The organism is Methanothermobacter tenebrarum, assembly GCF_003264935.1.
Taxonomy (GTDB): domain Archaea; phylum Methanobacteriota; class Methanobacteria; order Methanobacteriales; family DSM-23052; genus Methanothermobacter_A; species Methanothermobacter_A tenebrarum_A.
Map to the genome: position 1 here is coordinate 171477 of NZ_QLOE01000002.1, position 41897 is coordinate 213373.

A 41897-nucleotide genomic window follows, 5' to 3' on the forward strand; every position below is an offset into this window, starting at 1 on the left:
AAAGAGAAAAACAAGAAACCCAGATAATAGAATACGCCAATGAAAAACTCATACTAAAATTAGTAGACGTGCTAGAGGACATGGAACGAGCCATTGCCAACTGTAACAGCCCCAAAGACTTCAAAGATGGTCTGAATCTCATCTACAGGAAATTCAACAATATCCTAGAAAAAGAGGGCCTACAAAGAATACCCACCAAAGGAGAAAAATTCGACCCATTCAAACACGAAGCAATCCAAGTAGAAAATCACGAAAAATACAAAAACGGGGAAATAATCGAAGAAATATCAAGAGGTTACATGCTAAAAGACAAGATAATAAAACCCTCCCTCGTAAAAGTATGTAAAAAGGATTAATGGGGTGATTAAGTGGCGAAAAAGGAAAAGATCATAGGAATAGACCTTGGGACAAGCAACTCTGCCGCAGCAGTACTCATAGGTGGTAAACCCACCATAATACCCAGTGCAGAAGGCGCATCACTATATGGTAAAACATTCCCAAGTGTTGTCGCATTCACAGAAGACGGACAAATGCTAGTAGGAGAACCAGCCAGAAGACAAGCAATCACAAACCCAGAAAACACAATCACAGCCATAAAAAGGAGCATGGGCACCAACAGGAAAATAAAAATCCAAGACAAAGAATTCACACCACAAGAAATATCAGCATTCATACTACAAAAAATAAAAAAGGACGCAGAAGCATTCCTAGGAGAAAAAGTGGAAAAAGCAGTTATAACTGTCCCAGCCTATTTCAACGACAACCAGAGAACAGCAACAAAAGACGCCGGCACGATAGCAGGATTAGAAGTCGTTAGACTAGTAAACGAACCAACAGCCGCAAGCCTAGCCTACGGATTAGACAAAGAAGACGAAGAACTCGACATAATGGTATTCGACTTCGGAGGAGGAACACTAGACGTAACAATAATGGAATTCGGCGGAGGAGTATTCGAAGTACAATCCACAAGCGGAGACACACAACTCGGCGGAACAGACATGGACAACGCCATCATGAACTACCTAGCAGAAGAATTCAAAAAAGAAACAGGAATAGACATAATGGAAGACGACAATGCAGTCCAAAGACTGAGAGAAGCCGCCGAAAAAGCCAAAATAGAACTATCATCAACAGTACAAACCGAAATAAACCTACCATACATAACAGCAGACTCCAGCGGCCCCAAACACCTCATACATACGCTGACAAGGGCAAAACTAGAAGAACTAGTAGATCCAATCGTCCGAAAATGTGCAGGGCCAATGGAACAAGCCCTAAAAGATGCTAAGATGGGTAAAGAAGACATCGACAAAATAATACTAGTAGGTGGGCCCACAAGGATGCCAATCGTCCAAAAATTCGTCGAAGACTTCATGGGCAAACCAGTTGAACGTGGAATCGACCCAATGGAATGCGTGGCAATGGGAGCGGCCATACAAGGCGGAGTACTCGCAGGTGAAATAAAAGATATTGTACTATTAGACGTGACACCATTATCCCTTGGCATCGAAACACAAGGGGGTATATTCACCAAATTAATCGAAAGAAACACAACAATACCCACACGAAAGAGCCAAATATTCACAACAGCAGCCGACAACCAAACAGCAGTAGACATACACATATTACAAGGTGAAAGGCCAATGGCAAAGGATAACATAAGCCTTGGTAGATTCCAATTAGTAGGCATACCACCCGCCCCAAGGGGAGTGCCACAAATAGAAGTAACATTCGACATTGACGCCAACGGCATACTAAACGTGTCAGCAAAGGACCTTGGAACAGGAAAAGAACAAGCCATGAAAATAACAGCACCACATAAACTATCAGAAGAAGAAATAAAAAAGAAGATTGAAGAAGCCAAAAAGTATGCTGAAGAAGACCGTAAAAGACAAAAAGAAGTTGAAATCAGAAACAATGCAGACTCCATGATATACACAGCAGAAAAAACCCTAAATGAACTATCAGAGAAAATACCCTCTGATAAGAAAGAGAAAATCAAAAAATTAATCGAAGAATTAAAAGAAGAACTTAAAGGAGATGACATAACAAAGATAAAATCAAAGACAGAAGAACTCACAAAGGCCGTGCAAGAGATCGGCGCAACAATCTACCAACAAGTACAACAAGAAAGCGGGGACTCAGATGATACAATCGATGCAGACTACGAAGTAAAAGATTAATCCATCCCCTCCAATTTTTTGGTGAACCTATGCCAAAAAAGGATTATTATGAGATACTAGGTGTTGATAGAAACGCCAGTAAAAAAGATATAAAAAGAGCCTATAGGAGGCTGGCGAGGAAATACCATCCGGACGTTAGCGATGACCCCAATGCTGCTGAAAAGTTTAAAGAAATCAGCGAAGCCTACGCGGTATTATCCGATGATGAGAAAAGGCGAAGATACGACCAATTCGGACACGCTGGGATGGAAGGGTTCACACAAGAAGACATATTCAGAAACATAAACTTTGAAGACATATTCAAAGATTTAGACTTCGATTTTAGCAACATATTCGACATCTTCGGCTTCGGCAGGAGACGAAGCCCCCAAAAGGGGGCTGATATAAATTATAGGCTCGAAATAACACTAGAAGATGCATACAACGGCTTGGAAACCGATATAAAAGTCCCACATACAAGAAAGTGTCCTGTTTGTAATGGTTCAAGGGCAGAACCCGGCAGCAACACAAGGACATGCACCACCTGTAACGGCACAGGACAGGTAAGACAAGTGCAAAGAACGCTCCTAGGCCAAATAATGAACATAAAAACCTGTCCGGATTGTAATGGGGAAGGTAGAATCATTGAAAAACCATGTAACAATTGTAAAGGTACAGGAATGGTTAAAAAGACGAGCACGATCCATATAAGGATACCCCCTGGAGTTGAGGACGGTTCAAAGTTAAGGATTCCAGGAGAAGGTGAAATGGGCCCAATGGGCAGGCCCCCAGGCGACCTTTACGTGACGATAAAAATAAAACCACACAAATTATTCGAAAGGAAAGGGGCTAACCTTTATTTTGAAAAACCAATAAGTTTCGTCCAAGCAGCCCTAGGAGATATAGTTGAAATCCCAACCATGGAAAAACCAGTCAAACTTAAAATACCCCCAGGAACCCAAACCGGGACTACATTCCGCATAAAAGGTTATGGGATGCCCCATATCAACTGGGAAGGCCGTGGCAACTTATATGTGAAAGTGAGGGTTGTAACACCACAAAAGTTGAATAAGAGACAAAAGGAACTTTTAAGGGAATTTGCGAAGGTTAGTGGTGATGAGATCAAAAAGGAAAAGGGTCTGTTCCAGAGGATGAAGGATGCTATAATATATTGAATGGAGCATGCCGAGAGTAACCCCCCTTCTGTTCATGGCAGCATTTATCTAGGCGGGCTACCTCTGCCTCGTACAGTACTCATAGGCAGTATTTGCCCTTGCATCCCACGGGTTGGCCGTTTCACCGATCCCCCCACTGTCAATCAACCCCTTTATAGTGGTTGGGGTCTCATTATCATCCAAATGGGGGACGTGTCGTTTCTGCTCCAGAGCCCAGCCTCTCGGCTGATGCCTTGCGGCACCGTGGATACTGTATGATGGGGGGAGTTTCCTCAGCCCCCCACACAATGAGTGTGTGGTGGGGGGCCGGTAGCTGCCCTTCGGCTTACTCCATCAAAGAATAGTATTGAATAGCGGGGCCTAGATTTGAACTAGGGATCTCGGGGTTATGAGCCCCGCGGGATCACCAGACTACCCCACCCCGCTAAATAGTAGATTATATCATAACCTTATATAAATCTTTCGCCCCCACCGTGCCTGGGAGGATCTGTTTTGGGGCGGTGGAGTAGTTTCTTGTGGGATATGGGTAAGTTTTTTAGTTTATTTTGTGGAAATCCCATGTGGGTGTAGGGTTGAACAACCTCGATTTTTTGACTTTCTATATTCACAGAAAGGTTTTAACTGCTTATATATATGGAGAATCTATTAGCATTTTGGGGGGAGTGTAAGGGTATTTAAATTTGTATTTTGGCGTGCTGCCAAGTTGTGGTGGTTTTATAAGTAAGGATAGTTTGAATTTTGATGTGTGTGGTTTATTTTATTTTATCTTCTAATTTTTTAAGTCTTTTGTCCAAGGATTCGAGTTTTTTATTAGTATAACCTCTATATTCATTGAATCTCTGTTCTAATTCGCTTATATTACGTGATACTAGGTCTAATCTGCTTTGTAATGTTTTTATATCATCTTTTGTGGCTAATTCCCAATCTTTTATTAGTTCGTCGCTTTTTTCTTCTAGGAAAGCGTCAATTTTACTTGATATTATATCTGTGCTGATGGGCACTTCCTTTACTTTGTGGATTATCCTGTCGCTTACATCGGATACTTTTTCGCTTACGCTCATGCGTCCACCTTCCTCTTCAGTAAGTTTTCCCCCCATATTATAAACACGGGATCTTAGGCGTGTCTTAACATTGCCAGATTCTATGAGATAATAATATAATAAGACTATTATAGCCCCTGCGAGTATAAGTATAGCTAACAGTTCTAATGCGCTCATACTAATCCCTCACCCTTTTTAAAATTTTATCCATTTCTTTTTCTTTTTTTTCTATGTCTTTTAGCATTTCTTCGAGTTTTCTGAATTCTGTCTGGGCTTCTAGTCTCGCTAATCTTTCACTTATTTCACTGTGAAGATATCCTATTCTTTGCATTATATTCTTGGTATCTTTCCTTATCTTCGCTAATTTCTCCTGTTGCTCCTTTGGAAGGGGTATTGTCGTCTCCATTAAACGTTTAGATTCAAGATCCTTTTCAACGAGTGAGATTTTTCTGAGTTCTATCTCCTTCTCGAGTAATAGAACATTATTCTGCACTTCCCTGACCTTCCTCCATTGGATGGCAATTATAACTATAGCTGCAAATGCTATGAAAGCCAAAATCAAGATCATTAAATTTTGGGGTATTATAACACTACTTGTAGCCATACCACTCCCTCACATATATTCTTTTAGCAGATGATATATAAATAGGTTTATAAGATTAAAATTTCACTATTGACCATAATGAGTATTATGTGATCATCATGGAGGAAGAATACAAGAAAGCTGGGCGGATACTATCAAAGATCCGAAGGAAAGCTTCCAGGTTCGTGCAAGAAGATCTGCCAGTTATAGAACTCGTAAATTTCGTTGAAGATAATATCCGGAAAGAAGGGGCTAGACCAGCATTCCCATGTAATGTTTCAATAAATGATATAACAGCACATTACACCCCCCCAGCCAACGACAAAACTGTGATTAGAAGTGGGGATCTTGTGAAATTAGATATGGGTGCGCATGTAGATGGTTATATAGCCGATACCGCCATAAGCATCCTCATAGGAGACCATGATGAAAATTTTGAAAAAAACCTGAAAATGATCGAGGCGTCCCAGAGGGCTCTTGAAAATGCTATAAGCATAATAAAAGCCGGTGTAGAACTCGAAAAAGTAGGGAAGATCATCCAGGATACCATAAATGATTTCGGTTTCAAACCAGTAGCCAATCTCACCGGTCATAGTATGGATAGATGGATACTACATTCAGGATTATCAGTACCTAATATCAACGAGAAAAATACACATAAACTCGAAGAAGGAGATGTTCTCGCTATCGAACCATTCGCAACTGATGGTATTGGATATGTAACCGACATGCCCCAGACATATATTTTCAGATTTTTAAGGGATAGACCCCTCAGATTAGCCCATGCAAGGAATGTTCTCAAAAAGATAAAACAAGAATACAAAAGTTTACCATTCGCCCAAAGGTGGCTAACAGAATACTTCGACCCCAAAAGACTTAACGCTTCTATGAGGCTACTAATACAGTCAAGGGCGATCTACCCATACCATGTACTCCGAGAAAAGAGTGGCGCATGGGTATCACAAGCAGAACATACAATAATCGTTGAAAAGGACAGCTGCCAAGTTATAACCGAATAAAGACTTTTTCTCGCCAAAATTTTATATACTACTTTCACAGAAAATAGTAAAAATATAGAAAATTTTTCACATTGGGGGGGTGAATTTTTATGATCCTAGAAGGGCCAGTAGGCCTCTATCTTAAAGGTCTAATTGACAATCTTTTAGATGAAATTGAAAATGATGTGAATGGTAAAAGAGCATTAGATTTAGGTTGTGGGTATGGATACTATACAGTGGATTTGCTTCAGAGAGGATATGAAGTTGATGCTGTTGATATTTCAAAACATTCAATCCAAATGACCCGAAATTGAGAAAATGGAAAATAATCCAAGTGTCAAATTACATAATATAAACGCATTAAAATTCAAACCAGAGAAAAAATATAATCTTATAGTCTGCTTTGAGATGTTAGAACATTTACATGAAGATCTAAAGTTATTAAAATTGATCAATTCTTGGATGAAAAATGATGGATTTTTATTAATCAGCGTCCCCCACAATGAAAAGCTTTGGAACATAAGAGACGAACAAGCCGGCCACCTTAGAAGATACTCCAAGGACGAAATCAAAAATAAATTGAAAAAAGCAAATCTAAAACCGACAAGGATACTATGTTACGGTTTCCCATTTATCAGACTATTCCTAGGAACCTATTTAAAAATTGAGGAAAAAATGCAAAAAAAGACGGGAAAAGAGGATAAAACCAACACCTCACAAACCAGACCAGTTCTACCAAGGCGGATGAAAAAAATAAGCGCGCCCATACTAAAACATCTTTTCAAATTCGACAATTTGTTCTTAAATAGTGATCGAGGTTTTGGACTAGTAATAATGGCCAAGAAAATTACACAATGATAAGAGGGAGCGTTAAGGGCCTTGCAGGGCAGAGAAAATAAAATCCAAGTAAAAAAGGGTGACATTACCAATATCGAAGTTGATGCCATAGTTAACCCTGCCAATTCCTATGGTCTAATGGGGGGAGGCGTGGCATTATCAATAAAAGAGAAAGGCGGCGCTGATATAGAAAAAGAGGCGATTTCAAAGGCGCCCATACCCATAGGTGGGGCTATAGCAACAACCGCGGGGAGATTAAAGGCAAAGTATGTTATACACGCCCCAACAATGGAAGAGCCTGCACAACCATCAAACATAAAGGCAGTAAAGAAAGCGACACTTGCAGCCTTAAAAAAGGCATCTGAACTTAAAATTTCATCAATAGCCTTCCCTGGTATGGGCACGGGTGTTGGTGGAGTGCCAAAAGACAAAGCAGCCCAAGCCATGATGGAAGCCGTAAAAGAATTCCCTGAGGAAATAGGGAAGATACTATTCATAGCATATAACCAGGAAATGTACGAGGCATTTAAAAATGCTATGAAAAATCTTATAAAGGTGAGTTGATATGAGAAGTAGTTTTGCCATTGCAAGTATAATTATTGGAATATGCGCTTTTATACAGCTTTTTGGAGCAGAGAAGGCAATATTAGCGATAATATTCGGCATACTAGCCCTCAAGGAAGTCAGGGAAAAAGAGCTAAACGGAAAATATCTAGCCATAGCAGGGATAATCTTAGGGATAATCTACATAATACTTTTAATAGCCGTGTTACCCTCTATAATGAGGATACTACCAAAAATATAGGCTCTCAAAAAAAGAGAATAAGGGGATTAATAGGGTGTGGGTAACCCCATCTCCTTTCTCTCGGCAATAGTCTTCTCTGCCTTTTCCTTTTTCTGTGACGCCAACTTTTCAAGCATTCCTAAGCCAGGTTTGACCTCTTCTATAGGTTTGGTCTCGAATAAGCCTGCTTCAAGCGCATCCTTGAATATGGACTCTCCGGTATCCGTTCTTAGGAATACTGTGGACCATCCATCAGGAGTGCCCACAGATCCTGTTGATACATCGGCAAGTTCGGCTACATAATCATTGCATACTTTGCAACCGGCTTGTTCATATCCATGGGTTTCCTTAAGTGGTAGAGTGTAGACATCATCCTGGGTGTAGACCCAGAATTTTCCTTTACCTATGTCCATTTTCTCTACTAGTTCTAGGCTGAGTCCCATTTTCTCTGAGATGAATGTCTGCAGTGAACTGTATGAGAAGTTCTCCATGCAGAATATTCCAATGAGTAACTTTATCTTATCAGCGAGGAATCTGACACCGAATGGATATGTTTGCATCTTCCTTATACCCATTAACTGGCAGGGTATGCCCACTGTACCTAATTTTTCTATACCGTATTGCCTAACAGCCTTTTTAAGCATCCAAACGTTTGGAGAGAATGTGTACTTGGTGCCTGCAGCTGCTTTCAGCTCATCTGATGTCATTGCAACTATAGGTTCTGGTTTCCAGAATTCATCTCCTGGACCAGCGACCACTGCACCTTCAATTATCTTTTCGTCAAGGGCATATGATAGTAGTCCTGTTACAATTCCCCCATCTTGCGCAATCTTCAAAATCTCTTTATCGGTTGATCGGGCAGCAAATACTTCTTTGTATTTTCCTAAAACCATCTTCACAGCCTCCCTATAATCCTAACTCCTTCCTTATCTGTTCTTCTGGCCACCAACTCCTTGGGCATTGGATGTAGCATATTCCACATTTTATGCAACGGTCATTGTTGAGTTGTGGTCTTCCGTTTATCATTTCAAGGGCTCGGGTCTGGCAAGCCATGGCACATGTACCGCATCCTATGCAGAGGCCCTGGTTAACTATCTTGGTCTGTAAGTCGCATCCACAAGCCTCGTTATAGCCTGCAAGATCTAACATGGGTTTAAGGTAGTCCATGTCATCGTTTAGAAGCGCTACAACGGCCTTGGCTATAATCTCGGGTGATGGTGGGCATCCTGGTAAGGCCAAGTCAACATCTATTATAGATGATATGGGTACGAAAGATTCGTGTGCTGGTTGTGCTTGTTGGCCTCCTCTGGCATATCTTGTGAAGCAGCCTGTTGCAGCGCATGAGCCGAATGCACATACTAGTTTGGCCTTCTCTCTTACCTCCTTCAATTCTTTTAGGCTGTGTTCATCCTGCAAGCATACGGATCCTTCCACTAGGGCGAGATCCATCTCGGGCATTTCCCATACATCCACCAGGGTATGTCCATAAACTATCTCTACCATGTCAGTTAGTAAATCTGCAAGGATGTCGTAATTTTCGGTTAACGACATTGCATCTCCTGTACACCCACTTAGGTGGATGTAACCTATTCTTGGTTTTGCTTTTTCTTCTTCAGCCACTTTCTCAACCTCCTCTTTTGGAACTTCAACAACTTTTTCCTCTTTTTCAGGTTTAGCCTCCAATCCTAAAAATCTTTTAATACGGGCAATTAAGCTCATTGGTAAACCCCAATTTCGTTTAAAATCATCTTAACAGCCTTGGGAATGGCCTTCTCTACTGGGGGTGTGAGGCCCATTTCCACATAAGGGGCGGATATTTCCTTTGGTTTACACCCTATTACCACCACTTCGATTTTTTCGCTGAGTTCATGGAGGGGCTGGTTAACCGGCCATGAATGCATGTTCTCATAGGATCCTTTTGGGATTTCTTCGAGACTAAATTTCCTTAGAGTTCCGGGTTCTGCGTTGAATTCCACGACGTCCACGACTATTATCTTCCTCCAAGATTCTTGGGGAAGTGAGAACACATAATGTGGACCGCCAGTACCTGCGTCGATGAACATGACATTGTCTGGTTTTTTCTTGTCTTTGAAGTGTTCTTCAAGGGCTTGGATTACCGCAGGGCCGAAACCGTCATCCTTGAATAGGATGTTTCCACAGCCCACTATTAGAATCTCAGCGTCGTATGGCATAGTTTAGATCCTGACCATTTCACTTTTTATAGGAGTTTTCTCTTCGTCGTCGATGACCATCACGTGGGTTGCACATGATAGACATGGGTCATATGCCCGTATGACATGTGGTGCATACTCGTAATGGAAGCCTTCGGTTGCTGGTCCCATTGTTGGTATGTTCCATGTTGTTGGGACGAGGGCGCTGTAGAATTGTATTTTGCCATCGGCTACTTGGGCTAGGTGAACGTCTAGTCCTCTTGGAGCTTCTATTGCACCGACTCCTAGTTTTCCTGTTCCGGTTATGTCGAAGTCTGCCATTACTGGTGCTGATGTGTCAAGCTCATCTAATATGTCTATGGCTCTTGAGAGTGCGGTTTTCATTTCGAGTGCTCTGGCTACGTGTTGTGCTACAACTCCTCTTTCTTTGAAGCCTTGGAATTCTACGAATCTTGCTCTTGGCCCTACTTCTACGCTTCTTCCATCGTATAGGGGTATTGTTGAGCATGCTCTTTTTCCTATTTCTGGGTCGTCGTACCAGCTTTCTGGCATGACTTCTGTGAATCTGTCTAGGTCGAATTTTGTCCTGTCACCATATATTTGGTGTGTTGCCAGTGTTGGTTGGTTGTGTGCGCCTAGTCCTTCTGGGAGTCCTTTTTCTTCGACTAGGCTTATTATGAGTTCTACGTGTTCGTTTAATTTGGGTTTGAGTTGTTTTAGTCTTGCGTATAATCTTTTTCTTGCGAGTTCTGTTATGTTGTCGGCCATTCCCCCTATTCTAACGTCTGAGGGGTGTATGCCTTCTCCTGCGACCATGTCTACTACGTATTGGGCGTTTTTCCTTATTTCTGATACTGATTCTATTGCTGTTTTCATGAGGTTTTCTGGGACGAAGTCTTGTGCTATGAGGAAGTGGTGTATTGCGTGGCTGTTTACGTGGTGTGCGGCTAATGTTAATTCTCGGAGTAGTTTAGCGGCTTTTGGGGGTTCAATGTCGAGTGAGTCTTCCACGGCTTCAGTTGATGCTAATGTGTGGGGTATGGGGCAAACTCCACAAATTCTCTGTGTGAATACTGGTGCTGTTTCTGGGGCCTTTCCGAGTAGCATCTTTTCAAGACCCCTCACGGGGGTAATACTGAAGTATCGCCCCTTTGTCACAATACCTTCGTCATCGACTTCCAAGACAAGTTCTGCATGGCCTTCCTGTCGGCTGGTCGGCGATATAACAATCCTTTCGCTCAAGTGTATCACCTCTTCTTTTTAGAGTTCAAAAAAACCATCGAATTTTATATAAATATTTTTAAATGTTATAAGTTTTTCAATTAAAGAAAAACTGAAAAGTATTTATATTAGAATAAAAAATTAATAAAAATTAATAAAATCATAAAAAATGCTAATAGATAATACCATGCAATTTTTTCAACGAGAAAGCCTCCTTCTTAAAGGAAATAGAGAAAAATTTAAATATATTCAATCTCTAAATATTTTTCTGTGGATATTCCCACATAGAGGGTTCAAAACTCGTTAAAGATACCCCCTGCTTCGATGAAAAACATGATATGGCGAAGATGCGAACCCCTCCAAACCAGCATAGGAAGCTGGAATTTTAAAACATCAGATAAAATACTGGAAACCCCCTATCATAAGGGGGCAGCTCACATCAAATCCAATAAAAAGTTAAAGGGTGAGAATTGATGATAGACTCCAAGATTATAATTTCAGTGACGATAGTTCTAATCATCGGAGCCATCGCAGCAGGTTACCAGATAAGCAACAACCCCAAAATTTTATGGCAACCAACAACCCCTGATAGCACCACACCACATTCCCAAGGGACCGGAGGCGGATCAGGGGGGGCCGGAGGCGGAGCAGGCGGATCAGTCGGTCCTACAGGCGCAGGCGATGGTTCAGGTGGGAGTGCAGGAGGATCCGGCAGTTCTTCAAACGGTATTGGTATTGGGGGTAATGGAGGTTATCCCGTGGGTCCATCAGAAGCCCAAAGTATAGCCCAGAAATACATAAAAGAAGAAGGCGCTAAAGCAGGAACACCACGCCTCGTCACCATAGGCGGCGAACCAGTATATGTAGTGCCAATAGAAAAGAATGGTAAAATCGTAGGAGAAATCCATATAGATCCCATCACTGGTAAAAACATAGGCGGGGGCGGTGGTGCACCACCATGAAGGTCGAAACAAAGAATGAATCATGCACAATAGTATCTGAAGAGATTGAAAACGCTATAGTCCTTGAAGGATCCCCAGGCTTGGGGCTGATAGGCAACATCGTAGGATGGCTCTTAGTAGACGATCTCAAGATGAGGGAAATAGGATACATCGACTCCAAATATTTCCCGCCCCTAGCAGTCCTCTACAGGGGTGTTGCAATACACCCCTTCAGAATATATGAAGGAGAAGGACTAGTACTCTTCCTATCAGATTTCATCCTACCATCCTCAGTAGTCTATGACATGACCAATGCAATGGTAAAATGGATGAAAAGAAACAACAGCAAGGAATTAATAACATTTAACAGCGTCATTGTAAGACAAAAGTCACACCTAGTCGCAGGAGCAGCTAACAGTAAAGACGCCTTGAAAAGACTTGGAAAACTGGACATACCAATATTACCATTCGGGAACATAAACGGGATCTCAGGAACATTACTAACAAGATGCGCTATAGAAAACATACCAGCTTCTTGCTTATTCGGCGAGATACTAACACCCTACCCAGATCCAAGAGCAGCGGCAGAAGTAGTCGAAGTCCTAAACAAAATGTTAGGCCTCGAAGTAGATACAGAACCATTACTAGAAGAAGCCCAAGCAATCGAATCAAGGCTTAAAAAATTAGCAGAAAAAGTGCACAAAACAGAAACACCCACAACCCCAACAGAAACACCAATATACATGTAGACAAAGGGCAAATATTTTTATATATTAAAAATTTACAATTTTTTTATCCATAGTAGAGGGGCCCGTAGCCTAGCTTGGATAGGGCGTCGGACTTCTAATCCGAAGGTCCCGGGTTCAAATCCCGGCGGGTCCGCTACAAAAAAAAATTTTCACCAATTGAGGGGGCCCGTAGCCTAGCCTGGATAGGGCATCGGACTCCTAATCCGAAGGTCCCGGGTTCAAATCCCGGCGGGTCCGTTCACTCATTAGAAGGTTCTTCGCCCAATGGATTCGCAGAAGATTGCACCTAATCTTTGTGATTATAATATGATACCCTTAAAATCCCACAATATTTTAATATTATTGTTTCATGGGCGCTTGTTTTCCCAAATAAATTTTAGGGGGCTATGGACGAATAATTAAGATCCTATTTGAAATAAGCGTCCAATGTGTTTTCTGGAAATCTTATTTCACCGTATCTGCCCCCACCACCGGGTATTATGATGAGGGAGCCATTCCTAAAAGCTTTTATTGCGAGGGCGGTTTCGCCATCCACTTCCCTTATCTTGTCTAATGGGGCGTCAAGGAGCGTTCTTATTTCATTGCCGAACTCTTTTACAAGTTTTCCCCAAATCCTTTGGACATAACGTGTTGTAACACCCTTCCCATGCTTCATGCTAATTATCTCGGCAAGTGGCATGATATGGATATAAGGTGGGCGATGACTTGGATGATGTGGCTTTTTCCATGTGGCTATTTCATGTATCCGATAATCTACACCCTTTTTGATGGTTCCACCACATGAACATTTCATGCCAAGTTTTATAGCCTCCTCAGGTTCATAGACTCTGTAACAGCGCGTGCACGCTGTGAGATGATATTTACCAAGCCTTGGATCGAAACCATAATTTGCAAGTATATTCTTCCCCTTTATAGACTTTTTAATAGCGGAAAAAGAAATTTCATCTACTTTGAATTGGTTAAATTCTCTACCGAGGCGGTGCGGCCAAGGGGAATGTGCATCGGAATTCGTCAAGAATGGTATGTTTTGGAGTTCTTTTATCCTGTCAGCCATGTCAGTGTCGGCTGAGAGGCCCAATTCCAAAAAATCGGGTGCTTTACCATAACAGTCATTGTAACTATCATAGGATTTGTATAAGCTGGTCCATGGTGTGAATGCATGGGATGGGCCGATGAGGCCATCATATTCATGTACTAAGTCCATTATCTCTGATCCTCGCATTCTAACCTTGGGTCTGCCCTCCTTGTTAATGTTGGATGATGGTAACTTCTCCTTTAGTTCCATGGCTGTTTCTATGGATGGTAAAATTAGAAGATGATGGACTCGTCTCAAGTCTTCAACTTCACTTGTTATTATGAAATTGCAGTCTTCATGGGAATAGATACCATCTTCTGTGGCCTTTGTACTTTCTATGATTATTTTGAGCCACTTGGGGTGAAATCCGTCACCGGTGCCTACAAGGTCTAAGCCTTTAAGTTTTGCTTGTGGGGCTATGTTCTTTATGGTCATCTTCTGGGATGTTGCCTGGGAAAAGCAACTGTGTATGTGTAGATCCGCGTTTATTATCATCTATGATCAGCCTATGTATCTAAGATCCTCTTCGCCTGGTTTGAGCGTCATCCTCTCTATCATTTCCTGTTCCATCTGCTGAGCCTTTGATATCATCTTACGGGTTTCCTTGGCCCTTTCTTCAAGTTTTTCAGTGTCTATTTCCAAGTTTAGTAATTCCATGAGGACGTTTAGCAGTGCTCTCGCGGCCTCGGCATCTATATAATATCCTGGTGTTTCACCCATGAGACAGACGCCTTCCATTCCTCTGAGGCTTCCCATTCCTAGTAGCAGACCTGATGCGCCGATTATGCCACCATCAGCTGACCTTAAAATGACTCCATGCTTTTCTAATTTCTTTGCAAGTTCTATGTTGGTGGCGGCGCCGTAGACCTTTGAAACTTCGACTGGTTGTCCTGTGGCTAATCCTCCAAGGGTGTATATCTCTTTGACGCCATGTTTTTCCACAAAGTCTAGTATCATGCCACAGATTTCATATTGCCCTTCTGGTGAAAGTCCTTGTGTATTACCGATTAGTATTATGTAGTCTCTTTTTTCTTTACCGACTGATTTCAAGTAATAAAATTCGTTTTTCATGGGTTCTACAATGCCATTGTCATCTACTAGAACTTGTGGAGGAAATGATGGTGAGTAAAGTTCTGCGAATTTGGTAGCATCTAATTCGTCGATGATATGATCAGCGGCTAATTTTCCCACATGTCCTATACCTGGTAGAGCTTCTATGAATATCGGATGGTCTAATTCCACTTCTTCTATGACATTTATTATTGTTTCTTTCATTTTTACCCCCCATTATTTTTTTTAAAGAGCATCTGTTTTTTTAAAATGCGCCTATATTTCCCATACTTATCCTCTGGGGAATATTTTGGCGGGGCTACATTCCCTGTTTTCGCCCCACAATATGGGCATTTCTCTTTTAGTGTGTATTCTCCACACGAAGAACATTTTCGCATTTTCATGTTAATTCACGATGGAATTCTCCTTTTCCTCCTTCTTTCATTATGATGTCTATACACTTCTGCGCGGCCTTTTTAAGCTTCTTTTCAGCTGTTGGATAATCTGTCGATTTAACTATTAAGCGGTAACGGGGTGCTCCAACAGCTTGTACGACCGCCCCTACTTTCTGAGCGGCCTTGAGGGCCTTTTTAATTATCTCTATACCATTAGGTGCATAGGATTTAATATCCACATAACCAGTTACTTGAACCTCTGGGGGTGTTATATTCTTCTTAGCGACTTTGGTAATCGCCTTAGCCCAATCTTCAGGGACCCCCTCTTCTATTAATGCTTTTTCACCCTCATCTGCCGCTGTTTCAAATGCACCGTAAAGATCGCCGAATATGTCCATCAGATCATAGCCTACTTCCTCGTAGGCCTGGTCAAGGTTTTTACCTAAACTTTTAGCTGCTAATTCTAAAAATTTTTCAGCCTTTTGCTCAATCTTCCAAGTTTGTATCTTTTTACGTCTCTGATCATCTCTTATACGTTTCATGGAAGCGTCAACATGTCCCTTTTCAGGGTTGACTCTTAACACCCTAGCTACGATCTTCTGATTTTCCCTGACAAAATCTCTTATATTCTTAACCCAACCAGATGAAACCTCTGAGATGTGTATGAAAGCTTCTTTACCAGGATATTCTTCAAGTTTTGCGAATGCACCATAACTTAAAACTTTATGCACAGTTGCAACTACTAATTCGCCTTCTTCGGGCCATTCTCTTCTCCTTCTAACCATGAAAACACCTTAGTCTAAAACCTCTAGGATCTGGGCCTTTATATTTGCTTTGCCACCAGTTGGTTCCACTAATGTCTTACCACATATTATGCATTTTACATAGGATGCGGCCCTGTCGAACACTATCTGTTGGTTCCCACAATCTAGGCATTTAACCCGTAAAAAATTGCTCCTACTCTCATAGAACATGGCCACACCCCAAATTATGTGGTGAATTCGACTCTTCCAACTCTGAATGTTCTTCTTTTTGTGTGAGATTTTCCGCATTCTTTACATTTTAAGCGTAAGTCTAATTTTTTCACAGGTTTATTACCTGATGGTAATGGTCTTGGATATCCCCTGTAACCTGCGGTAACCCTCCTGAACTGTCTCTGACCCCATTTTAATTCGCTGGCTTTACGCCTTTTTGACTCTAGCACTTCATGGATGGTGTGTTTCCTACAATATGGACAGTAAGTTCTTCTTTCCTTCGGAATCTTCATTTTGTAATCACCTCAGAATATAATTTTAGAATGGTAAAAAATAATCTTCATGGTAATTATTTTTTTGCATTCTATTATATCAATGATTGTCTATTTATAACTTTGGTGGCGTTGGATTATCTATGTTTAATAAGCCGTCCTTTGCCAGAATCTACAAATATCCTTGCGGTGATAGATGGTAATCTGACAATATCCTGGGGTTTGAATGGCCCATAAACCTTTTCATCGACACCAACAACTGCTGATGGCACCTCATCATATACTATGATCGTCTCGATTTCGTTTTCGTCGGATTTTATTTTCTCTTTTTCATTGAAGTCTTCTTTGCTTGTTGGTTTGCTTTGTAATATTGGGAATACCCTAGAGCGGTGTTCAATTAAAAGACTTATGATAGATGAATATAATTTCTTTTCTTCAGGGGTTAGATTAGGTGGACTTTTATCCTCCAAATCTAATTTAGGGTTTTTATTGAAAAGATTATATGATCTTTGGACGTTCATGATCGCAATATCAGTTATTTTATGTTCCCTACGTTCACATATTTCCGTGGTTATCCTTTGAACATCCCTTAGAAGGTGGTGTCCCTTGGTATTTAACGGGTCTTTGCTTAGTGTGCCCATGAGTTTTTTCATGTAATCATGGGTTTTCTTGTAGAAATCATCACCTACCCTTGCAAGTCCACGTTCGTCCCTTTCTCTTTTTTGTATCCTCCTAAGTTCCCTGAAGAAATCATCCAAAATTATTCATCCCCATACTATTCTTCGGCTTCTAAGCGTGGGGCGAGGAGGAAGCTTAATTCGCCTTCATCATTTGGCATTTTTAATGTCAACTTGAGGGGCATATCATTTCCAAGGTTTATAATGGCTGTTTCACTGAATCGATCAGCTTTTAGCATCTCTTTGATCTTGTCGAGTGAATATACGCTCCTTGCGGGTTCTTTTATTTTTTCGCCATGATAATATTCTATCATGGCATCGCCAAATTCTCCTGTGGAAGATACTATGAATTTCTCTTCGTCAACCTTGAAGGTGATCTTATCAGAGAATATGTCAATATCTGCTATCGCATCCTTCAAGAGCGAGAATGGGACCTCAAACTCGTTTTCATATCCTATCTCTGGGGGCTGGGGAGTTTCGTATTCGATATCTATTAATCTTATCTTGAATTGGCGTGTGGCCTCGCCTTCAAATGTTAATATAAGGTTGGTATCATCACTTGTGATTATTAAACGATCACCTGCCCGGGCGCGTCTAAGGACCTTCATGAGCTCCTCTGTATCCACGTTAATCTTCTCAGGTTCTGGGCATTCATATTCATCGAATAGTTCCTTATGGAGTTCAAGGTGTACGAAGGTTATATGGCTCCTGTCAAGGGCATCTAAGCGCATGCCTTCACTGTCTACTTGTATTTGGACTTCATCAACAATCGATGAAATAGCATCAAAACTTGTCTTTAAAATGTTAGGGTCATTCAATTCCGCCTTAAACATTCATAGTCCTCCTCAATTTTTCTCTTTAAAATTTCCTGTAGGGGGTGGGATACACTCCTCATGAGGGATTATTCGATGTTATTCTTTTTATCTTTTTTATCCTTTTCATTTTCAATAGCTTTCATCTCAGTATACATGTCGGCTAAGGGCGTTTTTGAAATGATTTTCTCTTTCAGTGCGGTTACTATAACTAGGATCCCTATTATCATGAGGAAGATTGCCATGACGGCGTGTTCACCAAATATGACATTATCTGCTACTTTTTTAACGGGTGAATTCAAGTATAAGATGCCTGATATGAGAAATAGTATGCCTATGAAAATGCCACCATATAATATAATTTCGTCCTTTTTATCCTCTAGAATTTTCCTAGTTTTTTTTAATCCTATTATATCCTGTGGGTTGTATTTTTTGAATTCTATCTTGGGGATATTCTTTTTCAAATCTTTGAAGATTTTATTGGAGTCTTTAATCGTATTCCCTCCATGTATATTTACATTTGGTGCATCTTAAGAAGCGTGTTTCGGCTTCATCAGCCCTTCTTGTCTGTTGCATCCACCAAAAAGCTTCTTTGTTCCCACATTTAGGACATTCGGCCTTGGTTGTGGGGAGGGTTCTAACATCTTCACCTGTGAATATGACGCTTTCCTTGCTTTCAATTTTCTCGGCTATCTTGTACTTGTCTGATAATTCCCTTGTTATCTTCTTTTCATATCCACATTTACATTTAAACTTTTTTTTGTCTGAGAACATTATAGCTCCACATTTTGGACAAAATTCCATCTTCTTCCTCCCTAATTATGAAAAAATTATTCTTTGATATTTTTACCAGTGACCTCTATTCTGTACATTTTTACTTTTTATAATTTTTTATGAAGTTGTATGCATCCCTAAGTATTATGGCATGATCAAATGCTAATTTTATCTTCTTCAGTTCTTCCCATTTGAACTTGGAAACTTCACTGGCATCTGTATCTGCTTTTAATTTTCCACCGATTTGATGGGCTATGAAACATATGCTTATAACATGCCCACGGGGGTCGCGATCTGGATCTGAATAGACACCTAACAGATGATCTAATTCCACTTTTAAACCTGTCTCTTCATATGCTTCTCTTAAGGCCGCTTCCTCAACCTTCTCCCCATACTCTACGAAGCCGCCTGGGATCGCCCAGAACCCTTTATATGGGTTCTTTTTCCTTTTAATGAGTATGATATTATCATCGGGGCAGATGATAACAATATCCACTGTTAGGAGAGGATTCTTGTATATTTCGATCACCTTCTATGTCTAGGCGTTACCCTTTGATTCGCCCTTTTCAACTCCTGCTGCGATAAGATGGGCTGCTCTTATAGGCTCTGGGATCGCGCTCCTTGTGGTTGAAATTCTAACTATCTCTATGGCATCCTCCAATTTTATACCCTTCACTTGTATGTAGATGGTGTCATCATCCTTTACTGGGTATATTTTACCAGCTCTTTTTATGGCATCCCATCGCCACTCCCAATCTTCAAATTTTCCTTTGAGGGCTCTTTTTATCTTTTTGAAATCAGGTATTTTCCTTATAACAACTATAACTGGCAATCCAGTCTCTTTGAATACTTTTTCCACGTCAACGACATTGAAACCGCCTAGTGTTATCCCATCTAACATTATAACACCTAATTGGTCGAGGTGTCTTGAATTTTTAACCATTTCAATTATCTTAGAGGTAGAATCAGTTCCATCAACTTTTATATGGGTTGTTAGGACACCATCCAACCATGAACCGCCCCTAAAGACGGTGCCAACAACTAGGACATCATCTTTACTATGGGGTGTGAATGGGGCGTCATCGATACCCAAGATTCTTATCTCAGATTTTATCTTCCTGAATCTTTTCTCTTTCATGGACTAGACCGCTCTATGAGGTCTTTGAATTCTTTAGACCTTTCTTTAAGCGTCTTAGCAGCCTTTTTAAGGGATTTTCGAGGGTTATCCCCTCTTATGTACATGTGGGGTTCCCCTATTATGGGATGGTCTATGGAATATGCTACGGCTTTCACGGTTTCGTCTTCTAGGAGGATTTTGCGCAAAGCATTACAGAGTGTGTGGGTTTCGCCTTCAAGTATTATTTCCATTTCATCCTTTTCGTCGCGGATAATCTTCACTTTCCCTCCTCCAATACTATTTGAGCCTATAGTCTGTGGAGAGTTTCCTCTTCTCCCTGTTTCCACAATTTGGGCAGATAACTTCGTCTTTTCCTACTTTTTTCATGAAGTGTCTGCAACGGGTGCACATAGCCTTTATAACTCCTAGGCTTTTCTGGGTGGTTTGGAGGTCTATGCCAGTTAATCCCACTAGTCTGCTTACACGAGCCTCGACTATGTCACCTATCCTAAAGGCTTCTGTCAACTTTGATAGGTAGCCATTTGTCGCCTGTGAAATGTGAACTGCACCCACGAATGATGTTACGGGGGCTCTTGAACTGCCCTTAACATGGTGTATCCTTACTAGGGCCCTTTGACCCTTTACTTCGATAACTTCTCCGATGACTACTACACCTTCTTTTAATATTGGTGGTGTTTCCGTCTTTGATATGACTTTTATGCGTTTATTTTTCTCATCCCTTGCAACTTCGCCTACAAAGAGCGACTTTATCTTACCCTTTTCTTCGTATGTCCCCTCTGCCGGTACGAATTCTTCTATCACCGCTAATGAATCCCCTGGAAAAACAAAATCCCCAGATTTTGCCTTCATCAATTCACCTCAATAAGATTAATATAAAAAAATAGTGTGAGTCCTTCTAAATCTACATTTTTTATCTTCTCATATATATACTTTGTATCCCTAGAATATGATCTCATCCAAGGTATAATCTTCCCATCTCCTTTTATCAAGGGCTATCTCCAATTCTATAGGGGTTAAAATAGGCCTATCATACAAATGATAATCATCTATAGGCATTCTTGGACAAGCAGAAACCACAAAAGCATCCAATTCCCTGAATGGGACGAGTAACTCTGGTGAAATATCCTCTAATATTATTATAAACGCTTCTCTTCCAGACTCTTCAAGCATCTGCTTCAAGTTGAGAGCCAATGATAGCCTCTCCTGGCCCTTCTTAGATGACATTATAACCCCCCATTTCTCAGCTTCTCTCGCCCTTGTAATGGCCGCGAATCTTATTCTTAAAATCCTATCAGCGAAATCCTCAATGCTTTTCGCCTCTCCAGTGTATGGATCTGCCGCGATAACTGGTTTCCCTGTGGATAATCTTATACCAAGAGGGTGGAAATCTCCACTACCAATAAATAGGTAAGCATCCACGTTTAATTTTTTAACCGATGAGAAATTACAACCTAAAACTTGCCCCCTCCTCGTACCAACCCCTTCATCTGAGAGAACCCTCTTTCCATGATCTTCCAAAAATTTTATGGCCTCATCAAGTAGGTGTAAGTGTTGGGTGGTGGTGGCCACTCCTATCTTTTCATATCCAGATAATAATCTGAGAGATGATCTGAGGGCTGGTATTATATCAATTTTAGCGTATGCTTCCACGAAGATGACTGGGATCTTATAATCGAGTGGTAAAGGTGTGTGACCATAATGTATTAGAAGATCCACTATATTTTCTAGTTTGGTATCTGCAATGTCACATGCACCATAACATGGATCGGCGGATATTATAACAGTGACCTCGAGTTCTTTTTCGAGTTGCCGGACTAGCTTTAGTGCATGGATTTTAAGGCCGTCTGGGAACTGTAATCCTATTATCCTGGGATTATACTCTTTAATCTTTTCTATGACTTTGCGTGTTTCAAATTGGTAATCTGCCAATCTAGGCCTCCTCTGGGGGGCTTGTTATTATTTTATCATCGACGATATCCACTTTTATCAGTGTGTTTATTTTGTAGCCTGTTTTTTCTTCTACGAGTTTTTTACCTTCGCCTTTTTCTATTATAACTATGACTTTAGCCACTTCTACGTCCATTTTTTTGAGAGCTTCTAGGACTGCTAATAGTGTCCCCCCAGTACTTACAACGTCGTCTATGACAAGGAGTCTGTCACCTTTTTTGATGCCGTTGATGTATAATTCTCCTTCACTGTATCCTGTGGTTTGGTGGACTGCGACTTCGCCTGGGAGGCCGTATTCGCGTTTTCTTACAACGACGAATGGTATTCTTGTTTTAAGTGACAATGCTGTGGCAAGGTGGATGCCCATGGCCTCTATACACACTATCTTATCAACATCTAGAGTATAGCGTCTTGTTATCTCATCAACCACCTCTTCCAGCATTTCAGGGGTTGTGAGTGGTATTCCATCGGTTATTGGGTGCACGAAGTAATTATACTCTCCTTTTTTTATGATGGGTGCTTTTTTCAATGTTTTCTCCAATATTTTTAGCATTTCCATCACAGGATTTCATATTCGATAAATATAAATTTATGATATCTCTAATATAGTTTTGTAGTTATTAATCTAATTTTCTCATAGTGATTATCATGTTAGGCAAACTAGGCAAGAGTCTTGCAAAGACCATGAAAAAATTGGCAGGGATGACCATAGTAGATGAAGAAGTGGTGAAAGAGGTTATAAAGGATATACAACGTGCACTAATCCAAGCAGATGTTAATATAAAACTAGTATTCAAATTATCCAAGTCAATAGAAGAAAGAGCCCTCAATGAAGAACCTCCAAAGGGTGTCACCCCAAAAGAGCATATCATAAGGATAGTATACGAAGAAATGGTGAAACTTGTTGGAGAAACTCCAAAGCCCCTCAAAATAGACAAAAAACCATATAAGATACTCTTCATAGGACTGCAAGGGAGTGGTAAAACAACCACCATAGGTAAGTTAAGCCGCCACCTCCAAAAGAAAGGACTGAACACAGCCATAGTATGCACAGACACATGGAGACCAGCCGCATTTGACCAGTTAAAACAACTCACACAAGAGATCAACATACCAGTTTATGGAGAACCAGAAAACAAAAACCCGCTAGAAATCGCGAATAAAGGACTTGAAAAATTCAAAGACTACGACGTCATAATCTTTGACACGGCAGGACGCCACAAAGAAGAAAAACACCTACTCGAAGAAATGGAGCAACTATCAACTGCAATCAAACCAGATGAGACAATACTCGTAATCGACGGTACAATAGGACAACAAGCAAAAGAACAAGCCCGAGCATTCTCCCAGAGCACCCCAGTTGGGTCAATAATAGTGACAAAACTTGACGGATCAGCCAAGGGTGGTGGCGCATTATCAGCAGTTGCAGAGACAGGAGCCCCAATAAAATTCATAGGCACAGGTGAAAAATTAGAAGATTTCGAGGTATTCGACCCCGAAAGGTTCATATCCAGGCTCCTAGGAATGGGTGACATCAGAAGCTTGCTAGAAAAAGCAGAAGAAATCGCAGAAGAACAAGAAGTAAGTGAAGAGGCAGTGGACGCCATTCTCACGGGCAGATTCACCCTAAGGGAGATGAAATCGCAATTCGAGATGATGGGGAAAATGGGGCCATTACAACAAGTTATAAACATGATACCAGGCCTTGATAAACTGCCAAAGAATGCGCCCGATGCAACAGAAGAAAAAATCAAAAAATACCTTACCATAATGGACTCCATGACAGAATACGAATTGGACCATCCAGAAGCGATCAAACACTCAAGGATAAAAAGGATTGCAAGGGGCTCAGGCACAAGGAACGAAGATGTTAAAGAACTCCTAAAATATTACAAGGTTACAAAAAAGGCCATGAAAGGCCTTGGAAGGCGGAACAGGGGAGGTCCGATGGGACAATTAATGAGACAATTCTTACGCTAGGGAGTCAAAGATGGAGACCGAAAAGAGACTAGAAAAACTACTGGACATCACAGATGGGAGCATATGCCCAAATTGTCTTGGACGCAAATTCTCAGATATTCTACCGGGACCAGGTAATGTTAAAAGGGCTGAAAGCCTGATTGAAACCTTCAAATTAAAAAAATCAACTGTTGAATGCAAAATCTGTAAAGGAATATTAGAAGACCTTGAAAAAACAGCAGACTATGTCGAAGAGAAAATAAAAAAATTAAACCTTGAATTTTCAACCATACTAGTAGGAAGCAGACTACCAGAAAACCTATTAAGTGCTGATGAAAAGATAAACGAAATATTAAACATAGAAGTTGAAAGCATAAAAAAAGAAATTAACAGAGAACTCGGGAAAATCCTAAAAAAAAGATTTAATTGTGGAGTAGACTTCGAAAACCCTGATATTGTTGTTAAGGTTGACTTCAGAAAATCGAAGCCACGAGTATGGATACAGATAAACCCATTATTTATAGAAGGCAGATACAGAAAACTCGTAAGAGGCATACCCCAGACCAAATGGCCTTGCAGAGAATGTAAAGGTCGCGGATGTCCAAGGTGCAATTTCACAGGTAAAATGTACCCCACCTCAGTTGAAGAATTAGTCGCAGAGCCCGCGCTCAAAGCAACCCAAGGTTCAAGGTCAAAATTCCACGGGGCTGGAAGAGAAGATGTTGATGTGAGAATGCTTGGGAGAGGAAGGCCCTTCGTACTCGAAATTAAAGAACCGAAGATAAGAAAAATAAACTTAAAAAAGATTTCTGATGAAATCAATAAATCCGCTAAAGGCAAGATCCAGGTTCTAGATTTGAAATTCTCCAACCGCAACCGTAAAGTAGAAATCAAAACTTCATCTTCTTATAAGATTTACAAGGCAAAGGTAAAATTAAAGGATAAAATCGAACCATCAGCCTTGGAAAAACTGAAATCTCTAAATTTGATTAAACAAAGAACCCCAAAGAGGGTCGCCCACAGAAGAGCAGACAAGATACGGAAAAGAAGAGTAATCGATATTAGATGGAATATAATCGACTCTAGAACCTTTGAGGTTATATTAAAGACTGAAGGGGGGCTTTACATAAAAGAGCTTATTTCAGGTGATGATGGAAGGACAAAACCCAGTGTAAGTGAAATACTTAACACTTCCGCAGAATGCATCGAACTTGACGTCCTAGAAGTTGGATGATATCCCCCATGTTAGGCTATAGGCACACTATTCCATTTTTATCCAAGAACACCAACATTTGCGGCAAATTTCACAATCCAAAACTAACCACTTTTTATGGTGTTAAAAAGGGCGAAAATAACCAGTAAGTAAGCTATACTTCGGATTATTATAAGGACCAGTGTATTGCTAGGGTATCCTGTCAACTGGGCCAAATGAGACACCCCGAAAAGTCCAAAGGATAAGCCAATATAAAATAGGAGGGGATTTTCAAATTTTCGGAACCCCCAATACCCCATTACTAAAATTATCATACAAAATATGAAATTAATGGTAAGTATTGGTTCTAAAACGATCGGCACATTCATTCACCTCATATATTATCTTGTATCTTATACCTATAATAGCTAATAGTAAAATTAAATAAAAAGAATATGTAAGTCCCTAAGAGAATCTCCCCACGAATACTTGAAAGTGGAGAGTGCCCTCTTCCAAAAGATTTAAAGCATTCCATGCCTAAAGTGAAGTCGCTGTACGGTAATATGAGCATCAAATGACCGGAAGAGCAGAGAAACCTCATATCCATGAAGAAAATCATATTAATCCTTGGAGGAAATTTATGGGACAGATCCCCCCCAGTGAGTAGTGGTGATTTGTCCTAATAGAAGTGGGGGGATCATCTCTAAAATGATAATTCAAATTTTGATGTGGAGGCATTTATGGACTTCCATAATAGTTAGTTACTTAAGTTGTCAACCCTGAGGGGGAAAATATTTAGGTGAGAAGATAAATAAATCACTGTGTTGTGTGATCATCTAATTTTTTTAAGATCATGGAGGTTTACAATATGAAAAGATCAAAGGGTTTCAGGAGTAAAACAAGACATAAACTTCAAAGGACTAAAAGAGTTGGGAGGACAAATCCTATAACAAGGAAAATCCAAAGTTTCGAAGTGAATGATCTTGTACATATAATAATAGACCCTAGCATCCACAGGGGACAGCCACATCCACGATTCCATGGCAAAACAGGGCGAATAGTTGATAAAATGGGAAAGTCATATGTTGTCACGATAAAAGACGGTAAAAAGGATAAAAAACTCATCGTAAGACCAGAACATCTCCAATTGCAAGAGTGATCTATGATGATAGGTAAAAAAGTCGTTGAAACAGAACCGGTGCCCATGGCAGAAGTCAAAGTAATTTTAGAAAAATTCGCAGATAAATATGAATTCACATATGAACAGAACCTTGCACTTGAACATGTGAAAAAATTCTCTAAGATAGACTATGAGAACGCGCAAAAATTGATAGAAGAACTCACAGAACTTCCTAATATAAAAAAGAAACATGCAGTTCGACTTGCAGATCTCATGCCCGAGGATATTGCGGATATCCGTCTAATATTCGCCAAAGAAAGGATACCTATAAAAAATAAAGATTTTGAGAATATCTTGAAAATAATAGAAAAATATAGATAATACATAATTTTTTGAGTTGGGTCTTATGGAAGAGTATGCCATCATCCTAGACTATCTCCCATTAGGGTATGTGAGCGAAGGCCTAGGCGGTTTCAAAAGAAAGCCGGTAGCCCAGGCCATCGGCAAAGACGAGTTCACACTCTTAGAATTAACACCAAAACCTGGTGTGGACCTTGAAATACACGAGGAAGTTTATATAGGGAAGGGTAAAAGGGATAAGATAGCTAGGATAAACAGGCGACTCCGCCACAACGAATTAACAGCCACGGCAAGAGTTGAATTACCCTATGTCATAGAGGAAATTATAAAATCAAATGAGGAAAAGTTCGTCAAATTCTTTAATGAAGCAGGACCCATAAGCACAAGACTCCACCAATTAGAACTATTACCAGGGATCGGTAAAAAGCACATGTGGGACATCCTCAAGGCGCGTGAAGAAAAAAAATTCGAGAGCTTCGAGGATATTAAAAAAAGAGTCCCTATGTTAGCAGATCCCGTTAAAATACTCGTTAAAAGGGTTCTCATGGAACTAGATGTTGATAAGGCAAAAAGAGGTAAAAGAAAATACGTACTTTTCACAAGACCGCCCAGAAGAAGGGTGGAGCCAAGAAAATAATGAAAGTTAATCTAGCAACTGAAACTAAAAATATACTGAAAAAATATGGTCTCCATTTAAATAAAAGATTAGGTCAACATTACCTTATCGATGATTCCAAAAGGCAGAAAATATTATCCTATGCCGATTTAAAGGATGACGATGTCATATTAGAGATCGGCCCTGGAATCGGAACCCTCACAATCCCCATAGCTTCAAGAGTAGAGAAGGTCATAGCCATCGAAAAGGATAAAAAAGTCGCCACCATCCTAAAAGAGAGATTAAAAGATTATAATAATGTTGAACTAATCATAGGGGACGCCTTGAAAATTGATTTTCCATACTTCAACAAGATAGTGTCCAACCTACCCTACAAGATATCATCACCTATAACATTTAAATTACTTGAATATGATTTTAAATTTGGCATTTTAATGTACCAACGAGAGTTTGCAGAGAGAATGATAGCCAAACCAGGGACCAGAGATTATTCACGCCTTTCAGTAGCCTTATATTTCATGGCCAATATTGAGATCTTAGATTACATTCCAAGAAGCGCCTTCCTACCCCCGCCAAAGGTTGATTCTACCCTTATCAGATTAACTCCTAGGGAGAAGATTAATGGAACATTTGAGAGGACTTGCAGAGCCCTCTTCCAACATAAAAAGAAAAAAGCCAGGAACGCCCTTATCGAATCATTCCATGAAATTAGTAAAGAGGCAGATCCAAGGGAAATAGTAGATCTTATAGATCCTGGATTGTTGGAAAAGCGAGTTTTCACTTTAACCCCCGAGGAGATACTTAAAATTTCAAATGAACTTAAAAAAATAATACAATGCCACTAAATTGGAGTAAAATTTAAATATCATGTAAACTATTTTTTACATCATGATAATTGCAAGACCCGAATGGTTTGGAACAAGAAAATATGGTGGATGGGGCATCAGTATCAAAACATGGCAAGGTGCAGTTTACATTGCAGGAGTCGTCAGTTTCCTTGTTCTCATCCAATTAACGCCTCTAAACACAGAACAAAGAGCAATCATAACAGGAGCATGGCTAATTTTCGTATTCATAGACCTTTTCGATGTAATGTGGAAAGTTAAAAAGGATGAAAGAGAATACTTGCATGAAGCAATAGCAGAAAGAAATGCAGCATGGGCCATGATGACAATACTCGTCATTGGCATACTCACAGAACTCCTATATAATGCAATGCAAAAAAAGATATACGTCGATCCATTCATGATAACAGCCCTCATAATAGGAGCGATCGTTAAATCCATCACCTACTACAAATTAGAAAAAGAAGCTTAAACAATATGAAGAACAATATACGTGTTCTAAGAGAAAATTTGGGCCTTACACAAGAAGAACTTGCAGAAAAGGTCCAAGTGACAAGACAGACCATCATAGCACTCGAAAAGGGCAGATACAACCCATCATTGGAATTAGCATACCGGATAACAAAGGCTCTTAAAAAAGAACACATAGAAGATGTTTTCATTTTCGAGGATCAGTCATGATAAAATACAAGAATTTCAAAATCCAAGTATGTGAAAACGTCTATGCTCCAGCGGAGGATACATTCTTACTCGCAGATAACCTTAAGGTAAAAGAGGGTGATGAAGTCCTTGAAATAGGGACAGGAACCGGTTTAGTGGCTATAGTCGCCGCCGAAAAGGGTAATGTAACAGCCACAGACATAAACCCCTATGCCATCGAATGTGCAGTGAAAAACGCCAAAATAAACAATGCAAACATAAGAATATTACAAGGAGATCTTTTTGAACCTGTTAAAGGCGAAAAGTTTGATATTATATTATTTAACACACCATATCTTCCAAGTTCAAATGAGGATCTTACAGGTGAAATCATTGACAAAGCTTGGGACGGGGGAGAAGATGGTAGAACCATAATAGACCGCTTCCTCAAAAATGTTAAAAATCACCTAAAAAAGGGTGGTAGAATCCAAATAGTCCAATCATCACTTTCAAACATAGAAAAGACAATAGAAAAATTAAGGAACATGGGATTTCATGCTGAAATAACAGCCTCTGAAAGATTCTTCTATGAGGAGATAGTAGTCATAACAGGTGAATTACCATGACAATATCCCATCAAATACTAGGGTAGCCTCACCCTCCATATAAGCGCCTATTCTATTGTCCATTTTATAAGTTTGGATTTTAAGTTCACCACCAGGAAGATGAACAAGTACCTCCTTATCCAATTTTCCAATCCTATTACCTGCAATAACCGTGGCCGTGGCCCCAGTCCCACAAGCTAGTGTGGGTCCAACACCACGCTCCCATGTAACCATCTTAACCTCTGATGGGTTTAAGATCTCAACGAAATGTACATTAATTCTCTCTGGAAAAACAGGATGATTCTCTATGAGAGGTCCGAGTCCTTCCAAATCCACAGATTTTAAATCATCCACGAATATGATAGCATGTGGATTACCTACATTAACTGCTGTAAGCTTTATATCTTGGCCATCAACCTCAAGATGCTCTTCTATGAATTCATCCTTGACAGTTTTCATCGGTATTTCAGCAGTTTTAAAGGTTGCAAATCCCATATCTACACGTGCAGAAGTCACAGACCCCCTATCAATGTTTAAATCTACGATTTTGAGGCCTGCGAGGGTTTCTACTTTTAGTTTCTCTTTTCTTATGATGGCGTTCTCATATACGAACTTGGCAAAACATCTTATACCATTACCGCACATTTCTGCTTCGCTTCCATCACCATTGAATACTCTGAACCTTATATCCCCCTCTCCTTTTGGAGGTTCTATGAATATGACACCATCTGCACCGATGGAGAATCTCCGCTGACAAACTTCGGATACAAAATCTGGTTTTTCATCTTCGCTTATACATTCTGCTCTACTCTCATCCACAATTATATAATCATTGCCTAGGGCGTGCATTTTAGAAAATAATATCATCCTTGGCATGATCTCCCACCCTGTTATTCTATTTTAGGAGTCTTGGTGGTATCACTTGTTTGCTTATAAGATCTGAAAAGTCTTCCCTCTCCCTTATGATCTCGGCTTCACCATCTTTTACAAGGATTTCAGCTGGTCTGGGCCTTGAATTATATTGTGATGACATGGAAAATGCATATGCACCAGCATCTAATATGGCTAATATGTCCCCTTCTCTGAGTTCTGGAAGTTTTCTATCCCTTGCAAAAAGGTCGCCCGATTCGCATAGATTTCCTGCTATATCAATCTTCTCTACCGGCTTTTCATTGGCTCTATTTGCCACGATTATATGGTGGTATGAACCATACATCACAGGCCTCACCAAGGTGTTGAACCCGGCATCAACACCAGCAAACTTCCTATAACTCTCTTTTATAGTGTTAACTCTCGTTAGGAGGCAAGCGGCATCACCCACTATGTATCTTCCAGGTTCAAGGTACATTGCAGGTTCTCCAAGAGAATGTTCGTCTAATTTTTCCATGAAGAGACTTGTTATCTTCTCGGCAAATTCTTTGATATCTAATGGTTTTTCACTTGGATGGTATGGTATTCCAAGACCTCCACCGAAATCTATAAATTTGAAGTCTATCTTTGTGGCCTTTGATACTTTGCCTGCTATGTCCATGAGTTTTTCAACGGCTAACATGAATGGTTCTGGGTCGAGTATCCCTGAGCCTATATGTGCATGGATCCCTATTGGTTGGAAACCGAGTTCTTGGGCTAACTTGTAAACTTTAATGGCCTCGTCTTCTCTTATACCAAATTTACTAAGTTCTCCGCCGGTTATGCAGTGTTCGTGGTGTCCCGCGCCTACCATGGGGTTTATCCTAAATGATATCTTAACATTCTCTGGATCTGTTATCTTTGAAAGTCTTAGAAGCTGCGATTTTGAGTCAATGTTTATCATAACCCCTGATTCGGTTGCGAAGAGTATTTCATCGTCTCTGAGATTATTACCTGTGTATAGGATCTTTTCTGGTTTGAAGCCTGAGAGTAGGGCCATGTATATTTCTCCTGGGGAGACGGCGTCGATTCCGCTACCCTCATCTTCAAGTATCCTTAAAACTGTAAGATTTGTATTTGCTTTACAAGCATATAATATTTGGAAGTTGGGATAGTATCTTGTGAAGGCTTTGTGGAGTCTCTGGTAATTTTCTCTTATCCGTTTTTCATCTATGACATAAAGTGGTGTGTCATAATCTTCAGCAAGTTTAACTGTATCTGCTCCACCAATTAACAAATGTCCTTTATCATTAACTTCAACATTTAACATGGAGGATCACCTACATAATTTTTTGAGGTTTGGAGAAGATGAAACCATTCATACCGGTTGTAAGGGCACTTATACTAGAAGATGATAGGATACTATTACTTAAAAGGTCGGCTAGTTCCAGGACAAACCCCGGGTTATGGGAACTTCCTGGGGGTAAATTGTTAAATGGTGAGACACTTGACGAGGCACTGAAGAGGGAGGTTTATGAGGAGACAGGCCTTATAGTATCCCCCATTAGGGTTATCGGTGCGTTTCAGCAAGATTTCCCATTCAAGGTGTCTGTGAATATTATCTTCCATGTTAAGGTTGAGGATGGTATTCTAAGTTTAAGTGATGAACATGAAGCATATAAATGTGTCAGGATATGGGAAATTGGAAATCTTAAAGTTTCTCCTTGGCTCAGTGACTTCAAAGAATCCTTAGATGGAAGCAAAAATATTATCTAGGACCTCAATAACCTTGTCTATTTCATCTTTTTTTATGACTAATGGTGGTACAAGTCTTATAACTTTATCAGCTGTACAATTTATGAGCACTCCCATCTTTCTCGCTTCATCAACTATTTTATCACATTTAATCCCAAGTTCAACACCTAACATTAAACCATAGCCTCTAACATCCTCTATGATATCATATTTGCCCATTAAATCTTCTAACCGCCCTTTAAAGTATTCACCCAATTTCTTAGCATTCTCTGCTAGATTCTCACCTACTATAACTTCTATGGCTGCTATGGCAGCCGCACAACCCAAAGGGTTCCCCCCGAATGTTGATCCGTGATCTCCTGGTTCGAATGCTGATGCTACATCTTCATTTGCTAATACAGCACCTATAGGGTAGCCTCCACCCATAGCCTTAGCTACCGTTGTTATATCAGGTTGCACGCCGAAAAGTTCTGATGCAAACAAGGCCCCTGTCCTTCCAAAGCCGGTTTGAACCTCGTCAAGGATGAATAGGATATCATTTTCTCGTGCAAGCGCCTGAACATCCTCTAAGTAGCCTTCTGGTGGGACTACAACTCCTCCTTCGCCTTGTATAGGCTCTAGTAGTATGGCTGCGGTATCATCTGTTATTGCTTCTGCCATGGCTTGGATGTCACCATAGGGTACATGTTTGAAACCTGGGGGTAGTGGTTTAAATGGTTCCTTGTATTTGTCTTGTCCTGTTGCTGTTACAGTTGCAAGTGTTCTCCCGTGGAACGAATTCTCAGCGGCTATTATCTCGCCTTTACCCGTATATTTCCTTGCAAGTTTTATAGCGCCTTCATTGGCTTCCGCCCCGCTATTTGCAAAGAATACTCTGTCATGGGGTGAAATGGAGGTGAGTAATCTCGCCAATTCTACCTGTTCTTTGTTGTAGTATATGTTTGAGCAGTGTATGAGTTTCTGTGCTTGGTGACAGATGGCAACTGCAACCTTTGGGTGTGCATGTCCTATACTGTTCACTGCAACACCTGCAAAACAGTCAATGTACTCTTTACCGTCTATGTCCCAGACACGAGCTCCTTTACCATGTGAGAGGACGATAGGCTGGCGAGAATATGTTTGCATGATATACTTTTTTTCAAGTTCAATTATTTCATCAGTATCCATAATATCACCAATAACATCATCTATGGGGTTTTTTTATCAAGGGATTATCTTTTTGAAATAATCATAGAGTGGATGTTTCTCGTTGATGGTATCCAAGAGAATCCCTCGAATCTTATAAGAAGGATAGGATCCTTCAGCTGTCTTGATAATATAACCTTTTTTTACATCTTCCACTTTAAGAATCTTGTCATTTATTATTACATTTTCACCCTTTTTAAATCCTGAGGATTTTTCTCTAACTACTATAAATCCATTAAGTTCAGGTTTCTTCATGATAAAGATTTTAGCTTCAAATCCCCTCTCATGAATCCTCTGGAGGATCCTATGGAGGAATTCCTCACCCCTTTCTTTTAGTATATAAGATTTTATAGTATCATCGAGGGCTTCTTTCATCCTAATCCATGCATCAGCCTCTCTGCACCCTATCCTGTCACGCGTGACGCGTTGAGGGCACCTCCAACAATATTTTTCATCCAGAGACTTGAGAAGTTTCTGATAGGATTCAACACACCTAGATTTGAACTCTTGGATAGTCTCTTTTATCATCAGACACCCCCAAAGATCCCAGACTTCCTTGCATAATCATAAAGATATAATTGCACATAACCTGCATATTCACCAAACTCCTCCCTTGCAAAATCCCTCAGATGCCTATCATCGACGCTGAAAAAATGTTCCATTATCTTTTTTATCCATACATCAACAGGGAATGCTTCAAGTTTCCTGAAACCATAAAGTAGTATGCAATCTGCAACTTTCGGCCCGATGCCTGGAAACTTCAAAAGTAGATGGAAAGCCTCATCATAATCCATAACATCCAATTTTATCCTAGTTATCCTCTTAGATGTTTTCCTGATATATTTTGCACGATATCCTACACCAGCCAAACGCAGACTATCATCATCCAAATTGGCCAGAACATCAGGGGCTGGGAAACTATAAAATGTACCCTTGGAGAATGTATATTTTTGACCCCACAATCTTTTCATGTTATCTATTGCCTTGGTCCAACGCTTTATTGAACAATTTGCCGATGTTATAGATGATATAATGCACTCAAAGATGTCTTTGGCCAGGAAGAGTCTAAGCCCCCTTGAGTAATCCACTATAGAATCAAGTGGTGGATAAGAGCTTAAAAAATCATAAAATCCCTCAATATCGAATTTAAGATCGAATATATGATTTAGCTTTTCTTTAACCTCTGATAAAGGTACTTTTTCTGGGGATTCTATTTTAACGTGGAGTTTATTATCTTCTTGTTTTATTGTTACAAGAGAAGGTTTGTTATCTATTATTAAAAGTTCACTGTAATATTTTCCATTTTTGTGCCATGGGGGTTGGGATGTCTGGCCACTGTACATTGTAGCCTCAAGATCAAATTCCCTTGCCTTGATGTTGAAGGCCTTCTGCATCCCAACCAAATCCTTTATAGTCTCACTGGTATCTTCAAATGCTTTTATGAGGTTCTTTCCCCCTTCAACCAAATCTTTTATAGTCTCACTGATATTCCCTTATCCTTTAAGTACCTTTTCACGGTAGGGATTGGATATTCGTTAAAGTGGAATATGCTCGCGGCCAATGCAGCGTCAGCTTTACCACTTGTAAAAGCCTCATACATATGTTCGGGCTCGCCGACTCCGCCTGATGCTATAACTGGGATGTCAACATTCTCGCTTACAGCCCTTGTCAAGGGAATGTCATAGCCTTTCTTGGTGCCGTCGCGATCCATGGATGTTAAGAGTATTTCACCCGCACCTCTCTCTTGGCATTCAATAGCCCATTCTATCGCATCAATTCCGGTAAATTCGCGCCCGCCATAAATGCTGCATTCATACCAACAGTAACCATCTTCAACTTCTACTATGAAGCGTTCATCAGATTCTCTAGGATTTTCAAGGTATCTTCTTTTTGCGTCGATGGCAACGACACAAGCCTGGGACCCCACGATCTCTGAGGCTTCATTAATCAGTTCAGGATTTTTTATGGCGGCTGTGTTCACTGAACATTTATCTGCGCCGGCTTTGAGCATTTTAACGAAATCTTCAGGCTTCCTTATACCCCCTCCTACGCATATGGGTACAAAGACATTCTCTGTAGTTGCTTCTACTACATGAATCATTGTTTCCCTTCTCTCATGGGAAGCTGTTATATCCAAGAATACTATTTCATCCGCACCATCTTCATAATAGCGGTTTGCGAGTTCAACAGGGTCCCCTGCATATTTTATCTGTTTGAATTCAACGCCTTTCACAACCCTTCCATGGGGTACTTGTAAGTCGCAGTCAAGACAAGGTATTATCCTTTTTGTAAGCATCTTATCACCCTTATATCATCTTATGTTCCCTATATATATCCCCTAATTTGGGTTAATATTATGGGCTTTCTAATATTGGATGTTAAATCTACATTGATCGTGATAATCTTTTATAAAAAAGTTAATTTGGAAGGATTTTTTGGGGAAAAATGGATCAAAAATTATTAGAAATGTGGTTTTCCCTTTTTTTGATTCCATTTATAAATTTCAATTCATCAAAAAAATTTATAAATATAAGAGACAAAAATAAAAAAACACAAAAAACTGATTTTTTTCTGGGCCCGTGGTCTAGTCTGGAATAGGACGTGGGACTTCGGATCCCAAGGTCCCGGGTTCAAATCCCGGCGGGTCCGTTTTTTAATTAAATCGGCGGGAAGCCCCCTCCAATGCGTAAACGTGGTGGAATGAAAGCCAAAGCTTATAAATAATAATTGCGAAAGATGAGGATGTGACAGCATTGATATCTTGGCTGAGATGATACCGTCTACTAGTAGACTAATCCTCATCATTGAAGAGGAAAAACCCACACGATAACGAGGAGATAGTTCACTTTCCCTTTATTTGTAATATTTTTTCTTTAGGAAAAGCGCAACATTCACAAGGCTTATAAGTACTGGGACTTCTATAAGGGGGCCGATTACTGTTGCGAAAGCGACACTTGATCCTATTCCAAAAACTCCTACTGCGACGGCGATTGCCAGTTCAAAATTGTTACTTGCCGCTGTAAAGGACAATGCAGATGTTTTTGGATAATCTACTTTCAATTTATATGCTAGATAGAAGGATACGAAGAACATGATTACAAAGTAGAGCATTAGAGGTATGGCAATGACTAAAACATGATATGGGAGCATGATGATTGTTTCTCCCCGTAGACTAAACATGACAATAATTGTAAATAATAAGGCTATAAGTGTGATTGGGCTAATTTTGGGAATAAACCTGGTATGATACCATTCTTTATCTTTTAACCTTAGTAGGGTGAATCTTGTGATTATACCTGCTATGAATGGAATTCCTAGGTAAATGAAGACACTTTTCGCTATCTGAAGTATAGTAACTTTTACAACACTCCCCTGGATACCGAAGAGTGGTGGCAAGACTGTGACAAATATCCATGCATATACACTGTAAAATAAAACTTGAAAAATGCTATTGAATGCCACAAGTCCGGCTGCATACTCAGTATCTCCCCTGGCAAGCTCATTCCAGACAATTACCATGGCAATACATCGCGCAATTCCAACTAAGATTAAACCAACCATATATTCAGGATATTTTGCTAAAAATGTAATTGCTAAAATGAACATTAATATGGGGCCTACTATCCAGTTTTGGAATAGAGACAACCCCAATACCCTAGTATTCCTGAAAACTTGTCCTAATTCTTCATATCTGACTTTAGCAAGTGGAGGATACATCATTAAAATTAATCCAATAGCAATAAGAATATTCGTAGTTCCAATCTGGAACTGATTGATAAAAGAAGATACTCCAGGTATGAGATACCCTACCAATACTCCTAGTATCATTGCGGTGAATATCCAAAGGGTTAAATATTTTTCGAGAAATCCTAACCTCTGATTCATAGTTCCATGTATTTGAATATGCCAATATATATATTTTATGGCTATGCACTACACAGCCAAAAACTATTGAATAAAAGAGGAAATAAATTAGTATCTCTCTAAAAAAATCTTGGATCCTTTTACTTTCTGAATTTTATAATTGTCGTTGAAAGATAATTTCCATTCCTCATAAATCCCTCTCGGATCGTCTCATCTTTCATGCTACAATTTTGGATGGAAACTATCTTCTTCTCCCGTGGATCATCACCTATTATATCTTCTATTTCACTTCCAGATTTTGGACTCTTCATTATAATACAAGTATCTACATATGATATTATCTCTTTTAGTCTTTCATCGACCCGTGGAACCACTACCAGTATCTCATCACCTTCTACAAGTGTCATGGAAGCGCTGGCAGCACAACCTGTAAATGATGTCACCCCAGGCACCATTTCAACCTCAAAACCAAGATCTTCTATACGCTCTTGAAGATAAGAAAACGTACTATACAAGGAAGGATCACCAAGTGTCACAAACGCCACATCATAGCCCTTTTCTAGTTCATCGGCAACAAGTTTGGCAGCCTCATCCCAGTGCCGTTCAAGCTCTTTAATATCCCTCGTCATAGGGAATACTGGCTCAATCAACCTGTAATTGTCCCTACTAGCAAGGATGTCCTTGATGATTGAAAGAGCTCTGCTTGGTTTATTCCTGGAAGATCTTGGCGCGCAGATTACAGGCACATCTTTTATAATCTTGACAGCTTTGAGTGTGAGAAGTTCGCTGTCACCTGGCCCGACACCAACACCAATAAGCTTTCCTTCACCCAATCTAAACACCAAAATTCTATTAGCCCATACTATTATATATTTTCCACGATAATAAAAAAAGACAATGAAAGAGACCATTATATGCCCTAAATGTGGGATGTTAAAGAAAAACTGCATATGTAAAGGGGGGCTAATATTCCCTGAAAAAATCCAAAAAAGAAATCTTAAAAAAGAACATCCACACATCCCTGATAAGATCATAGAAAATTTCCCCTTCCCACGACCAAGACCAGGCCAATTAGATATAATAAATGACATCTACGAGGCCATAGAAGAAGGCTACAAATATATTATATTAGAAGCTGGGACTGGAACAGGAAAATCAGCGATAGCAATCACCCTTGCTCGGATATACCAACCAGCGTATATCCTCACAATGACAAAACAACTCCAAGATCAATATGCCAGGGAATTTAGGATCCCAACTGTCAAGGGACGGTCAAATTTTTATTGTAAAAGCGACGATCTCGAATCTACCTGCGACATTGGAGTGTGCCAGACCACACCATCATCTGAGAATTTCCAATGCCCTTATGGTGTCAGCCGCGGTGAAACATTATTCTTCAAGGAAGCTTTCAAGGATTCTCATGGGAACAAAATCTATTTCAAGTCAAGGGAACATTGCCAGTATTGGGAACAAAAAGCCCATGGAATAAACAGTCCCATAACCCTCATGAACTATGACTACGCCTTCCTAGAACTCAATTATGTAGGCCACTTCGGAAAAAGAAAATTAATGGTACTGGATGAAGCCCATAATATAGAAAACAAACTCATGCAAAGACTCGAGGTTAATCTCTCCAATAAAAGGTTGGAAAAGGATATAAAAAAGAGAATACCCGATGAGATGTTCGAGGAAGATGATCCCAAAGAGTGGATACTTCCAATCGATGCAATATCCCAGGATTACAAGGATCTTGACAAGAGCCAGATGTCTAAAAGGCGAGCTAATAGGATGAAAAGGATGATAAAACGCCTAGATGAACTTAAAAAGAGTCTGGAAAAAGAACCCAAAAATTGGGTTATCGACACAAACCATGAAAAGGTATCCTTCAAGCCACTTCAAGTCGATAAATATGCTCCTCGTTATCTTTTTTCCCATGCTGACATATGCTTGTTTATGAGTGCAACAATACTCTCAGATAGGATGTTCTGCAAATGGCTCGGCATAAACCCTGAAGAATCATTCTTTTTGAAAGTTGACAGTCCATTCCCTGCCTCGAGGCGGCCAATAGAATTAAAACTCATCGGAAGAATGTCAAAAAATAGGATAAAGGACACAGCACCAAAAACAATCCCCATATTAAAAAGGATATTAGAAAGGCACAAGTATGATAAAGGACTTATACACACTCATAATTACCGCTGCCAGAAATTCATATTAAAGAATATCCCTGATGATCGCCTTATAGGACATAAAATTCACAATCGCGAAGAAATGTTAAAATATTTTGAAGAAAGTGAAAAACCTCTTGTACTTGTAAGTCCATCAATGAGCGAAGGCGTTGACTTACCCTATGACAAATGCAGATTCCAGGTAATTTACAAGATACCATTCCCTTATCTCGGTGACAAGCAAGTTAACATGCGCCAAAAAAGGGACAAGAAATGGTATGCTTACAAGACTGTCATGACCTTAATGCAAGCCTACGGAAGAGGTATGCGCGCCCACGACGATGAATGTTACACCTACATCCTAGATGCAAATATAACAATGCTATTCAGAAGCCCATTATACCGCTCGCTCTTGCCACAATTCTTCAAAGAAGCCATAATAGAATAAACAACTGAAAAAAGAACATTCTAAACAAGCCTCTTCTTCCATAAAAAAATAAAAATTGTGGGGGGGTTAAACTTTGAAGCCGCCTTTCAGGAACCCGAAGATAGCCAAGCCAACTAGTATAATGCCTCCGATAACCCCATAGATATACCATCCAGCACCCGCTGACTTAGTACCTGGAGAAGCCCTCGTAACCTCATAAGCCTTGCCCTGTCCACTTCCAGGACCGGAAGCAGCAGCTGAAACACTAGTGGCGCCTGAAACAGCACCCACAAAGGAACCAACGAAACCAGGAGAAACACCACCAGAAATACTTGAACCACCAGGAACACCAGGGACACCTGGCACGCCGGGAGTGCCTGGAACGCTTGGTATTAGATCAGAGAGTTGACGATCTGGTAATCCTCTAATGTATTGGATGGCATTGCCTGAAGGTGAACCGGCAGCGCCTGAAAGTATGGAGTTCAATTCGTCTTTTGTAATATATTTTACTTGTGCTTCATTAGCTACTATGTATTGTGAACGCACACCGGTAGGTTCTTTTCCCTTGTACCAGTCTATATAAGCTCTAAGACCATTTGCCCCAGTATTGAAGCTTGGCCCTTTGTATGTGATTATCACTGCTTTTCCTATGTTCAGTTTCTCGTTCCAGATTATTAGTATGCCTTCAATTTGTCCGCCTTCAATAGAAGATGATATTGTATTAAGTAGTCTTTGGTTGTAGTATGTTCCTTGTCCTGGTGATACACCTAGGAGTAATAGTAGTCCATCATCTTTGCAATAGTCTGTTGTTGTTACATAGATGTACTTTTCATTTTCTCCTCTTGGATAATTTTCGTATATGTAGTCTGCTATGAGATATGACGGTGATACTCCTGGACAGACATGGTTATGGAATAGATAGACCATTAGCATGTCGAATGGTGGATCATAGGACCATGCGTTTGCAATTGTAACTATGCCATTCCAGTTTTTAAACACCCTGGACACTGTTGGGTTAGTGTAATTCCATCCAGCTCCTATATCATATATTGGTCCTTTGGTGTCGTTTGATATTATGAATCCTCTGATTGGATCATAGATCAGTTGCACAGCATAGAGTATCTTGTCTTCTTCTGTGATGTTAAATGAGAATTTTCCAAATCCTCCAGGCTTGCCTATGATATTTGTAGCGTAGCTTCCGTCTTTTAATATGAATGTGAACCATAGTTGACTCCAAAGTGCACTGTGGACTGGTAGTAATGTTTTTCGGCTTAATCTTGACCCTAGCATTTCATAGATTCCGTCCCATATTGGACTCGTATCTTGGTCATTTAAGCGTGCGTAGCCTGCTGATGTTAATACAAGGAGTTCAAGGCTATCCTTTTCTACTTGTATGCCTGCTTGTTTTAATAATTCTTTTGCTATGTTGGCGGCTTCGATACCTATTCCTTTTAGTTGGTCATATGTTAAGTTGCCTTTTGTGTATGTTTTATTTTCTGGTGTTGCATTTACAAGGTTGCTCTGGCTTAGGATGTATTCCATGTCAAGTCCATGGGCGTCTTGGACTGTTGTGCTTCCCACTCCACCTGCAAGGTAATTGACTTGTTCTTCTGTGAGGTTGTCGAACGCGTAGAGTATTTTTACTAGTGATTCTGGGTTTGTTATTAATTTTTGGACTGCCCATGCGTTGAATTTTAGTTCTGTTACTGTGTCTTCTTCTACTGTTGCATTTGTTTCTCTTTTGAATTGTTCTGTTAATTCTGTCCAGTTGTATGTCATGATAATGAGTGTTCCTCTTTGTGTGTTTGAGTTCCAGCGTATGAATCCTACCATGTTGGGATCGTCTGTGGTGTTGTATCCAATATATGCTCTTTTCCCTGGAGTTGCATCCATTGCATATACGAAGACGTCGTCGTCAGATCCGCCAGGAACTCCAATAACTATATAGCTAGTCGATTCAGCTCCTCCCGTACCTGTGCTTGGCGGATAGTATTTGAGTAGTGTTTCTATCATTGCGTAGCCGCTTATTGTTCCGAGGCATACGTGTCCGTGGAATGCTGCTTCTCTTAATATGTCTGCTGGTAGTCCTAGTGCCCAAGCGTTGGCTAGGCTTGCTATTGGGAATGTGTCGTTTCCTAGTTTTTGGGTGAGGTTGTTCCATTGCGTCTGTGTCATGTTCTGGGAGATTGTTCCAATGTAGGTTGGTGTTAAGCTGGCGTTTTTGAAGTATGCTAGGATTAGGTCGTTTCCTTTTTTGGTTATGAATGCGAAGTCTAATGTGTCTAGTCTTGTTTTTCTGAGTAGTAGTAGGTTGCCTTTACCAAAGCTTATGGTTCCATTTGCTTGGTTGAGTATGCCCTCGAGTACGTCTTCTGATGTGTTGTTTTTGTAGTATGCGCTGCCTGCTGTTGTTATTACTAGGATTTGTCCTGTTTTGGTGAAGTTTAGGATCTGGTCTGCTTTTTGTGTTATTTCTCTCCCTGTTTTGTAGGCTTCTGTGGCTTGTAGTGTTATTTGTAGGTGTGCGTAGTATTTTGG

General features: G+C 40.2%; 52 protein-coding genes, 4 tRNA genes and 1 other RNA gene (1 of these 57 only partly in view). 24 read left to right on the plus strand and 33 right to left on the minus strand.

The features are described 5' to 3' along the window. The 3 genes in view from DPC56_RS02425 to dnaJ are tightly spaced (at most 29 nt apart) and all read left to right on the plus strand, a layout consistent with a single transcriptional unit that may run on beyond the window. Positions 1–356, plus strand: the 3' portion of a protein-coding gene (locus DPC56_RS02425; protein WP_112093470.1) for a nucleotide exchange factor GrpE. The gene continues 160 nt to the left of window position 1, outside the view; 356 of the gene's 516 nt are visible here — the last part of the coding sequence; its start codon lies off the left edge, out of view; its stop codon occupies positions 354–356. A 12-nt stretch (positions 357–368) separates the two neighbouring features. Continuing rightward, entirely contained in the window at positions 369–2183 is a 1815-nt protein-coding gene (gene dnaK / locus DPC56_RS02430; RefSeq protein WP_112093471.1) for a molecular chaperone DnaK, read from the plus strand. 29 nt (positions 2184–2212) lie between these two features. Next, entirely contained in the window at positions 2213–3337 is a 1125-nt protein-coding gene (gene dnaJ / locus DPC56_RS02435) for a molecular chaperone DnaJ (protein ID WP_112093472.1), read from the plus strand. A gap of 5 nt (positions 3338–3342) precedes the next feature. On the opposite strand, the gene rnpB is transcribed toward dnaJ, so the two are convergent. The 4 genes from rnpB to DPC56_RS02455 all read right to left on the minus strand — a co-directional run bounded on the left by rnpB (position 3343) and on the right by DPC56_RS02455 (position 4981). Beyond that, positions 3343–3666: RNase P RNA component (gene rnpB, locus DPC56_RS02440), an RNA gene on the minus strand. Positions 3667–3688: 22 nt separating this feature from the next. Then, positions 3689–3763, minus strand: a tRNA-Met gene (locus DPC56_RS02445). A gap of 326 nt (positions 3764–4089) precedes the next feature. Further along, on the minus strand, positions 4090–4554 hold the full coding sequence (locus DPC56_RS02450; RefSeq protein WP_112093473.1) for a hypothetical protein: 465 nt from the start codon (positions 4552–4554) through the stop codon (positions 4090–4092). A 1-nt stretch (position 4555) separates the two neighbouring features. Then, a complete protein-coding gene (locus DPC56_RS02455) occupies positions 4556–4981 on the minus strand; it encodes a hypothetical protein (RefSeq protein WP_112093474.1) in 426 nt (141 codons plus the stop codon). Between the two features lie 98 nt (positions 4982–5079). Between DPC56_RS02455 and map the strand changes: the two genes are divergently transcribed. The 5 genes from map (at position 5080) to DPC56_RS02480 (ending at position 7600) form a co-directional block, all read left to right on the plus strand. Continuing rightward, the gene (gene map / locus DPC56_RS02460) at positions 5080–5979 is read left to right on the plus strand and encodes a type II methionyl aminopeptidase (protein WP_112093475.1); all 900 of its coding nucleotides are present in this window, start codon (positions 5080–5082) and stop codon (positions 5977–5979) included. Between the two features lie 89 nt (positions 5980–6068). Continuing rightward, positions 6069–6272 carry a class I SAM-dependent methyltransferase gene (locus tag DPC56_RS08455; RefSeq protein ID WP_112093476.1) on the plus strand — a complete coding sequence of 68 codons (204 nt, stop codon included), beginning with the start codon at positions 6069–6071 and terminating at the stop codon, positions 6270–6272. 4 nt (positions 6273–6276) lie between these two features. Further along, positions 6277–6816, plus strand: coding sequence for a methyltransferase domain-containing protein (locus DPC56_RS02470; RefSeq protein ID WP_112093477.1), 540 nt, complete (start codon positions 6277–6279; stop codon positions 6814–6816). A gap of 21 nt (positions 6817–6837) precedes the next feature. Then, positions 6838–7359: a macro domain-containing protein gene (locus DPC56_RS02475; RefSeq protein WP_112093478.1), complete on the plus strand. Its 522-nt coding sequence runs from the start codon at positions 6838–6840 to the stop codon at positions 7357–7359. Between the two features lies 1 nt (position 7360). Beyond that, positions 7361–7600 carry a DUF4190 domain-containing protein gene (locus DPC56_RS02480; protein ID WP_112093479.1) on the plus strand — a complete coding sequence of 80 codons (240 nt, stop codon included), beginning with the start codon at positions 7361–7363 and terminating at the stop codon, positions 7598–7600. Between the two features lie 26 nt (positions 7601–7626). Here DPC56_RS02480 and frhB read toward each other — a convergent pair whose 3' ends face one another. From frhB to frhA, 4 genes are read right to left on the minus strand one after another with little or no spacing between them, the layout of a single operon-like run. Continuing rightward, complete coding sequence (gene frhB / locus DPC56_RS02485; RefSeq protein WP_112093480.1) at positions 7627–8472, minus strand: coenzyme F420 hydrogenase subunit beta; 846 nt, start codon at positions 8470–8472, stop codon at positions 7627–7629. Positions 8473–8485: 13 nt separating this feature from the next. Further along, a complete protein-coding gene (frhG, locus tag DPC56_RS02490; protein WP_112093481.1) occupies positions 8486–9298 on the minus strand; it encodes a coenzyme F420 hydrogenase subunit gamma in 813 nt (270 codons plus the stop codon). Continuing rightward, positions 9295–9771, minus strand: coding sequence for a coenzyme F420-reducing hydrogenase, FrhD protein (gene frhD, locus DPC56_RS02495; RefSeq protein ID WP_112093482.1), 477 nt, complete (start codon positions 9769–9771; stop codon positions 9295–9297). Before frhD ends, frhG begins: the two co-directional genes overlap by 4 nt. 3 nt (positions 9772–9774) lie before the next feature. Further along, entirely contained in the window at positions 9775–10992 is a 1218-nt protein-coding gene (gene frhA / locus DPC56_RS02500) for a coenzyme F420 hydrogenase subunit alpha (protein WP_112093483.1), read from the minus strand. Between the two features lie 452 nt (positions 10993–11444). Here frhA and DPC56_RS02505 point away from each other — a divergent pair, with 452 nt between their 5' ends. The 4 genes from DPC56_RS02505 to DPC56_RS02520 all read left to right on the plus strand — a co-directional run bounded on the left by DPC56_RS02505 (position 11445) and on the right by DPC56_RS02520 (position 12898). Beyond that, complete coding sequence (locus DPC56_RS02505; protein ID WP_112093484.1) at positions 11445–11933, plus strand: PepSY domain-containing protein; 489 nt, start codon at positions 11445–11447, stop codon at positions 11931–11933. Then, positions 11930–12661: a proteasome assembly chaperone family protein gene (locus DPC56_RS02510; RefSeq protein ID WP_112093485.1), complete on the plus strand. Its 732-nt coding sequence runs from the start codon at positions 11930–11932 to the stop codon at positions 12659–12661. The genes DPC56_RS02505 and DPC56_RS02510 overlap by 4 nt, the downstream gene beginning before the upstream one ends. A gap of 58 nt (positions 12662–12719) precedes the next feature. Continuing rightward, positions 12720–12794, plus strand: a tRNA-Arg gene (locus DPC56_RS02515). A 29-nt stretch (positions 12795–12823) separates the two neighbouring features. Beyond that, a tRNA-Arg gene (locus DPC56_RS02520) sits at positions 12824–12898 on the plus strand. Between the two features lie 169 nt (positions 12899–13067). Here the strand turns inward: DPC56_RS02520 and DPC56_RS02525 are convergent. From DPC56_RS02525 to hpt, 16 genes are all read right to left on the minus strand, one after another. After that, entirely contained in the window at positions 13068–14231 is a 1164-nt protein-coding gene (locus DPC56_RS02525; RefSeq protein ID WP_112093486.1) for a TIGR00375 family protein, read from the minus strand. A 6-nt stretch (positions 14232–14237) separates the two neighbouring features. Then, the gene (locus DPC56_RS02530; RefSeq protein ID WP_112093487.1) at positions 14238–15011 is read right to left on the minus strand and encodes a proteasome assembly chaperone family protein; all 774 of its coding nucleotides are present in this window, start codon (positions 15009–15011) and stop codon (positions 14238–14240) included. A gap of 2 nt (positions 15012–15013) precedes the next feature. Continuing rightward, positions 15014–15196: an RNA-protein complex protein Nop10 gene (locus tag DPC56_RS02535; protein ID WP_112093488.1), complete on the minus strand. Its 183-nt coding sequence runs from the start codon at positions 15194–15196 to the stop codon at positions 15014–15016. Then, positions 15187–15966: a translation initiation factor IF-2 subunit alpha gene (locus tag DPC56_RS02540; RefSeq protein ID WP_112093489.1), complete on the minus strand. Its 780-nt coding sequence runs from the start codon at positions 15964–15966 to the stop codon at positions 15187–15189. Before DPC56_RS02540 ends, DPC56_RS02535 begins: the two co-directional genes overlap by 10 nt. Positions 15967–15975: 9 nt before the next feature. After that, the gene (locus DPC56_RS02545) at positions 15976–16155 is read right to left on the minus strand and encodes a 30S ribosomal protein S27e (RefSeq protein WP_112093490.1); all 180 of its coding nucleotides are present in this window, start codon (positions 16153–16155) and stop codon (positions 15976–15978) included. A gap of 14 nt (positions 16156–16169) precedes the next feature. Then, complete coding sequence (locus DPC56_RS02550) at positions 16170–16448, minus strand: 50S ribosomal protein L44e (protein WP_112093491.1); 279 nt, start codon at positions 16446–16448, stop codon at positions 16170–16172. Positions 16449–16564: 116 nt separating this feature from the next. After that, positions 16565–17185 carry a DNA replication complex subunit Gins51 gene (locus tag DPC56_RS02555; protein WP_112093492.1) on the minus strand — a complete coding sequence of 207 codons (621 nt, stop codon included), beginning with the start codon at positions 17183–17185 and terminating at the stop codon, positions 16565–16567. Positions 17186–17202: 17 nt separating this feature from the next. Next, a complete protein-coding gene (pcn, locus tag DPC56_RS02560) occupies positions 17203–17937 on the minus strand; it encodes a proliferating cell nuclear antigen (pcna) (protein WP_112093493.1) in 735 nt (244 codons plus the stop codon). A gap of 68 nt (positions 17938–18005) precedes the next feature. Then, positions 18006–18380, minus strand: coding sequence for a hypothetical protein (locus DPC56_RS02565; RefSeq protein ID WP_112093494.1), 375 nt, complete (start codon positions 18378–18380; stop codon positions 18006–18008). 25 nt (positions 18381–18405) lie between these two features. After that, positions 18406–18720 (minus strand): transcription factor S, encoded by a 315-nt coding sequence (locus tag DPC56_RS02570; RefSeq protein ID WP_112093495.1) that lies wholly within the window; start codon positions 18718–18720, stop codon positions 18406–18408. A 70-nt stretch (positions 18721–18790) separates the two neighbouring features. Then, positions 18791–19216, minus strand: coding sequence for an NUDIX domain-containing protein (locus tag DPC56_RS02575; protein WP_112093540.1), 426 nt, complete (start codon positions 19214–19216; stop codon positions 18791–18793). A gap of 12 nt (positions 19217–19228) precedes the next feature. Further along, positions 19229–19828 (minus strand): endonuclease dU, encoded by a 600-nt coding sequence (locus tag DPC56_RS02580; protein WP_112093496.1) that lies wholly within the window; start codon positions 19826–19828, stop codon positions 19229–19231. After that, positions 19825–20088: a DNA-directed RNA polymerase subunit L gene (locus DPC56_RS02585; RefSeq protein WP_112093497.1), complete on the minus strand. Its 264-nt coding sequence runs from the start codon at positions 20086–20088 to the stop codon at positions 19825–19827. The genes DPC56_RS02580 and DPC56_RS02585 overlap by 4 nt, the downstream gene beginning before the upstream one ends. Positions 20089–20104: 16 nt before the next feature. After that, entirely contained in the window at positions 20105–20677 is a 573-nt protein-coding gene (locus DPC56_RS02590) for an exosome complex RNA-binding protein Csl4 (RefSeq protein WP_112093498.1), read from the minus strand. Between the two features lie 90 nt (positions 20678–20767). Beyond that, complete coding sequence (dph2, locus tag DPC56_RS02595) at positions 20768–21757, minus strand: diphthamide biosynthesis enzyme Dph2 (RefSeq protein WP_112093499.1); 990 nt, start codon at positions 21755–21757, stop codon at positions 20768–20770. 1 nt (position 21758) lies between these two features. Further along, a complete protein-coding gene (gene hpt, locus DPC56_RS02600; RefSeq protein WP_112093500.1) occupies positions 21759–22328 on the minus strand; it encodes a hypoxanthine/guanine phosphoribosyltransferase in 570 nt (189 codons plus the stop codon). Positions 22329–22423: 95 nt separating this feature from the next. Here hpt and DPC56_RS02605 point away from each other — a divergent pair, with 95 nt between their 5' ends. The 9 genes from DPC56_RS02605 to DPC56_RS02650 all read left to right on the plus strand — a co-directional run bounded on the left by DPC56_RS02605 (position 22424) and on the right by DPC56_RS02650 (position 29132). Then, positions 22424–23755 carry a signal recognition particle protein Srp54 gene (locus DPC56_RS02605; protein ID WP_112093501.1) on the plus strand — a complete coding sequence of 444 codons (1332 nt, stop codon included), beginning with the start codon at positions 22424–22426 and terminating at the stop codon, positions 23753–23755. A 10-nt stretch (positions 23756–23765) separates the two neighbouring features. Beyond that, complete coding sequence (locus DPC56_RS02610) at positions 23766–24968, plus strand: tRNA pseudouridine(54/55) synthase Pus10 (RefSeq protein WP_112093502.1); 1203 nt, start codon at positions 23766–23768, stop codon at positions 24966–24968. Between the two features lie 826 nt (positions 24969–25794). Further along, positions 25795–26085, plus strand: coding sequence for a 50S ribosomal protein L21e (locus tag DPC56_RS02620; protein WP_112093503.1), 291 nt, complete (start codon positions 25795–25797; stop codon positions 26083–26085). Between the two features lie 6 nt (positions 26086–26091). After that, positions 26092–26427 carry an RNA polymerase Rpb4 family protein gene (locus DPC56_RS02625; protein WP_112093504.1) on the plus strand — a complete coding sequence of 112 codons (336 nt, stop codon included), beginning with the start codon at positions 26092–26094 and terminating at the stop codon, positions 26425–26427. A 25-nt stretch (positions 26428–26452) separates the two neighbouring features. Then, positions 26453–27043 (plus strand): DUF655 domain-containing protein, encoded by a 591-nt coding sequence (locus DPC56_RS02630; RefSeq protein WP_112093505.1) that lies wholly within the window; start codon positions 26453–26455, stop codon positions 27041–27043. Further along, positions 27043–27867 carry a 16S rRNA (adenine(1518)-N(6)/adenine(1519)-N(6))-dimethyltransferase RsmA gene (rsmA, locus tag DPC56_RS02635; protein WP_112093506.1) on the plus strand — a complete coding sequence of 275 codons (825 nt, stop codon included), beginning with the start codon at positions 27043–27045 and terminating at the stop codon, positions 27865–27867. The genes DPC56_RS02630 and rsmA overlap by 1 nt, the downstream gene beginning before the upstream one ends. Before the next feature lie 43 nt (positions 27868–27910). Continuing rightward, positions 27911–28339 carry a hypothetical protein gene (locus DPC56_RS02640; protein ID WP_112093507.1) on the plus strand — a complete coding sequence of 143 codons (429 nt, stop codon included), beginning with the start codon at positions 27911–27913 and terminating at the stop codon, positions 28337–28339. Positions 28340–28344: 5 nt separating this feature from the next. Then, positions 28345–28548: a helix-turn-helix transcriptional regulator gene (locus DPC56_RS02645; protein ID WP_112093508.1), complete on the plus strand. Its 204-nt coding sequence runs from the start codon at positions 28345–28347 to the stop codon at positions 28546–28548. Next, on the plus strand, positions 28545–29132 hold the full coding sequence (locus DPC56_RS02650; protein ID WP_112093509.1) for a HemK2/MTQ2 family protein methyltransferase: 588 nt from the start codon (positions 28545–28547) through the stop codon (positions 29130–29132). Before DPC56_RS02645 ends, DPC56_RS02650 begins: the two co-directional genes overlap by 4 nt. Here the strand turns inward: DPC56_RS02650 and dapF are convergent. Both dapF and lysA read right to left on the minus strand, forming a co-directional pair. Further along, on the minus strand, positions 29124–29987 hold the full coding sequence (dapF, locus tag DPC56_RS02655; RefSeq protein ID WP_394339519.1) for a diaminopimelate epimerase: 864 nt from the start codon (positions 29985–29987) through the stop codon (positions 29124–29126). The two genes, DPC56_RS02650 and dapF, sit on opposite strands and share 9 nt — an antisense overlap. 19 nt (positions 29988–30006) lie before the next feature. After that, on the minus strand, positions 30007–31290 hold the full coding sequence (gene lysA, locus DPC56_RS02660) for a diaminopimelate decarboxylase (RefSeq protein WP_112093511.1): 1284 nt from the start codon (positions 31288–31290) through the stop codon (positions 30007–30009). Between the two features lie 38 nt (positions 31291–31328). On the opposite strand from lysA, the gene DPC56_RS02665 reads away from it, so the two are divergent. Beyond that, complete coding sequence (locus DPC56_RS02665; protein WP_112093512.1) at positions 31329–31736, plus strand: NUDIX domain-containing protein; 408 nt, start codon at positions 31329–31331, stop codon at positions 31734–31736. Here the strand turns inward: DPC56_RS02665 and DPC56_RS02670 are convergent. The 4 genes from DPC56_RS02670 to hisF all read right to left on the minus strand — a co-directional run bounded on the left by DPC56_RS02670 (position 31710) and on the right by hisF (position 35196). Beyond that, entirely contained in the window at positions 31710–32882 is a 1173-nt protein-coding gene (locus DPC56_RS02670; protein WP_112093513.1) for an acetylornithine transaminase, read from the minus strand. The genes DPC56_RS02665 and DPC56_RS02670 overlap by 27 nt on opposite strands. Before the next feature lie 36 nt (positions 32883–32918). Further along, complete coding sequence (locus DPC56_RS02675; RefSeq protein ID WP_112093514.1) at positions 32919–33428, minus strand: hypothetical protein; 510 nt, start codon at positions 33426–33428, stop codon at positions 32919–32921. Further along, on the minus strand, positions 33428–34294 hold the full coding sequence (locus tag DPC56_RS02680) for a DNA glycosylase (protein ID WP_112093542.1): 867 nt from the start codon (positions 34292–34294) through the stop codon (positions 33428–33430). The genes DPC56_RS02675 and DPC56_RS02680 overlap by 1 nt, the downstream gene beginning before the upstream one ends. Before the next feature lie 77 nt (positions 34295–34371). After that, entirely contained in the window at positions 34372–35196 is an 825-nt protein-coding gene (gene hisF, locus DPC56_RS02685) for an imidazole glycerol phosphate synthase subunit HisF (RefSeq protein WP_112093515.1), read from the minus strand. Positions 35197–35473: 277 nt separating this feature from the next. Here hisF and DPC56_RS02690 point away from each other — a divergent pair. Next, a tRNA-Arg gene (locus DPC56_RS02690) sits at positions 35474–35549 on the plus strand. A gap of 204 nt (positions 35550–35753) precedes the next feature. Here DPC56_RS02690 and arsB read toward each other — a convergent pair. Both arsB and cobI read right to left on the minus strand, forming a co-directional pair. Continuing rightward, on the minus strand, positions 35754–36785 hold the full coding sequence (gene arsB / locus DPC56_RS02695; RefSeq protein WP_112093516.1) for an ACR3 family arsenite efflux transporter: 1032 nt from the start codon (positions 36783–36785) through the stop codon (positions 35754–35756). 119 nt (positions 36786–36904) lie between these two features. Beyond that, positions 36905–37597 (minus strand): precorrin-2 C(20)-methyltransferase, encoded by a 693-nt coding sequence (gene cobI / locus DPC56_RS02700; protein WP_245923839.1) that lies wholly within the window; start codon positions 37595–37597, stop codon positions 36905–36907. Positions 37598–37661: 64 nt separating this feature from the next. On the opposite strand from cobI, the gene DPC56_RS02705 reads away from it, so the two are divergent. Further along, a complete protein-coding gene (locus tag DPC56_RS02705; RefSeq protein WP_112093518.1) occupies positions 37662–39380 on the plus strand; it encodes a helicase C-terminal domain-containing protein in 1719 nt (572 codons plus the stop codon). 66 nt (positions 39381–39446) lie between these two features. Here DPC56_RS02705 and DPC56_RS02710 read toward each other — a convergent pair. Then, the coding region (locus DPC56_RS02710) for an FmdE family protein (protein WP_112093519.1) at positions 39447–41897 on the minus strand (2451 nt) is incomplete at its 5' end.

Bases quoted from the DNA above. Each gene is read 5' to 3' on its own strand.
- frhG (WP_112093481.1), bottom strand. From the start codon at position 9,298: ATGAGCTTAATTGCCCGTATTAAAAGATTTTTAGGATTGGAGGCTAAA.
- DPC56_RS02510 (WP_112093485.1), top strand. From the start codon at position 11,930: ATGAAGGTCGAAACAAAGAATGAATCATGCACAATAGTATCTGAAGAG.
- DPC56_RS02545 (WP_112093490.1), bottom strand. From the start codon at position 16,155: ATGTTCTATGAGAGTAGGAGCAATTTTTTACGGGTTAAATGCCTAGAT.
- DPC56_RS02610 (WP_112093502.1), top strand. From the start codon at position 23,766: ATGGAGACCGAAAAGAGACTAGAAAAACTACTGGACATCACAGATGGG.
- DPC56_RS02540 (WP_112093489.1), bottom strand. From the start codon at position 15,966: ATGGTTAGAAGGAGAAGAGAATGGCCCGAAGAAGGCGAATTAGTAGTT.
- DPC56_RS02620 (WP_112093503.1), top strand. From the start codon at position 25,795: ATGAAAAGATCAAAGGGTTTCAGGAGTAAAACAAGACATAAACTTCAA.
- hisF (WP_112093515.1), bottom strand. From the start codon at position 35,196: ATGCTTACAAAAAGGATAATACCTTGTCTTGACTGCGACTTACAAGTA.
- DPC56_RS02570 (WP_112093495.1), bottom strand. From the start codon at position 18,720: ATGGAATTTTGTCCAAAATGTGGAGCTATAATGTTCTCAGACAAAAAA.
- DPC56_RS02550 (WP_112093491.1), bottom strand. From the start codon at position 16,448: ATGAAGATTCCGAAGGAAAGAAGAACTTACTGTCCATATTGTAGGAAA.
- DPC56_RS02630 (WP_112093505.1), top strand. From the start codon at position 26,453: ATGGAAGAGTATGCCATCATCCTAGACTATCTCCCATTAGGGTATGTG.
- DPC56_RS02505 (WP_112093484.1), top strand. From the start codon at position 11,445: ATGATAGACTCCAAGATTATAATTTCAGTGACGATAGTTCTAATCATC.
- DPC56_RS02675 (WP_112093514.1), bottom strand. From the start codon at position 33,428: ATGATAAAAGAGACTATCCAAGAGTTCAAATCTAGGTGTGTTGAATCC.
- DPC56_RS02625 (WP_112093504.1), top strand. From the start codon at position 26,092: ATGATAGGTAAAAAAGTCGTTGAAACAGAACCGGTGCCCATGGCAGAA.
- DPC56_RS02455 (WP_112093474.1), bottom strand. From the start codon at position 4,981: ATGGCTACAAGTAGTGTTATAATACCCCAAAATTTAATGATCTTGATT.
- frhB (WP_112093480.1), bottom strand. From the start codon at position 8,472: ATGGTTTTAGGAAAATACAAAGAAGTATTTGCTGCCCGATCAACCGAT.
- rsmA (WP_112093506.1), top strand. From the start codon at position 27,043: ATGAAAGTTAATCTAGCAACTGAAACTAAAAATATACTGAAAAAATAT.
- dnaJ (WP_112093472.1), top strand. From the start codon at position 2,213: ATGCCAAAAAAGGATTATTATGAGATACTAGGTGTTGATAGAAACGCC.
- frhD (WP_112093482.1), bottom strand. From the start codon at position 9,771: ATGCCATACGACGCTGAGATTCTAATAGTGGGCTGTGGAAACATCCTA.
- DPC56_RS08455 (WP_112093476.1), top strand. From the start codon at position 6,069: ATGATCCTAGAAGGGCCAGTAGGCCTCTATCTTAAAGGTCTAATTGAC.
- dapF (WP_394339519.1), bottom strand. From the start codon at position 29,987: ATGCCAAGGATGATATTATTTTCTAAAATGCACGCCCTAGGCAATGAT.
- map (WP_112093475.1), top strand. From the start codon at position 5,080: ATGGAGGAAGAATACAAGAAAGCTGGGCGGATACTATCAAAGATCCGA.
- DPC56_RS02530 (WP_112093487.1), bottom strand. From the start codon at position 15,011: ATGAAAGAAACAATAATAAATGTCATAGAAGAAGTGGAATTAGACCAT.
- DPC56_RS02450 (WP_112093473.1), bottom strand. From the start codon at position 4,554: ATGAGCGCATTAGAACTGTTAGCTATACTTATACTCGCAGGGGCTATA.
- DPC56_RS02580 (WP_112093496.1), bottom strand. From the start codon at position 19,828: ATGAAAGAGAAAAGATTCAGGAAGATAAAATCTGAGATAAGAATCTTG.
- DPC56_RS02680 (WP_112093542.1), bottom strand. From the start codon at position 34,294: ATGCAGAAGGCCTTCAACATCAAGGCAAGGGAATTTGATCTTGAGGCT.
- DPC56_RS02640 (WP_112093507.1), top strand. From the start codon at position 27,911: ATGATAATTGCAAGACCCGAATGGTTTGGAACAAGAAAATATGGTGGA.
- DPC56_RS02665 (WP_112093512.1), top strand. From the start codon at position 31,329: ATGAAACCATTCATACCGGTTGTAAGGGCACTTATACTAGAAGATGAT.
- DPC56_RS02705 (WP_112093518.1), top strand. From the start codon at position 37,662: ATGAAAGAGACCATTATATGCCCTAAATGTGGGATGTTAAAGAAAAAC.
- DPC56_RS02645 (WP_112093508.1), top strand. From the start codon at position 28,345: ATGAAGAACAATATACGTGTTCTAAGAGAAAATTTGGGCCTTACACAA.
- arsB (WP_112093516.1), bottom strand. From the start codon at position 36,785: ATGAATCAGAGGTTAGGATTTCTCGAAAAATATTTAACCCTTTGGATA.
- DPC56_RS02525 (WP_112093486.1), bottom strand. From the start codon at position 14,231: ATGATAATAAACGCGGATCTACACATACACAGTTGCTTTTCCCAGGCA.
- hpt (WP_112093500.1), bottom strand. From the start codon at position 22,328: ATGCTAAAAATATTGGAGAAAACATTGAAAAAAGCACCCATCATAAAA.
- pcn (WP_112093493.1), bottom strand. From the start codon at position 17,937: ATGTTTAAGGCGGAATTGAATGACCCTAACATTTTAAAGACAAGTTTT.
- lysA (WP_112093511.1), bottom strand. From the start codon at position 31,290: ATGTTAAATGTTGAAGTTAATGATAAAGGACATTTGTTAATTGGTGGA.
- DPC56_RS02650 (WP_112093509.1), top strand. From the start codon at position 28,545: ATGATAAAATACAAGAATTTCAAAATCCAAGTATGTGAAAACGTCTAT.
- DPC56_RS02670 (WP_112093513.1), bottom strand. From the start codon at position 32,882: ATGGATACTGATGAAATAATTGAACTTGAAAAAAAGTATATCATGCAA.
- DPC56_RS02605 (WP_112093501.1), top strand. From the start codon at position 22,424: ATGTTAGGCAAACTAGGCAAGAGTCTTGCAAAGACCATGAAAAAATTG.
- DPC56_RS02480 (WP_112093479.1), top strand. From the start codon at position 7,361: ATGAGAAGTAGTTTTGCCATTGCAAGTATAATTATTGGAATATGCGCT.
- DPC56_RS02470 (WP_112093477.1), top strand. From the start codon at position 6,277: ATGGAAAATAATCCAAGTGTCAAATTACATAATATAAACGCATTAAAA.
- DPC56_RS02590 (WP_112093498.1), bottom strand. From the start codon at position 20,677: ATGAAGGCAAAATCTGGGGATTTTGTTTTTCCAGGGGATTCATTAGCG.